A 54854-nucleotide genomic window follows, 5' to 3' on the forward strand; every position below is an offset into this window, starting at 1 on the left:
GACCGCTCCGACACACCCCCCTACCTTGAGTGGTTCGGCGAAGCCCAGCTCCGCTCCACCGAGGGCCGCTTCCTCCTGGCGACGGGCCAGGCGGCAAAGGCCACCGAGGCCCTGGAACGCTCGGTGAACCAGGCGGCCCCCCGCGACCGCGCGGTCCGCTACGGCACCCTCGCCCTCGCCCACCAGCGCAACGGCGACCTCGACGGCGCACTGGACGCCACCCACAAGGCAGCCCACCTCATCGAGGAAGGCATCCACTCCCAGCGCGGCGTGGAACGCCTCCAGGAAGTCCGCAAGGCATTCGCCCCCTACCGCAACGAAGCGAAGGTCAAAGAAGCGTCCGAACGGATCGCAGCCCTGGCCTCCTGATACAGGCGCGCAGACGGGCTACCCGTGGGTAAAGCTTCTGGACGCTCGATACCCGGCTGCAGAACGGTTCGTTAGACGAGTACGCCAGCAGGCTGCTCGGCCGCCGAGATCGACCGTCTGATGGCCTCACCCGCACCAAGGAGCCACACCCGCACATGATCGAGACCACCACCCGCGTCCACCACCTCAACCTCTACCGCCGCTACTTCGACCTCGTCGCCGCGGGCCGCAAGAACATCGAGGTCCGGGTGCGCTACCCGCACCTGGCCGACATGGCCGCCGGCGACACCATCCGCTTCCGGATCAAGGGCACCGACGAGGTCTGCGACGTACGGGTGAAGCGGGTGACCGCGTACGACGACTTCGAAGCCCTCCTCGACGCTGAAGGCCCCGCCAACATCAACCCCACCGCCACCCGCGGGGAACAGCTCGTCAACATCCGCACCATCTACCCGCCCGAGAAAGAAGCTCTCGGCGCCCTCGCCATTCAGATTGAGCGCGTCCTGTAAGGACCCGGGCATGTGTGCACCCGAAACTCGGCGCGGCCGAGTGCGGCCCCTCCCGCCACCGCCGTAACGACGACCACCGGCCGGCGCGGGCTCAGGCGGCCGGGTGGTGGTGGGCCAGCGCCAGGTGCGGGTCCGCATGGCCCGGGGCGGGTGCCGGGTCGGCGTGCACCAGTGCCGCAGTCGGTTTCGGGACCGCGTGCAGCAGCGCGTGCTCGGCCTCCACCGCGATCCGGTGCGCCCGGCGCACGCTGAGATCTCCGTCGACGACGACGGCGATCTCGGCGCGCAGCCGGTGGCCGATCCAGCGCATCCTCAACTCGCCCACCCCGCGTACGCCTTCGACGCCCAGCAGGGCCTTCTCCGCGGTGTCGACCAGGCCGGGGTCGACGGCGTCCATGACCCGGTGGAACACCTCCCGGCAGGCGTGGCGCAGCACCAGCAGGATCGCCACGGTGATCGCCAGGCCCACGATCGGGTCGGCCGGCCGCCAGTCCAGTGCGGCGCCACCGGCGCCGAGCAGCACCGCCAGCGAGGTGAAGCCGTCGGTGCGGGCGTGCAGGCCGTCGGCGACCAGGGCGGCCGAGCCGATCTCCCGGCCGACGCGGATCCGGTAGCGGGCCACCCACTCGTTGCCGACGAAGCCGGTGACCGCGGCGGCGGCCACGGCCGGGATGTGCTCCATGTCCCGGGGGTCGGCCAACCGGTCGATCGCGGTCCACGCGGCCAGTGCGGCGGAGGCGGCGATGGTGGCCACGATGACGACGCCGGCCAGGTCCTCGGCCCGGCCGTAGCCGTAGGTGAAGCGGCGGGTCGCCGCCCGGCGCCCGAGCAGGAAGGCGATCCCCAACGGCACCGCGGTCAGCGCATCGGCGAAGTTGTGCACGGTGTCGCCGAGCAGAGCCACCGACCCGGACATCGCCACCACGACCAGCTGGGCCAGGGCGGTGGCGCCCAGCACGGCCAGGGAGACCCACAGCGCGCGCAGCCCGCGGGCCGAGGACTCCAGCGCACGGTCGATCCTGTCGGCCGACTCGTGCGAGTGCGGGGTGAACAGGTGCGCCGCCCGGTGGCGCATCCGGGGCCACCGGCCGCCCGGTCCGTGGTCATGACGGCGCCCGCCCTGCCCGTGCCTGTGGGCGGATCCGTGGTCGTGTGCGTGCCCGGTCCCCTCCATGCGGCCTACCGTGGCACAGGGAACCCATTGCGGCTACTGCCGATATACAGGCTGTGACCAGGTGCGACACGCTCGCAGGTGCGTTCCGGGAGCCCCTGCGGGCAAGAGGCGCTGTCACAGGCGGCCGGCAGGGTCGTGACCATGACCGACACCTCCTCGGCGATCGCCGGCTACTGGGACGCGGCCGCGCCCTCCTTCGACGACGAACCCGACTTGTGGGGCCGTGCCGTGGACGACGAGCGGTACGCGCTGATCGCCCGCCTGTGACGTCCCGTCCCTGCCCCGGCCTGCGGCCGGGGCACCCGTGCAGGGACCGCGGGCACGGCCTCAGGGGCGGTAGATCATCTCCAGCAGGCCCGCCGTGATCAGGAACCACGCGCCGATGCCGAAGAGCCAGACCATCTCCAGGACGAAGCCCGCGGTGACCAGGACCAGGGCGGCGACGGCCAGGGCGGCGATGGTCCTGCGGACGCCGCTGTCGAAGAGGGGGCCCCTCATCCGGCCGCGCCCGGGCACCGGTGCGGCCGACCGGCGGCGCACGCCCGGTGGGCGGGGACGCCTACCGGCCTCCCGGCTGCCGCCGTGGACAGCTCCGGCGGCAGCCGGAGAACAGGTGTCATGAGCAACACTGTAGGCAAGTCGCGCCCCTGGCACGAGCCCCGGCACCGGGGTGGCTATCGTCTTCTGGTGCATACGAGCGAGAGCCGTCCCTGTGGCGGAACGGGGACGCCGTGGTAGCCCGCCCGGGCCTGCGTCGGCTGCGGTTCCGGCATCCGGCCCAGGTCGTCGTGGCCGGCTTCGCCGCGGCCGTCGCGGTCGGGACGGTGCTGCTGATGCTGCCGATCGCCAAGGAGGGGCCCGGCGGCGCGAGCGTGCTGGAGGCGATGTTCACCGCCACCTCCGCCGTCTGCGTGACCGGGCTGGTGGTGGTGGACACCCCGGTCTACTGGACCGGCTTCGGCGAAGGGGTGATCCTGGCGCTGATCCAGGTCGGCGGCTTCGGGATCATGACCTTCGCGTCCCTGCTGGTGGTGCTGGTCTCCCGCCGCCTCGGGCTGCGCGCCCGCCTCACGGCCGCGGCGGAGACCAAGACCCTGGGACTGGGCGAGGTGCGCTCCGTCGTGGCCGGGGTGGTCAAGTTCAGCCTGGCGCTGGAGGCGGTCACCGCCCTGGTACTGACCCTGCGGTTCGGGCTGGGCTACGACGAGCCCTGGCCGCGGGCGGTGTGGCTGGGCGTCTTCCACGCGGTCTCCGCGTTCAACAACGCCGGTTTCGCCCTCTACACCGACAGTCTGATGGACTTCGTCACCGATCCGTGGATCTGCCTGCCCATCGCCTTCGCCGTCATCGCCGGCGGCCTGGGCTTCCCCGTGCTGTTCGAACTGCGCCGCCGCCTGCGCCGACCGCGCGCCTGGTCCCTGCACACCAAGATCGTGCTGTGGGGCACCGGGATCTTCCTGGCGGGCGGCACCGTGTTCATCACGGCCCTGGAATGGTCCAACCCCGCCACTCTCGGACCGCTGAACGTACCGGGGAAGCTGCTGGCCGGTTTCTTCCAGGGCGGTGCGATGCCGCGCACCGCCGGCTTCAACAGCCTCGACGTCGGGCAGATGAATCCCGCCAGCTGGCTGGTCACGGACGTGCTGATGTTCGTCGGGGGGTCCAGCGCGGGAACGGCCGGCGGTATCAAGATCACGACCTTCGCCGTACTGTTCTTCGTCATATACGCCGAAGTGCGCGGCGAGGGCGCGGTCAACATCTTCAACCGCCGTCTGCCCGGTGACGTCCAGCGGCAGGCGCTCACGGTGGTGCTGCTGTCGGTGGCCGCCGTGGCCGCCTCCACGATCGTGTTCATGGTCTTCACCGACATCAACCTCGACCGGTCCCTGTTCGAGGTCACCTCCGCCTTCGCCACCGTGGGGCTTTCCACCGGTATCACCGCGGACCTGCCCGCGACCGAGCAGATCCTGCTGGTCATGCTGATGTTCATAGGCCGTCTGGGCCCGATCACGGTGGCCTCCGCGCTCGCCCTGCGCCCCCGTGTCCGCATGTACGACCTGCCCGAGGAGCGACCCGTCATTGGCTAAGCACCCCGCGTCGAGCAAGAAGGCGGCACCGGACCAGGGCCGCGGTGGCAGACCCCGTCATCGCGAGGCGCGTCGCCGCGAGGCCCGCCGCGACTCCGTGGTCGTCATCGGCCTGGGCCGCTTCGGCAGCGCCCTGGCCCTGGAACTGGCCGACGAGGACACCGAGGTCCTGGGCATCGACCACCGGGCCGAAGCGGTGCAGGGCCTGTCCGGCTCCCTCACCCACGTGGTACGCGCCGACTCCACCAAGGAGGAGGTCCTGCGGCAGCTCGGCGTGCACGAGTTCGAGCGGGCCGTGGTCGGCATCGGCACCGATCTGGAGGCCAGCATCCTGACCGCCTCCCTGCTGGTCTCCTTCGGCATCCCCAACGTGTGGGCCAAGGCCATCAGCGAGCCCCACGGCCGCATCCTCACCCAGCTCGGTGTCCAGCACGCGTCTACCCCGAGCACGACATGGGCCAGCGCGTCGCCCATCTGGTGCGCGGCCGGATGCTGGACTACATCGAGTTCGAGGACGACTTCGCCATGGTCAAGACCAGCCCTCCGGAGGACATCATCGGCCTGACGCTGGGCAACAGCGGGGTGCGCACCCGCCACGGCGTCACCGTCGTCGCCGTCAAGCGCCCCGGTGAGGGCTTCACCTACGCCACCGCCGACACCGTCGTGGAGGAGGGCGACACCATCATCGTCGCCGGCCACACCCGCCAGACCGAGCGCTTCAGCGAACTGCAGTAACCAGCCCGGCCCTCCGCCCGTCCGTGAGGCCCCGCTCAGGGCGTCTCGCCGTTCCCCGGCGCGTCCACCCAGTCCGGGAGGGGCTCGCACAGCTCACGCCAGGCGGCGGGGACGGCCTCCAGGCCCGTACGGGCGGCCACGACGCCGCCGGTGATCGCGCAGGTGGTGTCCACGTCCCCCAGTCCCTCGGCCGTGCTCCACAGCGCCGACACCAGATCGTCGAGGTGGTGGGCGGCGCTCCACAGTGCGAACGGCACGGTGTCCGCGGCTCGGACGCGCGCCCCGTTGCCCAGGATGTCCGAGGCACGGTGGGCCGGGGTTCCGGCCGGCAGGGCGGCGGCCGCCAGCAGCCCGTCGCGCACCGGTCCCCCGGGAGTGGCCCCGGCCGTCTCACCGAGCAGGTCGCCGGGAGCGTGCGGCTCGCGGCCGCGTCCGCCGGCGGCCAGGGAGGCGGCCACCGCGACCGCCACGGCCCCGGCGACGCCCTCGGGGTGGGCATGGGTGACGGCCGCCGAGGCGGCGGCCTCGGCGGCGGCGCGCTCCGGGTCCCCCGCGAACCAGGCGCCCAGTGGGGCGGCCCGCATGGCGGCGCCGTTGCCGAGGCTGCCTCCGCCGCCGAAGAGCGCCTGCGCCCCGCTCTCCCAGCCGCCCGGGTCGAGTGCGAGCCGCGGCAGCAGTTCGTGCATGCCGTAGCCGTAGCCCCGTCCCGGATCGGCCGCGTACGCCGCGGCGAACTCGCGCGCCAGCGCCTCCGGGTCGACCGCCCGTGCCCGCAGCAGCACCCGCACCACGCACAGCGCCATGGCGGTGTCGTCGGTCCAGTGCCACGGTGCCTCGTCCGGGATCCGGCGGGCACGGATCATCGCGGCCGCCTCGGGCGGCTCGCGGAAGAACCACCGCTGCCCGAAGCCGTCGCCCAGCGCCAGACCGCGCAGGCTGTCCGACGCCGCGGCGGGCATGCCGCCCTGACCGCTGTCCGGTCCCCCTGTGTCCGTCATGCGGGCCATGCTGGCCGCCGAGGCCCCCCGGCGCCACCCCGCCCATGGTCGGGGGGCTCGCGGGAGCCATACTCGCCTCCGGACACCGCGGGCCGCCGGCCCGGCCGGTCGTCGTCGTTCAGACGAGCTGGCCGGTCCTGCGGGCGAGCTGGGCGCGCCCGAACAGCAGGGCGTAGCCGGGCGGCAGCCGGTCGATGATCCGGTCGAGCAGGTCCTCGTCGGCGAGTTCGGCGACCACGCTCAGTACCGAGCTGACGTCCCAGCGCGCCGTCGCCGGGGTCGCGCCCTCGATGCGGGCCGCGACGCTGTCGACGAACTGCGCGCCGCTGAGCGGTTTGACCACCTTGAGCTGGTCGGTCAGCACACGCACTCCCTCCTGCGGAAGGCGGACGGCCAGTTCCGTGCGCTCAGCACCGGTGAGATGGCCGCCGAGCGCCGAGAGCACGATCCGGGAGACGCGCTCCGCCTCCTTGGCCGTCGGGTACTGCCCCCGCTCGCGTACCTGCGCCACGAACTCGCTCCACCGCATGATCCATCTCCCCTTCCGTACTGACTGGTACCGGTGAGGTGGTCGGCACGGGCCGTCGCCCGCTGCCCCGCCAGGAGCGCGGGGCAGTCGGCGGTGCGGCACTGAGTGCAATGCCCTCCGTCCATCTGTATAGCCCAGGTCAAGAAAACCTGACAACAGTCGGCTCAGAGGTACGCAGCCACCTCGTATCAGCCCTGGTCCGGGGGAGGCGCGACATCGAGCTTCCGTCGACCGGGACGTAACACCCATGTGCCCGGGAAAAGCGCTTTCATACGGCACGGGTCGCGGCGTTCGCGAAGGCATACGGATCACCTGCGACGACGGTGCACGGAGGCGCACCCGTCCGACGTCCTCTCCTTTCCGCCCACCGCGGCGTTGACCTCGACTTCCCTCCGCCTCCCGGGCCACCGGCCCGCACCTCGGGGTGCTTTGAGGAAGGAATGGCCCGATGCATCGTATGACCGATATCACATCCGGCCTCGAAGAGGCGGCGGGGTTCCCGTCCCCCGCGCCCCCGTGCCGGGCGCGCCCTTCCGTACGGGGCCTTACCTCCACGCGCCCCCGGAGGTCCCGGCTCCGCGCCTTCCGGTGGGCATATGCCGTCACGAACGCAATCCCCTGCCGGCGCACGGCGGACGCGGCGACGGCGGAGCGGCGGACGCGGCCCCGGTGGCCCCGCACGGGCGTCCCGCCGTGCCCGGCCGACCGGTGACACGGGGTGCCACACCGGCGTGACAATGGCGGGGTGAGCAGCGCACCGCCTCCCCCGTCCGGACCCCAGGGGTCCCCCGCGTCACAGGCGCTCCCGAAGTCCCTGGAGCCCCTGGAGTCCCTCGCACCACGCCTGCCCTCCCCCCTGAGCGAGGCCGCCGACGAGCACTTCTCGCGCCACGGCGTCCGGCTGCTGCTCAAGCGCGACGACCTGATCCACCCGGACCTCGTCGGCAACAAGTGGCGCAAGCTCGTGCCCAATCTGCGCGCCGCCGCGCGGGCCGGCGAGCACACGCTGCTGACCTTCGGCGGGGCCTACTCCAACCACCTGCGCGCCACCGCCGCCGCCGGGCGCCTGCTGGGCCTGTCGACGATCGGAGTCGTACGGGGCGAGGAACTCGCCGGCCGGCCGCTCAACGACTCCCTCGCCCGCTGCGCCGCCGACGGCATGCGGCTGCACTTCGTGACACGGGCGGACTACCGCCGCAGGAACGACCCGGAGTGGACGGCCGCGCTGCGCGAACGCTTCGGCCCGTTCCACCTCATACCGGAGGGCGGCAGCAACGCCGAGGCCGTGCGGGGCGCCGCGGAGCTGGGCCGGGAGCTGCGCGGCGCGGCGGACGTGGTGGCCGTCGCCTGCGGCACGGGCGGCACCCTCGCCGGGCTCGCCGCCGGACTCGCCGACGGGCAGCGCGCGATCGGCTTCGCCGCCCTGCGCGGCGGCTTCCTCGCCGGGGAGGTGGAGCGGCTCCAGCAGGCCGCCTTCGGCGGACGCCGCGGCGCGTGGACGGTGGAGGACCGCTTCCACTGCGGCGGCTTCGCCCGCACCACCGACGCGCTGGAGTCCTTCGCCCGGGGCTTCGCCGCCCGGCACGGGCTGCCGGGCCTGGACCGCGTGTACGTCGCCAAGACGCTGTACGGCCTGGCGGCGCTGGCCGGCGAGGGCGCCTTCCCCCGGGGAACGGCGGTGGCCGCCGTGGTCACCGGTTAGCCCTCCGCGACCGGTCCGGCCGAACTCACGCGCGTCCGCGCCGGGCGGAGTTACGAACGCCTCCGGTGGTGGGTAGTGAACTGGAACGAGCCCGCCGGCGGTTTCCACGAGCCGCCCGGTGCCGGGCCGGCCGCCGGCCCGGCACCGGGATCTCCGGGGCGGCCGGGAACAAACCGCGGCCCCGCGGCGCTGTGAACCCGGCGTGAGCGGAGATGAATTGGGCACCGCAGCCCTCTAGCCACGGACAGTACCCATGTGTTTACTATGGGTGACGACCGCAGGAAGGGTGCCTCCCCGGCCCGGGCGACAGCATGCCCCGGATCGCGATAGCGTCGCAGTCGAACGATCTGCCGCGCCCGTCCGTTGACCTGTTGCCCCGTCGCGACGGGGTCGCCGGGCGGGCGTACACGGCAGCCACCAGCTTGTGTCACCTTGGAGGTGAGGGTGTCCCAGATCGCAGGCGAGCCCGGGACGCAGGACTTCGTCGAGGTCCGGCTGCCCGCTGCGGGCGCCTACCTTTCGGTTCTGCGTACCGCCACCGCCGGTCTCGCGGCCCGCTTGGACTTCACCCTCGACGAGATCGAGGATCTGCGCATCGCCGTCGACGAGGCGTGCGCCATCCTGCTCCAGCAAGCGGTCCCCGGCAGTGTACTGAGCTGCGTCTTCAACCTCGTCGGGGACTCTTTGTGGGTGACGGTCTCGGCACCCACCACGGACGGCCGCGCCCCCGAGCGCGACACCTTCGCCTGGACGGTGCTCTCCGCACTGGCGGGCGAGGTCGACTCGGCCGTGGCCGAGGACCGCACGGTCAGCATCAGCCTGCACAAGAAGCGCGGCGCCGGCCCAGGGGCGCCGTGACCGGCACACACGGGCCGGTACGGGACAAGGGGGTCGGTGTGAACGACCTGGAGAGCGAAACGCGGACGGGCCGCCACGAGAAGGCGGCGGGCCCGGTCATTCCCGAGCAGTACGCCCGGCCCCACCCGGTCGAACCTGATCAGCGGGCGGAGCGGGCGGTTGCCATGGAGGACCAGCAGCACGACATGCGCGAGGACGAAGGGGGCGGCGAGAAGGCCGCCTATGTGCACCGCCAGCCGGATCCCCAGGACCGCAGCGGCGCACGGGACCTGTTCGTCAGACTGCGCGGCCTTCCGGCGGGCTCCCCGGAGCGCGCCGAGCTGCGCGACGCCCTCGTGCGGATGCACCTGCCGCTGGTGGAGCATCTGGCGCGGCGCTTCCGCAACCGCGGAGAGCCGCTGGACGATCTGACGCAGGTCGCCACGATCGGCCTGATCAAGTCGGTGGACCGCTTCGACCCGGAGCGCGGCGTGGAGTTCTCCACCTACGCCACCCCCACGGTCGTCGGCGAGATCAAGCGGCACTTCCGCGACAAGGGCTGGGCGGTGCGGGTGCCCCGCCGGCTCCAGGAGCTGCGGCTGTCGCTGACCACGGCCACCGCCGAGCTGTCCCAGCAGCACGGCCGCGCCCCGACCGTCCACGAACTGGCCGAGCGGCTGTCGATCTCCGAGGAGGAGGTTCTGGAGGGCCTGGAGTCGGCGAACGCCTACAGCACGCTCTCCCTGGACGTCCCGGACACCGACGACGAGTCCCCGGCCGTCGCGGACACCCTGGGCGCGGAGGACGACGCCCTGGAGGGCGTGGAGTACCGGGAGTCGCTCAAGCCGCTGCTGGAGGAGCTGCCGCCGCGCGAGAAGAAGATCCTGCTGCTGCGCTTCTTCGGCAACATGACCCAGTCGCAGATCGCCCAGGAGGTCGGCATCTCGCAGATGCACGTCTCGCGACTGCTGGCCCGCACCCTGGCCCAGCTGCGCGACCGGCTGCTGATCGAGGAGTAGCGGGGGGCGGGGAGCCCCCGGGCGGGCTTGGGGCAGGGCGCCTGCCGGCCGGGTCAGGCGTCCCGGGGCTCATGCGGGCCGACGCCCAGCGCCCCGGCGGCCGCCGGGCTCATCAGGGAGCCGAGCACGGCCAGCGCGGTGAGCGCGATGGCCGCCCCGGCCGCGAGCCACACACCGCCGTTCTGCGCCATCTGCCAGCCCACCGGAAGCGCCATCAGCTGGACGATCATCGCCGGTCCCCGGCTCCACCGGCGCCGCAGCCACAGCCCCCGTGCGGCGGCCAGCGGCAGCACCGCCAGTGCCAGCACGGTCGCGGCTCCGGTGAGGGCCTGCACCGTGTCGTCGGCCCGGCTGCCGGTCAGCAGCATGACCAGCATGGTCACCCCCAGGCCGGTGACCACCACTCCCTGTGCCGCCACCACGGCGGCCGCGGCGGTGATCCGCCCGGGCCGGGGGGACTCGGGGGCGCGGGGGGCGTCTGCGGAGGATGCGTCCGTGGTCACACCGCCAGGGTAGCGGGGTCCGCCGGACCGCCGTCCGTCCACGGGCGGCCCCGGGGCCGCCCGTCTCGGCCGCGAACGGCTGGGTACGCTGCACACCATGCGCGCGCTCCTCGTGGTCAACCCGGCAGCCACCACCACCAGTGCCCGCACCCGCGACGTACTCATCCACGCCCTGGCGAGCGACCTCAAGCTGGAGGTCGCCACCACCGAGTACCGGGGGCACGCGCGCGACCTGGGGCGGCAGGCGGTCCAGCGCGGGGAGATCGAGCTGGTCATCGTGCTCGGCGGCGACGGCACGGTCAACGAGGTCGTCAACGGGCTGCTGCACGCCGGCCCCGCCCCCGACGCACTCCCCCGCCTCGCCGTCGTGCCGGGTGGTTCGACCAACGTCTTCGCCCGCGCCCTGGGGCTGCCCAACGACGCGGTGGAGGCCACGGGCGCGCTGCTGGACGCGCTGAACTCCGGCGGCGAGCGCACGGTGGGCCTGGGCCTGGCGGCCGGTACGCCGGGGACGGAGGACGCGGAGGTGCCCCCCCGGTGGTTCACCTTCTGCGCGGGCCTCGGTTTCGACGCGGGTGTGGTGGGGCGGGTCGAACAGAAGCGCGAGGGCGGCAGGCGCTCGACGCACGCCCTCTACGTGCGCCAGGTGGTACGGCAGTTCCTGGGCGACCCCTACCGCCGTCATGGAACGATCACCCTGCGGCGGCCCGGCGAGAAGCCGGTCGAGGAGCTGGCGCTGTCCATAGTCTGCAACACCGCGCCCTGGACCTATCTGGGCAACCGCCCGGTGTACGCGGCCCCCCGCGCCTCCTTCGACACCGCCCTCGACGTGCTCGGACTGACCCGGCTCACGCCCTCCGCGGTGACCCGCTACGGCACCCAGCTGCTGACCTCCTCGCCCGATCGCGGCCCGCACGGCAAGCACGCGGTCTCGCTCCACGACCTGACCGACTTCACCTTGGAATCGCAGGTGCCATTGCCGTTTCAGATGGACGGTGACCACCTGGGACTGCGTACGAGCGTGACGTTCACAGGCGTACGCCGTGCACTGCGTGTGATTGTGTAAGTGGATGTGGTGAAAGTCCTTTCACTCGAACGTTTAGGCCAGGTTCCACCCCCTGGAAGTACGGCTGTGACCTAGTCGACACCAAGGAATCAAAAAAAACTTTCCGGAAGGGGTTGTATCCGCCGCCGAGGTTTGCGAGTCTCTTCATGGCGATCGGGACGGTCGACGCCGACCCCCTTGAGAGCCCCGAATCCACCTCCTCATCCCTCGGGACACTCCCGGCGAAGCCGGGCGATGACCCTTCCCTTGTGGAGGGATTCGTGAAAGCGTTCACATTCACAAGCAATTACCGCAACGCGTAGGAGATGGAGCAGCCATGGACTGGCGTCACAACGCCGTTTGCCGCGAGGAAGACCCCGAGCTCTTCTTCCCCATCGGCAACACCGGTCCTGCGCTGCTGCAGATCGAGGAAGCCAAGGCCGTCTGCCGCCGCTGCCCCGTGATGGAGCAGTGCCTGCAGTGGGCCCTGGAGTCCGGCCAGGACTCCGGTGTCTGGGGTGGCCTCAGTGAGGACGAGCGCCGCGCGATGAAGCGCCGCGCCGCCCGCAACCGGGCGCGCAAGGCCACTGCCTGACGCCCACCCCGCCACCTGCTGCCCCCGAGCCGCAGCGCGCAGTGCCCACGTGCGCACCGCAACGACGACGCCGAGCCCCGGACCGTGCCCACGGTCCGGGGCTCGGTGCTGTGCGGGGTCCGGCACCGCCGCCCGGCACCGGACCCCGCCGGACCGGCGTCAGCCGTCAGCGCCTCTCCGGCTCCACGGGGATGTCCAGGACCACCCGGGTACCGCCCCCGGGGGCCGGGAGCATGTCGAAGCCCCCCTCCAACTCCCCCTCCACCAGCGTCCTCACGATCTGCAGCCCCAGGTTCCCCGCGGTGCGCACGTCGAAGCCCTCCGGCAGACCGCGCCCGTCGTCCTGCACGGTGACCAGCAGCCGCCCCTCCCCGCGGTCGGCGCCCGTGCCGCGGACCGCGGCGACCTCGACCGTGCCCCGTTCCCCCGGCCGGAAACCGTGCTCCAGGGCGTTCTGCAGCACCTCCGTGAGCACCATGGACAGCGGGGTGGCCACCTCGGCCGCCAGCACGCCGAAGCGGCCCGTACGCCGCCCGGTGACCATGCCCGGGGAGATCTCGGCCACCATCGCCAGCACCCGGTCGGCTATCTCGTCGAACTCCACGCGCTCGTCCAGTGTCTGGGAGAGCGTCTCGTGGACGATCGCGATCGAGCCGACCCGGCGGACGGCCTCCTCCAGCGCCTCCCGTGCGGTGCCGCCGGTGCCCGCGCCGATCCGCCGGGCCTGGAGCCGCAGCAGGGCGGCGACGGTCTGGAGGTTGTTCTTCACCCGGTGGTGGATCTCCCGGATGGTGGCGTCCTTGGTGATCAGCTCCCGCTCCCTGCGGCGCAGTTCGGTGACGTCGCGCAGCAGTATGAGCGAACCGATGCGCACCCCCTTCGGTTTGAGCGGGATGGCCCGCAGCTGGACGACGCAGCCGTTGCCCTCGATCTCGGTCTCGCGCGGCGCCCAGCCGCTGGCGAGCTTGACCAGCGACTCGTCCACCGGGCCCCGGGAGGGCGCCAGTTCGGCGGTGGCCTGGCCCAGGTGCAGCCCGACCAGATCGGCGGCCAGGCCCAGCCGGTGGTAGGCGGAGAGCGCGTTGGGGCTGGCGTACTGGACGACGCCGTCGGCGCCGAGCCGGATCAGTCCGTCGCCGACCCGCGGGGAGGCGTCCATGTCGACCTGCTGGTCGGGAAAGGGAAACGATCCCGCGGCGATCATCTGCGCCAGATCCGAGGCGCTCTGCAGATAGGTCAGCTCCAGCCGGCTGGGCGTGCGCACCGTCAGCAGGTTGGTGTTGCGGGCGATGACGCCCAGGACACGGCCCTCACGGCGTACGGGGATGGACTCCACCCGCACCGGCACCTCCTCGCGCCACTCGGGGTCGCCCTCGCGGACGATCCGACCCTCGTCCAGGGCCGCGTCCAGCAGCGGCCGGCGCCCTCTGGGCACGAGATGGCCGACCATGTCGTCCTGGTGGGAGGTGGGCCCGGTGTTGGGGCGCATCTGCGCCACGGAGACGTAGCGCGTGCCGTCCCGGGTCGGGACCCACAGCACCAGGTCGGCGAAGGAGAGGTCGGACAGCAGCTGCCACTCTGAGACCAGCAGGTGCAGCCACTCCAGGTCGGAGTCGCCGAGGGCGGTGTGCTGGCGTACGAGGTCGTTCATGGAGGGCACGGTGTGAGCCTAACCGGCGAACGATCCGGTCGTACGTCTGTGCATACGCGCCGTCGTGCGCAAGAATTGACGGCAGCCGCCCCGGCGAACCAGTGGTGCGTTCAAGGCGTGGACACGGGCCTGTGGTCCAGTCCACAATGGCGGCGGGCTTCCGCCCTCCCCGCACAGGAGGGTGGAACGAGACCGGGCGCTCTCTGCCCTGACCGCGCCGGGTCTCCGATCGCTCCGGGCTGCGGTGCCGGACGGGTTGAGGGTCCCGTCCCGGCGCCGCGGCCCGCGGGTGTCTTGAGAAGCCTCCCCGCGGATCCTTCGGGCTTTCCGGTGCCGCCTCCCTCGGGGCCTCCCGCCGCCTCCCCCGTCTCCCGCCGTCTTCCCCTGCCTCCCGCCACGTCCTGTCCGGCCCCGCGGCGTGCGTACGGAAGGCGAACACGACGGTGGCCGGGCCCGCGGGTCAGGGGAGGCGCGGGCCCGGCTGTCGTGGGGGGAGCGGGCTCAGCCGTCGGTCTCCCGGCCGGCGATGACCTCCGCGGCCGCCTGTCCGCAGACGCGGGCGGCCCCGTGGGTCGCGATGTGGAGTGCTCCGCGGGGCGGCGCCTGGGGCAGGCCCATCTCCACCACCACCGTGTCCGGCCGGGCGGTGAGCAGGGCGTCCAGGGCGTTCGCCATCCAGGGGTGTCGGTGGACATCGCGCACCACCGCGACGATCCTGCGGCCGGCCGCCTCCTCCAGCACCTGTGCGGCCGGCCCGCCCTGCCCGGCCCGTTCGGCCCGCGACCGGCTCCAGGAGCCGGTCGCGGTGCCCGGGAGCAGCTCCGCCAGTTCGGCGGCCAGCCCCCAGGGCGTCTCGTCGCCGACGGCGATGTTGGCCACGGGGGTGAAGGCGGCGACGTACGGCGGCCCGGTCAGGGGGGTGTGGTCCTGCCGGACGGTGACCTTCAGCGCGCGGCGGGCGGCCTCCAGCCCGATCCCGGGCTCGAAGGGTGCCGCTCCCCCGGCGCGGGTCGACGCCTCGGCGGTCCAGCGGGCCAGGGCGCGGACCCGGTCGGCCGCCTCGGCCAGCCGCTCCTCGGGCAGTTCGCCCTCGGTCACGGCCCGCACCAGTGCGTCGCGCAGGCGCAGCACGGTCTCCTCGTCGGCCAGTCCGCCGCCGACGCACAGGGCGTCCGCGCCCGCGGCGACGGCCAGTACGCTGCCGCGCTCGATGCCGTAGGTCGCCGCGATGGCCCGCATCTCCATGCCGTCGGTGACGATCAGGCCGTCGAAGCCGAGCCCGCCCTCGCCGCGGGGCGCGCGCAGCAGGCCGGTCAGGGCGGCCGGGCTGAGCGTCGCCGGAAGCGCCGGGTCCAGGGCGGGCAGCAGGATGTGCGCGCTCATCACGCACTTGCTGCCCGCGTCGACCGCCGCCCGGAACGGGACCAGTTCGCGCTCCGCGAGCGTGGCCGGGTCCGCGTCGATGCGCGGCAGGGCGTGGTGGGAGTCGACCGAGGTGTCGCCGTGCCCGGGGAAGTGCTTGGTGCAGGCGGCGACTCCGGCGGACTGCAGACCCTCGACCCAGGCGGCGGTGTGCCGGGCCACCAGATCCGGGGTGGAGCCGAAGGAACGGACGCCGATGACCGGGTTGTCGGGGTTGGAGTTGACGTCGGCCGAGGGCGCCCAGTTGAGGTTGACCCCGCACTCGGCGAGCCTGCGCCCCAGTTCGCGGGCGACGGCTCGGGTCAGCGCGGTGTCGTCGACCGTGCCCAGGGCGTGGTTGCCGGGGAAGGACGAGCCCGTGCGCGCCTCCAGCCGGGTGACGTCGCCGCCCTCCTCGTCGATGGCCACCAGCACGTCGGGGCGGACACCGCGCAGCTGGGCGGTGAGCGCGGCCAGCTGCGCGGGGGATGTGATGTTGCGGCCGAACAGGCCCACCGCCGCGAGCCCCTCGTCCAGGCGGCGCAGCAGCCAGTCGGGCGCGGTGGTGCCGGTGAAGCCCGGCTGGAGTACGGCCAGCGCGTCGCGGACCAGGGTGCTGCCGGTGGTGCCGGTGAGAGTCGTCATGGGCGACGTCATCCCTTCACTGCGCCGGAGGTGAGCCCCGCCGCCATCTTCTTCTGGACGATCATGAAGAAGACCACCACGGGGATGGAGATGAGGACGGAGGCGGCCATCAGCGCGCCGTAGTCCGTGCCGCGGTCGGTGGTGAAGTTCATCAGCCACACGTTGAGCGTGTACTTCTCGTTGTCCTGCAGGAGGATGTACGCGAACAGGTACTCGTTCCAGGCGGTGATGAGGGCGAAGATGGACGCCGCGGCCAGCCCCGGGGCGACCAGCGGGAAGATGACCCGCCAGAACGCGCCCATCCGGGTGCAGCCGTCCACCATCGCGGACTCCTCCAGCTCCTTGGGCACGTTGATCACGAAGCCGCGGATCATCCAGGTGGTGAAGGGCAGGACGGAGACCAGGTAGACGATGATCACGCCCCAGTACTCGTTGAGCGCGCCTATGTTGTTGAGCTGGATGTAGATGGGGATGAGCATCGCCGTGGGCGGCAGCATCTGCACCAGGATGAGGACCGTCATGAACGGCTTGCGGCCGTAGAAGTCGAAACGCCCGATGGCGAAGGCGGCGATGGTCCCGATCAGCATGGCGCCGGCGACCGAGGTGACGCAGATGATCAGGCTGCTCTGGATCGCGGTCCAGAAGTTCGGGGCCTCGGTGGCCCGGACGAAGTTGTCGGCGGTGAACGAGCTGGGCCACAGCGTCTGGTCGTAGCTGCGGATCTCGTGGTTCGGCCGGAAGGCGCTGACGAGAAGCCAGTAGACCGGGAAGGCCATTACCACGAAGATCCCCAGCCCCACCAGGTTGTAGGCCAGGCGGTGCTTCTTGCGGTCGGGGCGCAGCTCGTAGACGCCCGTACTGCTGGTGGCGGCCTCGGGTGCCTTGGCGGGCGCGGTGGAGGTTACGGAGGTGCTCACTCGACCTCTCCTGTCTTCATGAGCTGACGCAGGTAGTACACGGCCACACCGGAGAGCAGCAGCACGGTGATGAGGGCGATGGCGGTGCCCTGGCTGAACGAGGCGCTGTCGAACGCCTTGCTGAACGAGTACAGGCCCAGCAGCTCGTACTCGGGTTCCGGCTTGTTGCCGCGCATCAGGAAGATCTGGCCGAAGACATTGAAGTCCCAGATCACCGAGAGGGTGGCCACCATCTGGAAGACCGGCTTGATCACCGGGAAGGTGACGTTGCGGAAGACCCCGATCACCCCGGCGCCGTCGAGCTGCGCGGCCTCCTCCAGTTCCCTGGGCACCTGGGTGAGCGCGGCGTAGAGGGTGACCACCACGAACGGGATCGCTCCCCAGACCACCACCGCGCCGATGACGGTGAATCCCTGCCAGGGGTCGAGGAACCAGTTGTGGCCCTGGAAGTCCAGGCCGGGGATCTTGCTCAGCGTGCTGTTGACCACGCCGTAGTCGGAGTCGGAGAGCCACCGGAAGATCGAGGTCGCCACCAGCAGTGGCATCGACCAGGCCGCGATCAGGGCGCCGGTGAGCAGCAGCCGCACCCAGGTGGACAGTCGCTGCATCAGCAGGGCGGTCAGCAGTCCCAGCCCCATGGTCGCCACTACGCAGACGACCATGAAGAGCACGGTACGGAAGGCGACCCACCAGAACTCCGGGTCGCCCAGGATGTTGGTGAACTGCTCGAACCCCACCCACGGCGGAGTGGTGCCGCCCCACAGGTGCGCGCGGCGCATGTCCTGGAAGGACATGATCACGGTCTCGACCAGCGGATAGCCGAAGACCGCGCCGATCGCCACGATCGCCGGGGCGATCAGCAGGTACGGCAGCTTGGGGCGCGGTTTCCGGCTGGGGCGCACTCCGCCCCCTGACGGCCCGGGGGCGACCTTCCCCGGCTTCTGCGGTGGGGCCGCCGGCGGGTCGGCGGCTTTGGTGTCGGCGGCGGTCACGGTGCTGGCCTTCCGTTCGTTCTCTTCACCGAAGGGGTGCGGCAGGCGGGAGCCGTGGATCGCGGCCCCCGCCTGCCGCAGGGACGGCCGGGGGGTGCGGGCCCCCGGCCGCGGCTCAGACCTCGTTGTTGATCAGCTTGTCGATCTCCTCGTCGGCCTTCTTGGTGGCGTCGGCCACCGAGGTGCCCTTGAGGACGTCCAGCAGCATGTTCTCCAGCACGTTCTGGCTCTCGATCGCGGTCCAGCCGGGGGCGATCGGGGTGAACCAGGCGTCCGGTACCGCGTTGGCGATCGGAGCGGTCTCCGGCTTCTCCTTCAGCGGCTCGAGCTGCTTGGTGTTGTTCGGCAGGATGTTCTTGGAGGCCAGGACCTCCATCGACTTCTCGCTGGTGAACAGCGAGATCCACTCCTCGGCGAGGTCCTTCGCCTCCGACTTCTGGATCACCGCGAGGTCGGAGCCGCCGATGAAGGACGGCAGGGCCTTGCCGTTGGGGCCGGGCATGCCGGCGGTGGCGATCTTGCCCTCCAGCTCGGGGTTGCCGTTCTCGCCCCCGTAGACGGAGCCGGCCTCCCAGCCGTTGCCGTAGATCAGGGCGGCCTTCTTGTTCGCCATGACGTTGGCGTGGTCCTGCTCGTCCTTGGTCCGGTCGCCGTTGTTGTACTCCTTGACCAGGTCGATGAAGTGCTCGATGCCCTTGCGCGCCTCGGGGGTGCTCAGGGTGGCCTTCCACTCGCCCTTGCCCTCGTCGTACTCGGCGATCTGGCCGTCGTACGCGGCGACGTAGGACATGGCGGCGTACCAGTAGCGGCCGGGCAGGTAGAGGGAGGAGAAGGCCTTGTCGTCGCCGTACTCGTCGGCGACCTTCTCCAGCGCCTTCTTCAGCTCGTCCTCGGTCTGCGGCAGCTCCTTGGTGCCCGCGCCCTTGTCGAACATCTCCTGGTTGAAGATCGCCACGCGCGCCCCGGCGTAGTAGGGGACGCAGTAGAGCTTGCCCTCGAAGGAGCAGGTGTCCTTCAGGCCCTGGATCCAGGTGTCGGAGTTGTCGTACTTCTCCGGATCGATCTCGGCGAGGGCTCCGTTGAGGATGTAGGTCATGGTCTCGGTGTTGCCGAGCTCGACCACGTCGGGGAACTTGTCGCCGCCCAGCGCGGTGTCGAGCTTCTTGGCCTTGTCGCCCCACTGCTGGTACTGGACCTTGACCTTGACCTTGGGGTACTTCTTCTTGAACTGGGCGTTGACGTCCTCGACCAGCTCGGGCCAGGTGCTCTGGGCGTCGTTCATCAGCCAGACGGTGAGCGTCTCGTCACGCTGCTCGGGGGCCTTGGAGGAGTTGTCCCCACCGTCCCCGCCGCAGGCGACGAGGCCGGTCATCATCGCCGCGGCGCCGATCGCCGCTACGAGCTTGTGCTTCACGTGCTTCTCCTTCGGGATGCCAGAAGTCCCCCCGCCCGCCGTCCGAGATCTCCGCTCCCGCCGGATGGCCGCGTCTGCCGTACCGTGCGTGGCGGGCGCCGGGGTGCGTCGACATGCGACGAGTACGGCCCGTGGGGCTGGGCTGGCCTGTAGTGGTTTAGACCAGTGCCCGCAGCTTGGCCTAGACCTATATCGCTGTCAACGGTGTATAAAGCTCGCGGTCGCATCCGTTACCGGACCGACATCTGAGCCGGGACGCCCCCGGGGACGGCGGCCGTGCCACGATGTGATCCGCTACGTACGGAGGAAGCCGGTGACGGCACTGGAGAAGTCACGACACGAGTCGGGAAGGCGCGCGATGGAGGGCGACGGGGCCACGAACACCACTGCCGGAGCGGGCGCCCGCTCCGCCGGGGGCGGCGCCGCCGGACGCACCGCGCGCGTGCCCAAGTACTACCGGCTCAAGCGCCATCTGCTGGAGATGACCGAGACGATGCCCCCGGGCACTCCGGTCCCGCCGGAGCGGACCCTGGCCGGCGAGTTCGACACCTCCCGCACCACCGTGCGCCAGGCGCTCCAGGAACTGGTCGTCGAGGGACGGCTGGAGCGCATCCAGGGCAAGGGAACCTTCGTGGCCAAGCCCAAGGTCGCCCAGGCGCTCCAGCTCACCTCCTACACCGAGGACATGCGCGCCCAGGGACTGGAGCCCACCTCCCAGCTGCTGGACATCGGCTACGTCACCGCCGACGACCGGCTCGCCGGGCTGCTGGACATCCCCTCCGGGGGCCGCGTCCTGCGCATCGAGCGGCTGCGGCTGGCCAGCGGCGAGCCGATGGCCATCGAGACCACGCATCTGTCGCAGAAGCGCTTCCCGGCCCTGCGCCGCAGTCTGGTGAAGTACTCCTCCCTCTACACGGCCCTGGCCGAGGTGTACGACGTCCATCTCGCCGAGGCGGAGGAGACCATCGAGACCTCCCTGGCCACCCCGCGCGAGGCGGGCCTGCTGGGCACGGACGTCGGCCTGCCGATGCTGATGCTCTCCCGGTACTCGCGCGACACCGAGGGCGAGCCGGTGGAGTGGGTGCGCTCGGTCTACCGCGGCGACCGCTACAAGTTCGTCGCCCGCCTCCAGCGCCCCGGCCGGGGGCGGTGAGCGGAGGGCCGGCCACCGGCCCGGACCGCGGGAAAGCCCCGGCCTCCTCCCGGCCTCCTCCCGGCCCTCTCCCGGTCGTCACCGTCACACCGGCGCAAAGCCGTCGCACCGCCACGGCCGGGATGCCGCATGATGACCGCCATGGACATCACCATCAGGGCCGCGCGCCCGCACGAGTTCGAGGCCGTCGGGGAGCTGACGGCCGCAGCGTACCTCGGGGACGGACTGCTGGACCTCGGCGCGCGGGACCCGTACCTCGCCGTGCTGCGCGACGCCCGGCGCCGGGCCGGGCACGCCGAACTGCTGGTGGCCGCGGGCCCCGGGGACGGCGGGGCCGAGGAGGTTCTGGGCACCGTCACCTTCACGGTGCACGGCGGCGAGTACGCGGAGATCGCACGCCCCGGCGAGGGGGAGTTCCGGATGCTGGCGGTACGCCCCGGGGCGCGCGGCCGGGGCGTGGGCGAGACCCTGGTGCGCGAGTGCGTGGACCGGGCCCGCGCACTGGGCCTGGAGCGGCTGGCGCTCTCCAGCCACCCCATGATGCACACCGCCCACCGCCTCTACGGACGGCTGGGGTTCGTCCGCACCCCCGACCGCGACTGGCGCCCCGTCGAGGACGTCCCGCTGCTGACCTTCGCCCTGGACCTGACGTGAGCACACGGCGCCGGGCCGTGGTGCGGTACTCCACCTGAGGAGCCCTCCAACACAACATCTGGGGTTACTTCGCCGGAGCGGCACTAGATGTATGCTCATCTCGCTGTCGCCGCAGGGGAATCCGGTGTGAGTCCGGAGCTGTCCCGCAACGGTGTGCGGCGGGCTGCCCCCGTGTCGTCCGCACGGCCCGGGCCGTCCCCCCGCGAGTCCGAGGACCTGCCGACGGTGTTCATTCACACGTCCGGGCCTCGTGGGTTGGGCCGGCGGACGCGAGCGGTGCGCCCTCCTCCGGCCGGGTGCGCCCGTACGCGCCTGCTCCTCCTCCCTCCGGGGCCGTCGGCCCACGAGGGAGAGCACCGAGTGACCATCTCATCAGCCTCATCAGCGGAGCCCGCCACAGCCTGTGCGCCGGCCTCCGCACCGGCCCGCGCACCGCAGGACGACCTCCCGGGCGCGGCGCTGCTGCGCACCCTGACCGAGCTCGCCTCCGACCTGCCCGCCACCGACCCCGGGCGGGTCGCCGCCGCCGCGCTGCGCGGACGCCACCCCGGCGCGGACGAGGCCCGGCTGCGCTCCCTGGCGACCGAGGCCGCGGCCGGCCTCATCGCCGAGGAGCCCGAGTACTCACGGCTCGCGGCGCGGCTGCTCGCTCCGGCGATCCGCCGGGAGGCGGCCGGGCAGGGTGCGGTGTCCTTCTCCGCGTCGGTGGCGGTCGGCCACCGGCAGGGGCTGATCGCCGACCGCACGGCCGGCTTCGTCGCCGAGCACGCGCGGCGGCTCGACGCGCTGGCCGAAAGCGCCCTCGCGGACGGCGCCGACGACCGTTTCGGCTACTTCGGGCTGCGCACGGTCCACTCCCGCTATCTGCTGCGCCACCCGGTGACCCGCGCCGTGATCGAGACCCCGCAGTACTTCCTGCTGCGTGTGGCCTGCGGGCTGGCCGCCGACTCCTCCGAGCGGGCGCTGGAGGAGGTCGCCGAGCTGTACCGGCTCACCAGCACGCTGTCCTACCTCCCCTCCTCCCCCACCCTGTTCAACTCCGGCACCCGGCACCCCCAGATGTCCTCCTGCTATCTGCTGGACTCCCCCCGGGACGAGCTGGACTCGCTCTACGAGCGCTACCACCAGGTCGCGCGGCTGTCCAAGCACGCCGGGGGCATCGGGCTGTCCTTCTCGCGGATCCGCTCGCGCGGTTCGCTGATCCGCGGCACCAACGGCCACTCCGGCGGCATCGTGCCGTTCCTCAAGACCCTGGACGCCTCGGTCGCGGCCGTCAATCAGGGCGGCCGCCGCAAGGGCGCGGCCTGCGTGTACCTGGAGACCTGGCACGCCGACGTCGAGGAGTTCCTCGAACTGCGCGACAACACCGGCGAGGAGGCCCGCCGCACCCACAACCTCAACATCGCCCACTGGATCCCGGACGAGTTCATGCGCCGGGTCGAGGCGGACACCGACTGGTCGCTGTTCTCCCCGTCCGACGTCCCCGAGCTGGTGGACCTGTGGGGCGAGGAGTTCGACGCCGCCTACCGCCGGGCGGAGGCGGCCGGGCTGGCGGTGCGGACGGTTCCGGCCCGCACCCTCTACGCCCGGATGATGCGCACCCTCGCCCAGACCGGCAACGGCTGGATGACGTTCAAGGACACCGCCAACCGCACGGCCAACCAGACCGCCGAACCGGGCAGCGTCGTCCACTCCTCCAACCTCTGCACCGAGATCCTGGAGGTGACCGACGACGGCGAGACGGCCGTGTGCAACCTGGGCTCGGTCAACCTCGCCGCCCATCTGCGCGCCGGCGCCGACGGGGACCCGCGCCCCGGCGAGGAGCTGGACTGGGAGCGGCTGGACGCCACCGTCCGCACCGCCGTGCTCTTCCTCGACCGCGTGGTGGACGTCAACTACTACCCGACCGGGCAGGCCGCCGCCTCCAACTCCCGCTGGCGTCCGGTGGGTCTGGGGCTGATGGGCCTGCAGGACGTGTTCTTCCGGCTGCGCCTGCCCTTCGACTCCCCCCAGGCCCGGCGGCTGTCCACCCGGATCTCCGAGCGGATCATGCTCGCCGCCTACGAGGCGTCCGCCGGCCTCGCCGAGCGCCACGGCCCGCACCCGGCCTGGTCCGCGACCCGCGCCGCCCGCGGCGTGCTCCACGTCGACCACTACCCGCAGGCGGAGATCACCTGGCCGGAGCGCTGGGCCGCGCTGCGGGAGCGGATCTCCGCCGCGGGCCTGCGCAACTCCCTGCTGCTGGCCGTCGCGCCGACCGCGACGATCGCCTCGATCGCGGGCGTCCACGAGTGCGTGGAACCGCAGGTCTCCAACCTCTTCAAGCGCGAGACGCTCAGCGGCGAGTTCCTCCAGGTGAACCCCTGTCTGGTGGCGGACCTCAAGCGGCTGGGCCTGTGGGACGAGCGCACCCGCGAGGCGCTGCGCGAGTCCAGCGGCTCGGTGGCCGACCTGCCCTGGATCCCCCAGGAGATCCGCGCGCTGTACCGCACGGCCTGGGAGATCCCGCAGCGCGCCCTGATCGACATGGCCGCGGACCGCACCCCGTTCCTGGACCAGAGCCAGTCGCTCAACCTGTTCATGGCGTCGCCGACCATCGGCCGGCTCAGCTCGATGTACGCCCACGCCTGGAAGCGCGGTCTGAAGACCACGTACTACCTGCGCTCGCGTCCCGCGACCCGTATCGCACGAGCCGCGGGCGGCGCGTCCGCGGCCGTTCCCGCCCTCACCTCCCCCACTCCCGTACCCGTTTCCGTGGAGCAGGCGGCGCCGGCCGACGGCGCCTGCTCCCTGGAGAACCCCGAGTCCTGCGAGGCCTGCCAGTGACCACCGCCCGAACCCCTGCCTCCCGGAACCTGCTGGACCCGGGCTTCGAGCTCACCCTGCGGCCGATGCGCTACCCGGCCTTCTACGAGCGGTACCGGGACGCGATCAGGAACACCTGGACGGTGGAGGAGGTCGACCTCCACTCCGACGTGGCCGACCTGGCGAAGCTCTCCCCGGGAGAGCAGCACCTGATCGGGCGGCTGGTCGCCTTCTTCGCCACCGGCGACTCGATCGTGGCCAACAACCTGGTGCTGACGCTGTACAAGCACATCAACTCGCCCGAGGCACGGCTGTATCTGTCGCGGCAGCTGTTCGAGGAGGCCGTGCACGTCCAGTTCTACCTGACCCTGCTGGACACCTATCTGCCCGACCCGGACGAGCGCGCCGCCGCCTTCGACGCGGTGGAGAACATCGACTCCATCCGGGAGAAGGCGCGGTTCTGCTTCAAGTGGATGGCCGCCTTCGAAGGAGGTGAGGGGGTGAAGCCGATCGAACGGCTGGAGAGCCGGGCCGACCGCCGCCGCTTCCTGCTGAACCTGATCTGCTTCGCGGCGTGCATCGAGGGCCTGTTCTTCTACGGCGCCTTCGCCTACGTCTACTGGTTCCGCTCGCGCGGTCTGCTGCACGGGCTGGCCACCGGCACCAACTGGGTCTTCCGCGACGAGTCGATGCACATGTCGTTCGCCTTCGACGTGGTGGACACGGTGCGCCAGGAGGAACCGGAGCTGTTCGACGACGAGTTGCGGCGGCAGATCGAGGAGATGCTGGAGGAGGCCGTCGAGGCCGAGCTGCTGTTCGCCCGGGACCTGTGCGGCGAGGGCCTGCCGGGGATGAACACCGAGTCGATGCGCGAGTACCTGCGGTGCGTGGCTGACCAGCGGCTGGTCCGGCTGGGCTTCCCGGCCCGCTACGGCGCCCGCAACCCGTTCTCCTTCATGGAGTTGCAGAACGTCCAGGAGCTGACCAACTTCTTCGAGCGCCGCGCCTCGGCCTATCAGGTCGCGGTCGAGGGCTCGGTCTCCTTCGACGACGACTTCTGATCTGCCGCCTCCCGGCGGACGCCCGCCCCCGGAAAGCCCCGTGCGGGGCTTTCCGGGGGCACGCGCCGTTCCGGGAAGGTGCGTTCCGGAAGAGGAGGGGACGGGCGCGGTCAGATGCCGCAGCTGGACGCCGACCAGTAGCGGCTGGAGCGGTGGTCGACGTGGGTGTGGTCGTTGTGGCCGGGGTAGCCCGGGCCGAGGATGCCCCGGAAGCCGTGGTAGCGGGCCTGCTTCGCCATCCTGCACAGGGTGTGCGAGCCGGCGCCGAGGTCGACCCCGTCACCGTAGAGGTGGCGGCTGTTGGAGGAGCCGCCCACCGCGCTGTTGCAGGAGTAGGAGCGGAAGCCGCTGGTCACCCGGATCGGCGCGTCGCCCAGGGCGTGGCGCATCGCCTCCAGCTTCCACATGGAGATCAGGGCGTTGCGCTTGGCGGTCGCCGCGCTCACCGCTCCGCCGCTCCAGGTGGAGTTGCACCTGTTCAGCTCGGCGTAGGAGAAGTGGGCCGGGGTGCAGTCGGCGTCCTGGAGGGCGTAGATCTTGCTGAAGGTCTGCGGGCCGGCGACGCCGTCGGCCGACAGGCCGTACGCGGCCTGGAACCGCTTGACGGCGGCGGCGGTGGCCGGGCCGTAGGAGCCGTCGATGGCGAGTACGTTGCCGTAACCGGGATAGCCGGACATGCGGATCTGGAGTTGGGCGACGTCCGAGCCGGACGCGCCCTGGGAGAGGGTGCGGTTCCAGGTGTAGCAGGTGTCGGCCTGGGCGGTGCCCGCGGTGGTGACCGTGCCGACCAGTGCTGCTGCCGCGAGCATGACAACACTGAGGATGAGACGGACGGTGCCTCTGAGCATGGTGCCTCCGTGTTGGAACAGTGGGGACTCCGAGAGTGGCGGAGGAGGTCTACCCGCGTCAACCTGCTTCCGGAAATGCCAATGGGCGGGCCACTGGAGGCCCGCCCACCGTCACGCGCCGTTCACCGCCGGCCCGCGGGCCCGGGAACCGCACCGCTCAGTTCAGTCGTTGGGCACCGTCTCGTAGCGCGGGGTGTTCTCGGCCATCTGCCGCAGCACGTCCTTGCGTTCGCGCTTGGAGAGGCGGTCGATGTAGAGGCGGCCGTAGAGGTGGTCCGTCTCGTGCTGCAGGCAGCGCGCGAAGTACCCGGTGCCGCGCACCGTGATCGGCCTGCCCTCGGCGTCCTGCCCGCGTACGACGGCGTAGTCGGGGCGCGCGAGCGAGGCGTACGCACCCGGCACCGACAGACAGCCCTCGTTGGAATCGTCCAGCACCCGGCGCTCGGCGGGCAGTTCCTCCAGTACGGGGTTGCAGACGACGCCGACGTGCCGCACACCCTCGTCGTCCGGGCAGTCGTAGACGAAGACCTTCAGATCGACACCGATCTGGTTGGCGGCCAGGCCGACACCCTCCGCCGCACGCTGGCTGGCGAACATGTCGTCGACCAGCTTGGCCAGTTCGCCGTCGAACTCGGTGACGTCCCGGCACTCCCGGTGCAGCACCGGGTTGCCGACGACGGTGATCGGACGGGCGGTGCCGCGCTCGCGGTGGGTCCGCTCGCGCTCCTCGCAGTCCTCCGTGTCGACGACGAACCCCTCGTCGTCCACCCGCTGCCCGGTCTCGTGCTCCGCCATCTTCGCCGTACGCCTTCCTCGGTGCTCCACCACAACCCGTACAGAGTACGGGCAGACTCCCGGCTCCGTGCGCGGCCGACCGGTATCAGCAGACCTCTTCCAGGTCCCGCCACTCACGGGTGTCCGGGCTGTCGGCGACCCAGCCGTCCAGCAGTCCGCGCACCAGGGAGGCCGGGGCCGCCAGCCCGCACTCGCGCTCGGGCACCCACAGCTCTCCCGACGTCATGTGCCCCAGCGGCCCCGGATGCCCGGGCACGCTGTGGTCGTGCGGATCGTGCCGGGGGGCGCCCTCGCCCTCGTCGCTGGGCATCCGGCTCTCCGAGCAGGAGCGGCACAGCAGCCGCACCGACGAGGACCAGTCCTCGGCGGCGAAGCCCGCGTCCGCCGCCAGCCGCTCCAGCGCGTCCCGGTCCGTCTCGGTCGCCGCCTCCAGCAGCACCACCCAGGTGGGCACCGGCGAGGGCGCCCAGAGTTCTATCTCGTCGAAGACCGGATAGGCGTGGCCCGCGGCCGTGGTCCGCTCCCCGTGCGGCACCCCGTCGTGCAGCACCACCTCGCCCCAGCGGCGCCCGGAGGACGGCAGCGGGATGTTCTGCACCTCGATGCGGGCCGGGTCCAGCCGCCGCCCCCACACCACTTCGGCCTCGCCCTCCGGCGACAGGCGCACCGCGGCACTGCCCAGTCCCATGCCGGCCGGCGGGCCGGTACGGGCGTCGTCACCGCCGGCCGCCGTCTCCGGCACCCGCAGGCCGTACGCCTGCCAGGCGCGCCGGGCCAGGGCCCAGTCCTGCAGCGCGGTGGCCGCGATGCCCACGTTCCACCAGTCGGGCGCCCCGGCCGACCGGTCCAGGAGCGCGACGGCGCGCAGTCCGGCCGCGCGCGCCTGCTCCCAGTCGTGCCGGAACTTGTGCAGCAGCGCGAGGTTGAACCAGGACTCCGACAGCCACGGCTCCAGATCGGCGGCACGGGTCAGCAGCGTGCCGGCGTCCTCATAGCGTCCGTCACCGATGAGCGTGAACGCGCGGTCGGTGACCACCCGCCAGTCGGCGGAGGGCCGGTGCCTTGCCTTGCCGAAGATCCTCACGATGTTCCCGCCTGACTCCCGCCTGCTGCTCCCGACCGTCCTCGCGGCCGTCTTCCCGCGGTCCCCGCCGCGGTGTCCGTGCCGCGATCTTCTCTCAGCCGCGGTTCCCGGTTCGCATCCAACCATGCCCACCCCGGTGCGCGCTCATTACCCGTCGGTCGTGGGGGTACCGAGCGGTCCGGGGCACGCGGGCACGCCCGGCACGGCGTCGCGGAGGTGCCTTCGACCGCCCGCGTCACAGCCGGGCGGAAGCCGAGCGGGTTAACACGTTCAGGTGATGTGGTGGAGGTGCGGGGTGACGCGGCGCACAGGGCGCGCGGAGGCGTCCGCGCCGGGACTACGGCCGGAACCGCGGCCGGGGCGCCGGCCGTACGGCACAGAGCACGGCACAGAGCACGGTGCGGGGCGCGGACACGGGTTCGGCCCGGGCGGCCGTCAGAGCCGTTCCCCGCCGGCCTCGCCCGGGCTCCCGAGGGGAGCGGTACGGGGCCGGCCCGGCTGGTCCGGCCGGCCCGCCTCGGGCTCCATCACGGGCTGCTCCGGCACGGCCTGCCCGGCACGGATCATCTCGATGCGGCCCATCACCTTGGAGCGCAGGCCACCGGGCACCTCGTCGTGCCCGCAGCACCGCTTGACCAGCTTCTTCACGGCCTGTTCCAGGCCGTACTTCTCCAGACACGGCGAGCACTCCTCGAAGTGCTCCCTGAACTTCGTCAGATCGCCGTCGGGCATCTCGCGGTCCAGGTACTCGTACAGGTGGTCCAGGACCTCAGCGCAGTCCGTCTCGTGCGGCTCTCCGCAACTCATGAGCCCGAGCCTTTCCGGTCGTGCGACTCCTCGGGTGCGGCGGCGCCGTTCGCGCCCGCCGGGACCAGCCCGCGCTCGCGGGCGTAGTCCTCCAGCATGCCGCGCAACTGCCGGCGACCGCGGTGCAGACGGGACATCACCGTGCCGATGGGTGTCCCCATGATGTCCGCGATCTCCTTGTACGCAAACCCCTCGACGTCCGCGAGGTAGACCGCGATCCGGAACTCCTCGGGGATGGCCTGGAGGGCCTCCTTCACGTCCGAGTCGGGCAGCCGGTCCAGCGCCTGCGACTCGGCCGAGCGCAGCCCGGTCGACATGTGCGACTCGGCGCGCGCGAGCTGCCAGTCCTCGATCTCCTCGGCCGCGCTGCGCTGCGGTTCGCGCTGCTTCTTGCGGTACGAGTTGATGAAGGTGTTGGTGAGGATGCGGTACAGCCACGCCTTGAGGTTGGTGCCCTCGCGGAACTGGTGGAAGGACGCGTACGCCTTCGCGTACGTCTCCTGCACCAGGTCCTCCGCGTCCGCGGGGTTGCGCGTCATGCGCAGCGCGGCGGAGTACATCTGGTCCAGGAAGGCGAGGGCGTCCCGTTCGAAGCGCGCGTTCCGTTCGGCGTCCGTCTCCACGGGCTCCCTGGGCGCAGCGTCGTCGGTCGCGGCGACCGGACCCACCTCCTCCGATGCGGCTTCGAGTCCGTTGCCGGACCCATTCGAACCGGAGAATAGACGACGGTCCGTCCCCTCCGCCGCCGGGAAGGGAACGTCCCCGACGGGTCCGGCGAGCCTCAGTGTCGCCCAGTCCACCTGGGCGGCTGTGGCACGGGTACCCACAGGGCGGGACGGGCATGCGATCGAACCCATGTCGGGTGGACTCCCTCTCCTCGCGCGTGCGTGCGGTCCGTACGTGTCCTGCAGCAGGACAACACGGCCGCGCGGAGGATCATTCCCGCGCCAGCCACTCGCGCACCGCGCCGGTGATCACGCCGAGCGCCTCCTCCTGGCCGGGCACCGCCCTCTTCGGCACGGCGAAGCCGTGGTCGCCCCCGGGCACCTCGACGACCTCCGTGCCCTCGGGGAACTCCCCGGGCCGCCCGAAGGGATCGCGCCCGCCCTGGACGACCAGGGTCCGCACCCCGGCCTCCAGCAGCTCGCCGGCCCGGGACCGCTCCGGCTTCCCCGGGGGGTGCAGGGGGAAGGCGAGCGCGAGCACGGCGCGCGCACCGAGTTCGGCGGCGGTCCGGCATGCCACGCGCGCCCCGGCGCTGCGCCCCCCGGAGACGACAGGCAGCCCTTCCCCCTCCAGAACGGGCCACACCGCCCGCCATCCCTCGTCCAGCTTCCCGGGTGCGGGCGCCAGCTTTCTTCCCGCCACCCGCCAGGGCTGCTCGACCAGGGCGACCGAGACGCCGTGCGCGGGCAGCGCGTCCGCCAGGGCCCGCAGGTCCCGCGCCTCGACCCCGCCTCCGGCGCCGTGTCCGAGCGCGAGGACCAGGCGCGGCCGGGCGGCACGCCGCCAGGTGATCCGGGCCGGGCCGGCCGGCGTAGCGACCTCCTCGGTGGTTCCGGTGGTTCCGGTCCCGGTTCCGGGGCTGTCGGGGCTGTCGGTGCTGTCGGTGCTGTCGGTGCTCACCGGCTCAGAACAGCGTCCCGGCCTCGGGCGCGTCAAGCTCCTCCAGCAGCTCGGGCCCGTTGTTGCGCACGTTGCTGACCTCGCCGCGCACCGGATAGGCCCGCATGGCCCCGGCCGGCGGCGGGACCAGCAGTCCGCGCACGTCCTCGGCGTCGGTGCGGGCCGGGTCCAGCCAGGCGTCCCAGCGGTCGGGGGTGAGCACCAGCGGCATCCTGGGGTGGATGTCGGCCAGGGAGCGCGGCCCGTCCTCGCCGACTCCCGCGAACGGCTCGCTCTGCGCCTCGGTGGTGATCACCGTGCAGGTGGACCACCAGGCCTGGGGGTGGTCCTCGGGCAGCGTCCTGTCCCGCCAGAACTCGTAGAGCCCGGCCATCGCCATCACCGAGCCGTCGGCGGGGGTCACGAAGTACGGCTGCTTGCGCGGCCGCTTGCGCCTGCCCTTCTCCTCCTCCTGCCGCTCGGCCGTCCCGGTGACCCACTCGTAGTACCCGTCGGCGGGCAGCAGACAGCGCCGGGCGGCGAAGGGGCGGCGGTAGGAGGGCTTCTCGTGCACCGTCTCGGCCCGTGCGTTGATCATCTTCACGCCCACGTCCGGGGACTTCGCCCAGGAGGGCACCAGCCCCCAGCGCAGCGTCCTGAGCTGGCGTACGGGGCTCGGATCGCCGCTGTCCTTCAGCGGCCGGTCCAGCACCGCGTACACCTGCTTGGTCGGGGCCACGTTCCAGTCGGGCGCCAGCTCCTCGGCCGGATCCCGCTTCTCCACTCCGAAGAGCCCGGCCAGTTCACCGGCCGATCGGCTCGCCGCATACCGTCCGCACATGTACGCCACCCTGCCACGCCCGTGCGGCCGGCGGCACCGTGAACGGCCGTACGGGCTCCGCACAGGGGCCGTGACACACTGCGGAGCACCGCTTCGCGGCCGGACGAGCGCGGCGCGCGGGGCGGCGGAACGGTGCGGAACGGACCGCGGGGGGAAACCGCGGGGGGAAACCGCAGGGGAAGGGGCCGGCCGGACATGGACACGGACAGCATCGCCGAGGTCTGGGACCGCGTCGTCGGGACGCAGCCCGACCCGTCGTTCGCGGTCGTGGCAGCCACCGGGCTGGTGGCCCTGGCCGTCGTCGCCGCGCGGGGACCGTGGCGGGTGGCGCGGAACGCGGTGACCATCGCCCACGAGGGCGGGCACGGGATCGTGGCGCTGCTGACCGGGCGGCGTCTGGAGGGCATACGCCTGCACTCGGACACCTCCGGGCTGACCGTCTCCCGGGGGCGGCCGAACGGGATCGGAATGGTGCTGACGGCCGCCGCCGGGTACACCGCGCCGTCGCTGCTCGGCCTGGCGGGGGCGTGGCTGCTGGCCGCCGGGCACGTCACCGCGCTGCTGTGGGGGGCCACGGCGCTGCTGCTGGCGATGCTGGTGATGGTGCGCAACGCCTACGGAGTGCTCACCGTCGTCCTCACCGGCGGAGTGTTCTTCCTGGTGTCGTGGTTCACCGGGACCGAGGTGCAGGCGGCGTTCGCGTACGGAGTGGTGTGGTTCCTGCTGCTGGGCGGCGTGCGGCCCGTCTTCGAACTCCAGGGCAAGCGGCGCCGGGGCGAGGCGCCGGACTCCGACGCCGACCAGCTCGCGCGGCTGACGAACGCGCCCGCGCCGCTGTGGCTGCTGCTCTTCCACGCCGTGGCGCTGTGCTCGCTGACCGGCGGCGGACGGTGGCTGCTGGGGCTCTGACGCCCCCGCCGGGCGAAAAGCCCCTGGACCCGGCCCGCGGCCTCCCGCCCGGCCCGGCTCACCCGGACGCCGCCCGGTCCCGCCCGGCGGTGCGCCACGCGGCGGCCTTCGTCCGCGCCCTCTCCGTGTCCGGTCAGGATTCCCGCCCCGCCGGAACCACTAAAGTTGGCCCCATGACCGACCACACCGCCCTCTGGCCTGCGCCGCTCGCGTCCGGCGCCGTCGACGCGACCGTCACCGTGCCCGGATCGAAGTCGGTCACCAACCGCGGTCTGGTGCTCGCCGCCCTCGCCTCCGAGCCCGGCTGGCTGCGCCGTCCGCTGCGTTCGCGTGACACCCTGCTGATGGCCGAGGGGCTGCGTGCCATGGGGGCGGGCGTCGAGGAGACGGTGTCCTCCAACTCCGCGCCCGTCGCGTCCGGCGCCGCCGGCCCCGGGGGCGGCGGCGAGGCCTGGCGCGTCATCCCCGCGGGGCTGCACGGTCCCGCCACCGTGGACGTCGGCAACGCCGGCACCGTGATGCGCTTCCTGCCACCGGTGGCCGCCCTGGCCGACGGCCCGGTCCACTTCGACGGCGACAAGCGCTCCCACGAGCGCCCCCTCCACGGCGTGATCGACGCGCTGCGCGCGCTGGGCGCCCGTGTCGACGACGGAGGGCGCGGCGCGCTGCCGATGACCGTGCACGGCGGCGGTTCCCTGACCGGTGGCACGGTGGAGATCGACGCCTCCTCGTCCTCCCAGTTCGTCAGCGCCCTGCTGCTGTCCGGCGCCCGCTTCAACCAGGGCGTGGAGGTCCGCCACACCGGCGGCCCGCTGCCGTCCATGCCGCACATCCGGATGACGGTGGAGATGCTGCGCGCCGCGGGCGCCCAGGTGGACACCCCCGAGTCCGGGGGCGAGCCGAACGTCTGGCGGGTCACGGCCGGCGCGCTGCTCGGCCGCGATCTGGTCGTCGAACCCGACCTGTCCAACGCCCAGCCGTTCCTCGCCGCCGCGCTGGTCACCGGAGGCCGGGTGACCGTCCCGGACTGGCCGGCGCACACCACCCAGCCCGGTGACGCGCTGCGCGAGATCTTCACCGAGATGGGCGGGCGCTGCGAGCTGGACGAGCGCGGTCTGACCCTCACCGGCACCGGCCGGATCCACGGCATCGACGTGGACCTGAGCGAGGTGGGCGAGCTGACCCCCGGCATCGCGGCGGTCGCGGCGCTGGCCGACTCCGAGTCGCGGCTGCGCGGCGTGGCGCACCTGCGGCTGCACGAGACCGACCGGCTGGCCGCGCTCACCAAGGAGATCAACGGGCTCGGCGGCGACGTCACCGAGACCGGGGACGGGCTGGTCATCCGCCCGCGTCCGCTGCGCGGCGGGATCTTCCACACCTACGAGGACCACCGGCTGGCCACGGCGGGCGCGGTGCTCGGCCTGGTCGTCGGGGGTGTGGAGGTGGAGAACGTCGCGACGACCGCCAAGACCCTGCCCGACTTCCCCGAGCTGTGGAGCGCCATGCTCGAAGGGGACCTCGAAGGGGACGGGGACAGAGGGTAAGAGGCGAAACCGGCCATGCGCCGCTACGGCAAGCACACAGACGAGGACGACATCCGGGTCCGTCCGGGCCGCCGGGGCAGCCGCCCGCGCACCAGCATCCGGCCCAAGCACGAGGACGCCGCCTCCGGCTTCGTCCTGACCGTCGACCGGGGCAGGATCACCTGTCTGGTGGACGGCCGCACGATCACCGCCATGAAGGCCCGCGAGCTGGGCCGCAAGGGCGTCGTGGTCGGCGACCGGGTGGCGGTCGTCGGCGATCTGTCGGGGGCCAGGGACACCCTGGCGCGGATCGTGCGGGTCGAGGAGCGTTCCTCGGTGCTGCGGCGCACGGCCGACGACAACGACCCCTACGAGCGGGTCGTCGTCGCCAACGCCGACCAGCTCGCCGTCGTCACCGCCCTGGCCGACCCCGAGCCCCGCCCCCGGCTGATCGACCGCTGTCTGGTGGCCGCCTACGACGCGGGCCTGGAGCCGCTGCTGGTCCTGACCAAGTCGGACCTGGCGCCACCCGACACGCTGCTGGAGACGTACGCCCCGCTGGGTGTGCGGTATGTGGTGACCGACCGCGAGGAGCTGGCCGACGGCGCCGCCGCCGACCGGGTGCGCGAGTTCCTGTGGGGCCGGACCACCGCCTTCGTGGGCCATTCCGGTGTCGGCAAGACCACTTTGGTCAACGCGCTCGTCCCGCCCGACCGCAGGCGGGCGACGGGTCACGTCAACGCGGTCACCGGGCGCGGCCGCCACACCACGACCTCGGCTCTGGCGCTGCCGCTGCCCGGCGAGGTCTCCTTCCCTCCGGTACCGGAGGGCGGCTGGGTGATCGACACCCCGGGTGTGCGGTCCTTCGGTCTGAACCACGTCGACCCGTCCCGGGTGATCCACGCCTTCCCGGACCTGGAGCCGGGCACGGACGGCTGTCCGCGCGCCTGCGGGCACGACGAGCCGGACTGCGCACTGGACTCCTGGGTCGCCGACGGCCACGCGGACCCGGCCCGGCTGTTCTCCCTGCGCCGTCTGCTGGCCACCCGGGAGCGCCGGGAGGGCGACTGACCGCGGTACGCCGCCCACCCCCGGTCCGCCCGGTCCCGTCCCGGTCCGCCCGCGGGGATCAGCGGAGCAGGGCCCGCAACACCTGGGTGACATGGGTGGCCGCGGCCTCCTCGGTCGCCTCGGGCGGACCGTCGCAGGGCGCGACGACGTAGGACAGCGCCAGCCGCAGGCCCACCTCGCAGGCGTGGCACAGCGCGGCGGGTCCGGTCGCGCCGTCGGCGGTGACCCCCGCGGACACCAGCGCGGCGGCGGTACGGTCGCGCAGTCCCGCCGCCGCCCGGTCCGCCTCCGGCCCGGGCGGCGGCAGCCGGGAATCCCAGCAGCCGGTGAGTGCGGCGCGCACCAGCGGGTCGCGGCATGCGGCGCGCACCACCGAGACGGCGGCCGCGGCGCAGCCTGCGACGGGGTCGGGGGCCGGGCCGGAGGCGGGACGGGAGGCGGACCGCGCCGCCAGCTGCGCGGCACGGGCGGCGCGGTCGAGGAGGATCTCCAGTTCACGGGCCACCAGGGCCGTGCCGAGCCCGTCCTTGGAGCCGAACTCGCTGTAGAGGGTCTGGCGGGAGAAGCCGGCCGCCGCGGCGACCTCGGCCATGCGGACCCGGGGCCACGGTCTGTCGTGGAGTGCGGCGCGGGCGGCGCGCAGCAGGGCCTGGCGCGCCGTGGGCGGCCGGGCCGGTCGCCCGGGGAAGCCTCCGGCGGGGTCTTCGGCAGGGTCTTCGGCAGAGGGCGTCACCGAGGTCATCAGCGCCTCCCCGGACACGGCGGTCGCGCACAGCATCGGCGCGGTGGCGGAGGGTGTCAAGACGCCTCGCACCGCCTCACCGCCGCGGGTGTACGGCCGCACACCCGGTTGGCCACTCCCCTGTGGCTGGCCGCCCGCGCCGCTGGATACTGTTCGTCCATGCCCGACTACCACGATGACCTGCGTCTCGCCCACGTGCTGGCCGACACCGCCGACGCCACGACGATGGAGCGGTTCAAGGCCCTCGACCTCAAGGTCGAGACCAAACCCGACATGACGCCGGTGAGCGAGGCGGACAAGGCGGCCGAGGAGCTGATCCGCACCTCCCTGCGGCGGGCGCGGCCGCGCGACGCGGTGCTGGGCGAGGAGTTCGGCAGCGAGGGGCGCGGGCCGCGCCGCTGGGTCGTCGACCCCATCGACGGCACCAAGAACTACGTGCGCGGCGTCCCGGTGTGGGCCACGCTGATCGCGCTGATGGAGCGGACCGAGGAGGGCGACCGGCCGGTGGTCGGCGTGGTGTCGGCCCCGGCCCTGAACCGGCGCTGGTGGGCGGCGCTGGGCGCCGGCGCGTACACCGGCCGCAGTCTGACGTCCGCGACCCGGCTGTCGGTCTCGCGGGTGGCCCGGGTGCAGGACGCCTCGTTCGCCTTCTCCTCGCTCGGCGGCTGGGAGGAGCGCGGCAGACTCGGCGGCTTCCTCGACCTGACCCGGGACTGCTGGCGCACCCGCGGCTACGGCGACTTCTGGCCGTACATGATGGTCGCCGAGGGGTCGGTGGACATGTGCGCGGAGCCGGAGCTGTCGCTGTGGGACATGGCGGCGAACGCGATCGTCGTGCAGGAGGCGGGCGGCACCTTCACCGGTCTGGACGGGCGCGAGGGTCCGCACAGCGGGAACGCGGCGGCTTCCAACGGGCTGCTCCACGAGGATCTGCTCGCCTACATCGGCGACTGAGCACGCCGTTGAATCCCGGTCAATCCGCCTCCGCACGACCCTTGTTGCGACTCCCGCGGCATGTGAACATGAGAATCCGCCCGCTTGTGAGTTTGTGAATCCCTTCTCCAGTGCGGGGTTCACCAAGGGGGTTCACCAAGGAGGTGGCACCAACCGTCATGACCACCCTCGTCCGTGACGCCATGAGCACAGTGGTTCTCACCATCGGCCCCGCCCACACCCTCCGCCAGGCCGCCCGGCTGATGTCCGCCCGGCGGGTCGGCGCGGCCGTCGTCCTCGACCCCGACGCCGGAGGCGTCGGCATCCTCACCGAACGCGACATCCTCAACTCCGTGGGAGCCGGGCAGGACCCCGACCGGGAACCCGCGCACCTGCACACCACCACCGACGTGGTCTTCGCCGCCCCCGGCTGGACCCTGGAGGACGCCGCACGGGCCATGACCCTCGGCGGGTTCCGCCATCTGATCGTGCTCGACGACCGGGAGCCGGTGGGGGTGGTGTCGGTGCGCGACATCGTCCGCTGCTGGTCCTCGGCGCACCGGGACGCACCGGCCGCGCCCGCCGGCACGGTGGCCGCCTGAGGGCCGCCGGGGACACGCCTCGCAGCGCACCCCACGGCACGCCCCACAGCACACCGGAGGGACCGGAGCCCACTGGCGTCCGGTCCCTCCGGGTTCGTACGGCGAGGAGCCGATGGGTCAGCCGCGCAGGGCCTTGACCGCGGCCTCCAGCCTCCTGCCGTAGTCCTCGTCGGCCTGGCGGAAGTTCTCGATGGCCCGCTTGACGATGTCGTCGCGCGAGACCTTCGAGATGAAGCCGGCCAGGTTGTCGATCAGGCGCCCCTTCTCCTCCTCCGTCATCAGGCGGTAGAGGTTGCCCGCCTGGACGAAGTCGTTGTCCTCGGCGTGCGAGGGCGCGGGGGTGTCACCGGTGGTCCCGGCGACCGGGACCGGCTGCCACAGCGCGCGGCCGGTCTCGTTCGGGCCGCCGAAGCTGTTGGGCTCGTAGTTCTTCGCCCCGCCGTGGCGGCCGTCGTACATGAAGCCGTCGCGGCCGTGGCTGCGGGCCTCGGCGGCGTGCGGGCGGTTCACCGGCAGGTGGTCGGCGTTGATGCCCACCCGGTAGCGGTGCGCGTCGCCGTAGGCGAACAGCCGGCCCTGGAGCATCTTGTCCGGGGAGGGGCCGATACCCGGCACGAAGTGGTGCGGGGAGAAGATCGACTGCTCGACCTCGGCGAAGATGTTCTGCGGGTTGCGGTTCAGCTCCAGCTTGCCGATCTCGATGACCGGGTAGTCCGCGTGCGGCCAGACCTTGGTCAGGTCGAACGGGTTGAAGCGGTAGTTCGCCGCCTCGGCCGCCGGCATGATCTGGACGCCGACGGTCCAGCTCGGGAAGTCGCCGCGCTCGATGGACTCGCGCAGGTCGCGCTGGTGGCTGTCGGGGTCCTTGCCCGCCAGGAGGTCGGCCTCGTCCTGGGTGAGGCACTTGATGCCCTGGTCGGTCTTGAAGTGGTACTTGACCCAGAAGACCTCGCCCGCCTCGTTGTTCCACTGGAAGGTGTGCGAGCCGAAGCCGTCCATGTGGCGGTACGAGGCCGGGATGCCGCGGTCGCCGAAGAGCCAGGTCACCTGGTGGGTGGACTCCGGGCTCAGGCCCCAGAAGTCCCAGACGTTGTCGGCCTCCTGGGAGCCGGTGTACGGGTCGCGCTTCTGGGTGTGGATGAAGTCGGGGAACTTGATGGCGTCCTTGATGAAGAACACCGGGGTGTTGTTGCCGACGAGGTCGTAGTTGCCCTCCTCGGTGTAGAACTTCACCGCGAAGCCGCGCGGGTCGCGCACCGCGTCGGCCGCGCCCAGGTTGCCGGCGACGGTCGAGAAGCGCAGGAAGACCTCGGTCTCCTTGCCGATCCCGGAGAGGAACTTCGCCCGGGTGTACTTCGTCACGTCGGCGGTGACGGTGAAGGTGCCGTAGGCGCCCGCGCCGCGGGCGTGGACGACCCGCTCGGGGATGCGCTCACGGTTGAAGTGGGCGAGCTTCTCCAGCAGGAGCTGGTCCTGGACCAGGACCGGGCCGCCCGAACCGGCGGTCTCGCTGTTCTGGTTGTCCGCGACGGGAGCACCGGCCTCCGTGGTCAGCGGCCCGGTGTTCTCGATCTGGGCAGTCACATGCGCCTCCTGAATCTGTCCTGTCCCCTTGGCTTGAGCCGAACGCGATCCTACATTGGACATTGTCTAAGTCAAGAAGATGGCGAAGAACTGACACGATCCGGCCATGGACACGCACTGCTAAGGTGGAAACATGAGTGACCTGCTACAACGTCTCCGGGATCGCGGCTGGCGGCTGACCGCCCAGCGGCGGGTGGTCGCTGAGGTCCTCGATGGTGAGCATGTCCACTACACCGCCGACGAGGTGCACGCGCGCGCGACCGAGAAGCTGCCGGAGATCTCCCGCGCCACCGTCTACAACACCCTCGGCGAACTGGTCTCGATCGGCGAGGTGATCGAGGTCAGCACGGACGGCCGCGCCAAGCGGTACGACCCGAACGCTCACCACTCCCACCAGCACCTGGTGTGCTCGCGGTGCGGTGTGATCCGCGACGTACGCCCCTCCGGCGATCCGCTCGCCCTGCTCCCCGAGAGGGAGCGCTACGGGTTCACCCTCGACGAGGCGACGGTCACCTACCGGGGGCTGTGTCCCTCCTGCGCCTCCGCCTGACGCGTCCGGAACCCTCCGGGCACCGCGCCTCCCCCGCACGGGCACATGAAAACGGCCGGAGCCCGGATCCTTCATTCGGATCCGGGCTCCGGCCCATCAGTAGCGGGGACAGGATTTGAACCTGCGACCTCTGGGTTATGAGCCCAGCGAGCTACCGAGCTGCTCCACCCCGCGCCGTTGTGTTCACAACCTTAACCCACCGTGGCGATCAGTGCAAACCGCGGGGGCGCCCCGCGACCGCCCACGCCTGCGCCTGCAACTGCGCCTCAGGCCGTCAGCTCCTCGTGGAGGGCCTCGCTCAGCCGCGCGGCGCGGTCGGCGACCTCCGGCGGCCCCAGCTCGACCGCACGGGCGCACCAGTGGCGCCCGGCGGCCAGTTCACCGCGCCGGGCGTTCAGCAGTGCCAGACGCAGAGCGGCCCGGCCGTGGCCCGCCTCGGCCGCACGCGTCCACCACAGGGCGGCCTCCGGCTCGCTGCCCTCCCGGGCCAGCAGCAGCCCGAGGTTGAAGGCGCCGTTGCTGCTGCCCGCCTCCGCCGCGACCCGGTACCAGTGCGCGGCCCGGACCACGTCGCCGCGCGCCGCCGCGCACATGCCCAGCCGTACCTGTGCCCGCCGGTGCCCCTGCTCGGCGGCCCGCTCGTACCACTCCTCGTACTCGGCCGGCGGACCGTGCGCGTCCAGGGCGTCGGCCGTCGGGGCCTGGCGCTCCAGCAGCGCCGCCAGCCGGAAGGCGCCCTCCACACTGCCGCCGCCGGCCGCGCGGCGCAGATGCCGCTCGGCGGTGTGGGTGTCGCCCTCGCGCAGCAGCGCGATGCCCACCTGGAGGGCCGCCTCGGTGTGACCGGCCGCGGCCGCCTGCTCGTACCACTGCCGGGCGGCCTCCTCCTCGCCGCGGCCCGCGTGCAGGATGCCGAGGTTGAACGCGGCGTCCACGCTGCCCGCTTCGGCCGCCTTGGAGAACCACGGCTCCGCCCCCGCCGCGTCGCCGCGCTGGAGCAGCAGCACGGCCAGCGCGTTGGCGGCCTCGCGGTGCCCGGCGTAGGCGGCGCGGCGGTACCACTGCTCGGCCTGGGCGGTGCGGTCCTCGGCGGCGCACAGCAGCGCGAGGTTGAAGGCGCCGTTGATGTCGCCCGCCTCCAGCGCGGCGCGGTACCAGCGCTCCGCGGTCTGCCGCTCGCCCCGCTCGGCGTGGAGTGCGCCCAGGGCGTTGGCCGCGCTGCCGTCGCCGTCCTGGGCCGCGCGGCGCCACCACTCGGCGGCGCTGTCGGTGTCGCCCGCGTCGCGCAGCAGGAAGCCCAGGGCGCGCGCGGCGCGCGCCTCCCCGTCCTTGGCCGCCGTCAGATACCAGCGGGCCGCCTCCCGCAGTTCGCCGCGCTCCTCCAGGAGCGTGCCCAGCCGCAGGGCGGCACGCCGGTGCCCGCGCGCCGCGGCCTGGCGATACCACTGCTCGGCCTCGGCGCTCCCCTCCTGACGGCGCGCCAGAATCCGCGCGATGCGGTAGGACGCCTCGCGGTGGCCGCACTCGGCGGCGGCCCGGAACCACCGCTCGGCGCCGCCCTCGCCCCGGTGCTCCAGCAGGTCGGCGAGGGCGTACGCGCCGAGAGGGTGGCCGGACTCCGCGGACTGCCGCAGCCAGTACTCGGCGGCCGTCTCGTCGCCGCGCTCGCGGTGGTGGCGGCCCAGGGAGTGGGCGGCGGCCGCCGAACCCGCGACGGCCGCGACCCGCCACCAGCCGGCGGCCTCCTCGGCCTGGCCGAGCTGGTGGAGCAGGACTCCCAGGTTGTTCGCGGCGGCGCGGTCGCCGGCGGCGGTGGCGGCGCGCAGATACGGCTCGGCCCCCTCCAGGTCACCCCGGCGCAGCAGCCGGGCGCCGAGCGCGCTGATGGCGTCCGTGTCGCGGTGGTCCCGGAGGTCCGTGCGGCTCACACCACCCCCCGTGCCCTCATCTCTCGCCTTGTCCCCCATGAGGCCCATCGTCGCACCACCCGCAACCCGCGTACATCTGGTATACCGCCGCCAAGGAAGTCACTTCAGCGTTTTGTCGACTTCCCGATACAGCTACCATCCAAACGCAAAGCGCTACCACGCGCCTCTCTTCTCACATGCCCAGGACATGAAGAAGGACCCGGAGTCAGTGACTCCGGGTCCTTCTTCGTCAGTAGCGGGGACAGGATTTGAACCTGCGACCTCTGGGTTATGAGCCCAGCGAGCTACCGAGCTGCTCCACCCCGCGCCGTTGTGTTCACAACCTTACCACGGCGCGGAGGGAGCTCGCTCACCACCGATTCACTCTTCCTTGCGTCCCTCGTCGCTGTCGGAGTTCCCGCCCTCGGGGTTCTTGCCGTCGGATCCGCCGTCGCCGCCCGCCGACTCCTGCGCCTCGGCGGCCCGCTCGAGCGCGTCCTCCAGATCCTGCTGGGCCTGGCCGTAGGCGTCCCAGTCCTGGTTGCCCAGCGCCTCCTGGCCCGCCTCGAACGCCTCCTGGGCGTCCTGGAGGGCCTCCTGGACCGTCGGGTCCTCAGAGCCCTCCGCGGGCGGCGGAGTGGTCTCCTCCTCGCCCGGGGACGGCTCCTCCTGCTCCGGCGGCTCCTCGGTGCCCTCGACCCCGAAGACGGAGTTCAGCGCCTCGCCGAGGGTGTCCTCGAAGGCGGTCTCCTCGCCGTAGGTCACCAGCACCTTGCGCAACAGCGGGTAGTTGGTGCCCGCGCCGCGGACGTAGACCGGCTCGACGTAGAGCAGGCCGCCCTCCAGCGGCACCGTGAGCAGGTTGCCGTACTCGACCTCCGAGTCACCGCGCCTGAGGATGTTGATCTCGTTGGCGATGTCGGTGTCGGAGTTGAACCGGCTCTGCACCTGCTGCGGGCCGGACACCGTGGTGTTGGAGGGCAGCTTCAGGATCCTGATGGTCCCGTAGTCGTCGCTGCGGGCGTCGGCGTTGACCGCCATGAAGGCGCCGAGCGTCTCACGGCCGCTGGGGTTGAAGGTCGTGGTCAGGGAGAAGGTCTGCTCCTCCTGATCCGGCATCTTCATGCTCAGGTAGTACGGCGGGACCGCGTTGCCCTTCTGCGTCGGGTCGTCCGGTACCTGCCAGCGCTCACTGCCGCTGTAGAACTGGCTCGCGCTGGTGACGTGGTAGCGCGTCAGCAGCTCGCGCTGGACCTTGAACAGGTCCTGCGGGTAGCGGAAGTGGTCCATCAGCTCTTCGTCGATCTCGCTCTTCGGCTCGACCGTGCCGGGGAAGGCCTTCGTCCAGGTCTTCAGCACCGGGTCCCGCTCGTCCCACTCGTAGAGCTTCACCTCGCCCGAGTAGGCGTCCACGGTCGCCTTGACCGAGTTGCGGATGTAGTTGACCCGGTTCTGCTGGGCGATGACCGCCCGCTGGCCGTCGGTCAGCGCGTCGGCCGTGGTCTCGCCCAGGGTGGTGCGGGAGGAGTAGGGGTACTGGTTGGTCGTGGTGTAGGCGTCCACGATCCACTGGATGCGGTCCCCCACCACCGCCGGGTACGGGTCGCCGTCGATGGTCAGCCAGGGGGCCACCGCCTCGACGCGCTCCTTGGGCGTGCGGTTGTACAGGACCCGCGAGCCCTCGCCGATCGCGCCCGAGTAGAGGATCTGCGGCTCGTTGAAGGCCACCGCGTACGCCGCGCGGTTGGCGATGCCGCCCAGGCTGACCCCGCTGTCGCCCTTGTAGCTGTAGGTCTTCTCCTCGCTGCCGGCGATGTAGTCCAGTTCCTTCTGCGGGCCGCCGACGATGGAGTACTGCGTGGTCTTCTCGCCGTAGTAGACCCGCGGCTCGTAGCCGTCCTCGGCGAGCTCGCCCTCCGGCGGGAGGTTCTTCTCGATGAAGGCCGGCGCCCCGGTCGAGGCCACCTCGGTGCCCTTGCCGGCCACCATGCCGAAGCCGTGGGTGTACTTGAAGTGGTCGTTGATCCAGTTGCGTTCGGTGATGCCGTTGATGTTGATCTCGCGCAGGCCGACGACGGTGTCCTGCTCCGCGCCGTCCTCGGTGGAGTACCTGTCCACGTCCAGGGTGGCCGGGAACTGGTAGTAGCTGCGGACCTGCTGGAGCTGCTGGAAGCTGGGCGAGACGACGTTCGGGTCGAGCAGCCGGATGCTGGCGGTGGTGTCGGCCGCCTCGCGCAACTCCTCGTTGCTCGCCTCGCTCTCCCCCGAGTAGTTCGAGACCTTGGAGTCGTCGATGTCGTAGGCGTCACGGGTGGCGTCGATGTTCTTCTTGATGTACGGCGCCTCCTTGGCCTGCTCGTTCGGCTGGACCTGGAACTTCTGCACGATCGCCGGGTAGAGGCCGCCGATCAGGATCGCCGAGAGGACCATCAGGCCGAAGCCGATCACCGGCAGCTGCCAGGTGCGCCGCCACAGGGTGGCGAAGAAGAGCACCGCGCAGATGGCGGCGATGAAGAACAGGATCGTCTTCGCCGGGAGGTAGGCGTTGGCGTCGACGTACCGCAGTCCCGTCCAGTTGTCCGTCGCCTTGAAGTCTCCGGACTTCACCGCCAGGCCGTAGCGGTCGAGCCAGTACGCCACCGCCTTGAGCGCCACGAAGACGCCGAGCAGCACCGACAGGTGGCCGGTGGCCTGGGACGTCGCGCGGGCGCCCGGGGTGGTCAGGCGCAGCCCTCCGTAGAGGTAGTGCACCAGCGCGGCGGCCAGCAGGGAGAGCACCGCGGCCGCGAAGCCGAAGCTCAGCAGGAAGCGGTACCAGGGCAGGTCGAACGCGTAGAACGCCACGTCCTTGCCGAACTGCGGGTCGGCGGTGCCGAACGGAACGGCGTTCACCCACATCAGCCAGGTGCGCCACTGGCCGGCCGCCGACGCGCCGGCGATCAGTCCCACCAGCGCGGTGACCCCGAGGAGCACCCACTTCTTGTACGGGGCGATGCCCATCCGGTAGCGGTCCAGGCTCTGCTGCTCCAGCGACATCGCGCTCAGCGGGGGCCGCAGGCGGTGGGCCAGCCAGATGTTGAAGCCCACGGCCGCGGCCATCAGCAGACCGAAGACGGCGAACATGCCGATCTTGGTCCACAGGGTGGTGGTGAAGACGGTGGTGTATCGGACCGAGCGATACCACAGCCAGTCGGTCCAGAACCCCGCGAACATGACGAAGAGCATGGCCAGCACGGCCAGCGCTCCCACCGTCATGAGCAGGGTCTTGGCGCGCCTGGAGGGCCTGCCGACACTGATCCGTGGTCCTGAGGGCCCGCCCGGGCCCCGGTCCGGCATCTGGAAAGCCAAGGTGCGCACCTCGAGAATCGCAGCGGATGGGACTGGCCCCGAATGCTAGGGCCCCACCCATGCAACTTACTGAACCTTTACCCGGTTCCCGGTCCCGGGGGGTTCAGCGGCACGATATGAGGATGAACAACCTTCCAATCGACGGCACACCTCTGGCCGCCAGCCCGCTGACCCGTGCCGTACTAGAGATCGACGAGTACGTCGCGGGCCTGGGCTGGGACCAGCCCGCCCGACTGTTCGCCCTGGTCGACACCGACCGGCTGCGCACCGAGGAACCCGCCCTGGCCGAGCAGCTCGGACTGGAGGGTGAGGAACGGCAGGGCGGCGAGCCTCACGCCCCGGCCCCCCTCACTCCGGTCGAGCAGGACGAACTGCCCGCCGGGATCCCTCTGGACGAGTTCCTCGGCACCATCGCCTGGCCCGACGCGGTCTCCGGATGCGCGATGACGGTGGAGCGGCTGATGCTGCCGCCCTCGGCGGAGGCGTCCGTTCCCGAGAACCTCCAGGAGGAGGGCGCCGAGGAGCGGCTGGCCAGCTGGGTGGCCGAGCACCCCGAGCGCCAGGAGGTCCGGATGACCGTGGCGGTGCTGCGCGACGGCGCCCGGGAGTCCGCGCTGCGGCTGCGCGAGAAGGACTCGCCGACCGAGGTGCTGACCGGCCCCGATCTGGTGCCCGGGCTCACCGAGGCGCTGGCCGCGACCTTCGGCGACTGACGGCCGGCCCGCGGCGGAGGCCGCGGACGGGTGCCCGCCGGGAGGGCGCCCGCGGGAGGGGAGGGGGTCAGCCCGCCGTGCACCGCGGCAGGCCGGCCGTCTCCCCTTCTCTGATGTCCTCCAGGGCGCCCAGGGCGTCGTCGATCGTGCCGACCTTCACCAGGGTCAGGCCCTCGGGGACGTCGCGGGCGGCGCCCGCGCAGTTGTCCTCGGGGGTGAGGAAGTACTCGGCGCCCTTGTCCCGGGCGGCGATGGTCTTCATCCCTACGCCGCCGATCGGGCCGACCCGCCCCTCGCCGTCGATGGTGCCCGTACCGGCCACGAACTCGCCGCCGGTGAGATCGCCGGGGGTGAGCTTGTCCATGATGCCGAGGGCGAACATCAGCCCGGCGCTGGGACCTCCGACGTCGGCCAGCTCGATGTCTATCGCGAACGGGAAGGTGTGGTCGAGTCCCGCCCGGATTCCGACGACGGCCCGCCCGTCGTCGTCGGCCTCACCGGTGGTGACGGTGACCTTCCGGGAGCCGGTGGGCTCCTCGCCCGCCTTCTCGGCCGCCCGGGCGGCCTTGGCCGGAACGACGGTGAAGACCACGTCCTCGCCGGGCTCGTGCTCGGTCACCAGCTCGGCGACGTCTCCCGGCTGCTTCACCGCCTCGCCGTCCACGGCCGTGATCACGTCCCCGGCGTGCAGCCGGTCCTCGGCCGGCCCGCCCCTGACCACGGAGGCGACGACCACCCGCTCACCGACCGGGACGTCCAGCTCCCGCAGGGCGGCCACCTTGGCGCTCTCCAGCGACTGGGTGAACTCCTCGGCGTTCTCCTCCCGCACCTCCTCGGCCGACTTGTCGTCGGGGTAGAGGGTCTCGTGCGGGACGACGGCGCTGTCCTCGGCCAGCCAGCCGTGGACGGCCTCCACGAGGTTCATCCGGTAGTCGGCGCCGGTGACGCGGACGGTGGTCATGTTCAGATGCCCGGACGGCTCGTAGGTCTTCCTGCCCTCGATGCTCAGCACCGGTTCACCGTCGTGCTCACCGAGCGTGTTGACGGTGGGGCCCGGTGACATCTCGGCGTACGGCACCCTGATGAGGACCGCGGCGCAGAGCACGGCTATGAGCAGCAGGGTCGAGGTGAGCATCGTCGCGGTGCGGCGTGGCATGGCACGACAGTACGGGAACCGCGCGTCAGTCGGCGGCGGGGGCCCGTCCGTCCGGGGCCGCGCGGGACACGGCGGCGGAGTCCTCCCGGCCCGTCCCGTGGCCGTGCGGGCGTTCCATGGCCGCGCGGAAGGCCTCGTATCCGGCGACCCCGTCGGCGTCCCCGAAACCGCTGGGTTTGCGCGAGGCCCACACGGACCACACGGCCGCCCCGACCGCGGCGACGAACGGAATCAGCAACCAGGCGAGTGCCGCCACAGTGACCTCCCGATCCTCGAGTGCGCCGGAGATACGGCCTATGAGCAGACTAGATCCCGGATGAGTCAACCGTTCCGGCAGGGGTGCCCTTCCGCAACTCCGCGCCCCGGGAAACCGCCCGCTCCTCGGCGCCGGCTCTGCGGGGACTGTTCCCGGCCGCCGACGCGGCACACCCCGGGTGGCCCCGGCACAGCCGCCCGGGAGACGCACCGGCGAACTCCGGCCGGCTCCCTCCGGCCAGTCCCTGCCGGCCGGTTCCTAGGCCCCCACCCACTCCTCGGTGCCGTCCGCGAAGGTCTGGTGCTTCCAGATCGGCACTCGGTGCTTCAGATCGTCGATCAGTCGGCGGCACGCCTCGAACGCCTCGGCGCGGTGCGCGCAGGAGACGGCGACGACCACGGCCAGATCGCCGACCGACAGGTCCCCCACCCGGTGGACCGCGGCGAGCGCCCGTACGGGGAAGGCGTCCGCGACCTCCTCCGCGACCCGGCGGAGCTCGGCCCCGGCCGTGGGGTGGCAGGAGTAGCCGAGCCCGGTCACCCCCGTGCCCCCGTCGTGGTCACGCACGGTGCCCGCGAACAGCGCGGTACCGCCCGCCGAGGCGTCGCCGACGGCCGTGAGGACCTCGTCCACGGAGAGCGGGGTGTCGCGGATCGCCAGGAGACGGATCGGGTCGGGCGCCGCCCGCTCCCCGGGGTGGTCGTACGTCTGTGCCATGGGGTCATGGTGCCGTACGGGCGCGGACGCGCGGCGGCGGCCCGCCGACACGCCGGTGCCACCCTCCGGCGTCACACCCGGCGGCGGGCCTTGCGGGCGCGCCGGACCAGGGCCGCGGTGCCCACCAGGGCGACGGTCGCGCCCGCGGCGCCGAGCGTCGTCGCGTCCTTGCGGCCCAGGCGGCGGCCCGCGACCGCGTGGCGCCCGGCCGCCTCCTCCAGCAGCGCGTCCAGCACCTCCTCGTTGGTCCACTTCGGCCGCCAGCCCGCCTCGTGCAGCCGGGAGCCGCTGACCACCCAGGGGTGCATGGTGTACGCCAGGTCACCGGCCGGGGAGGGCGTCAGCCCCAGGCGGTGGAGCCGGGAGGCGGCGCCGAGCGCGACGGCGGAGGGCAGCTCCATGCGGCGGATGCCGGACAGCTCCTCGACCTCCTCCTGCTCCAGCCAGCCGTCGCAGCCGACCGCCAGCTCGCCCTCCACCTTCTCCAGCGCCGCGTACTCCAGGGCGCCGGCCAGGTCCTCGACGTGGCAGAACTGCCAGCAGGGCCGGGAGCCGGCCACGACCAGCAGCCGCGGGGACTCGAAGTAACGGGTCAGGGCGGTGTCGGTGCCGCCGACCAGGACGGTGGGACGTACGACCGTGACGTTCAGCCCCGGGTGCGCGCGGGGGGCGCGCCGGGCGAGGCGTTCGATCTCCAGCAGGTCGCCCACCCCGGTGGCCTCGGCGGTCGCCCGCAGCTCCGCGTCCTCGGCCAGCGGCACGTCGTTGTCGGGCAGGGCCCCGTAGACCATCGCCGAGGTGCACAGCACCACCCGGCGCACACCCGCGGCGGCGGCCGCGGTCAGCACGGTCTGGGTGCCGCGCACGTTGTAGGCGGTCCGCGCGGCGGGGTCGGTCTCCAGGTCCAGGTCGAGGGCGAGGTGGACCACGGTGTCCACCGGCTCGCCGTCACCGCGCAGCCGGTCGGCGATGGCCGGATCCCGCACGTCCAGGACGTGCCACCGCGCGCCGTCCACCGCGCCGCGGCGCTCGTCGAGCGCGATGACCCGCCCCACCTCGGAGGAGGCGACGAGCCGCTCGGTGAGCAGCGCGCCGACCCCCGATGCGGCGCCGGTGACCGCGACGACGGACCCTGCGGCTCCGTTACGCGGACCGCGAACGTTTGGCTCCTGGGAACTCACCCGGTGTCTCCCGCGGTTGTCTGTGGGTACGACGTGCGCAGGCTCCATCCTGCACGAGAGGTGTCTAGGCTGGACGTAGAGCCCGCCACATCGCACACCATCCCACCGACGTCCCACCGTCCCATCCACCAGAGCCGAGGAACCCCGTGAGTGACATCCCATTCGGATTCGGCATGCCGCCCGAGGAGCCCGAGGAGGGCGACGACGGGCGGAAGAAGGGCGACAAGGGCGGCCAGGGCGGCCCGCAGAACCCGTTCGGGTTCGGCGGCACGGGCGGTGCCGACAACCCGCTCGCGGCGATGTTCGGATCGCTGGGCGGCGGCCCCGGCGGGTTCGACCCGAACGACCTGGGCGCCGCGTTCCAGCGGCTCGGCCAGATGCTCAGCTACGAGGGCGGGCCGGTCAACTGGGACATGGCCAAGGACATCGCCCGGCAGACCGTCGCCGCCGGCACTCCCGACGGCACCAAGGACCCGAGCGTCGGCCCGCGGGAGCGGGAGGCCGTGGAGGAGGCCGTGCGCCTGGCCGACCTGTGGCTGGACGGCGTGACCTCGCTGCCCTCGGGTTCCGGTTCGGCCCTCGCCTGGAGCCGCGCCGAGTGGGTGGAGTCCACCCTCCCGGTGTGGAAGGACCTGGTGGACCCGGTCGCCGAGCGGGTCGGGGCGGCCATGGGCGACGTGCTCCCCGACGAGATGCAGGCCATGGCCGGCCCACTGCTGGGGATGATGCGTTCCATGGGCGGCGCGATGTTCGGCACCCAGATCGGTCACGCGCTGGGCGTGCTGGCCGGCGAGGTGGTCGGCTCCACCGACATCGGGCTGCCGCTGGGGCCGAAGGGCCGGGCGGCACTGCTGCCGGCCAACATCTCGGCCTTCGGCGAGGGCCTGGGCGTGCCTCTGGAGGAGGTGCGGCTCTACCTGGCGCTGCGCGAGGCGGCGCACCAGCGGCTGTTCGCCCACGTCCCGTGGCTGCGCTCGCACCTGTTCGGCGCGGTCGAGGGGTACGCGCGCGGGATCAGGGTGGACACCGCCAAGCTGGAGGACGTCGTCGGGCAGCTCGATCCCTCACGTCCGGAGGAGCTGCAGGAGGCGCTGCAGCAGGGCATGTTCCAGCCCGAGGACACCCCCGAGCAGAAGGCCGCCCTGGCCCGGCTGGAGACGGCGCTGGCGCTGGTCGAGGGCTGGGTGGACGCGGTGGTCCACGCCGCGGCCGAGCCCCATCTGCCGTCCGCCTCCGCCCTGCGCGAGACGCTGCGCCGCCGCCGTGCCGGCGGCGGCCCGGCCGAGCAGACGTTCGCCACGCTGATCGGCCTGGAGCTGCGGCCCCGGCGGCTGCGCGACGCCTCCCGGCTGTGGGCCTCGCTCGCCGACGCCCGCGGGGTGGACGGCCGCGACGGGCTGTGGGCGCACCCGGACATGCTGCCGACCGCCGGGGACCTCGACGACCCGGACGGCTTCGTCCACCGCGAGCAGCTGGACTTCTCCGAGCTGGAGGGGCTGCTGGGCAAGGAGTCCGGTGCGGAGGGCGGCGCGGAGGCCGGGCACGGCCCGGAGCCGGACTCGGACTCGGACGGCGAGAAGGACGAGCGCGGGGACGGCGGGGACGAGCACGGCGGCGCCCGGTGAGCCTGCACGAGGACGCGGCGCGGACGCTCAAGGAGTGGTCCGCGCCGGACGACGCGCAGGAGGCGCTGCGCCTGGCGTACTGCGACCATCTGGCCGCCCGCCCGGACGGCGTGTGGCGGTCCTGCGCGGACGGGCACATCACGGCGAGCGCGCTGGTGGTGGACCCGCGCCGCGGCCGTGTCCTGCTGACGCACCACCGCAAGCTGCGGATGTGGCTCCAGACGGGCGGGCACTGCGAGCCCGGCGACACCGCCCTCGCCGGAGCCGCTCTGCGGGAGGCCGTCGAGGAGTCGGGCATCGCGGGGCTCGCCCTGCTGCCGGACGGGCCTGTACGGCTCGACCGGCACCACACGCCGTGCGCCTGGCACCTGGACGTGCAGTACGCCGCCCTGGCGCCCGAGGACGCGGCCGAGGAGGCCGGCGAGGAGTCGCTGGAGCTGCGCTGGTTCGGCTGGGACGAGGTCGCGGGCGTGGCCGACGACTCCGTCGTACGGCTGGCGGAGCGCACCCGCGCACTGCTCTGACGCCTGGGCGCGCGGGCGGTCCCCCGAAGCGGGCCCGCGCGCCCCTGCTTCCTCCGGCCGGTCAGTTGGTCCAGATGTTGCCCTGGTTCTGACCGCGTGCGCCGTGCTGTCCCATGCCGTACTGCGCGCCCGGGCCGGCCGCCGCGTTCTGCGGCGGCAGCAGCTCGCTGGGCTGGACGAGGGCGAATCCCTCGCCCATGAAGTTCAGCTCCCAGCCCTCCCCCGTGCTGCCACGCCGGCGGAACACGCTCTGGGAGCTGGTCTGGGCCTGCATCTGCACCCGCAGCGAGCTGGACCAGGCGACCACCGCGTCGGAGTCGGCACTGACGTACCGCTCCGGGGTGACCTGGAGCGCCAGCGGCTGACCGGAGGTCATCAGCGCGACCTTGCCGTGCCCGGTGATGTTGAGGTTGTACGCGCCGGATCCGGAGATCCCGAACTGGCTGTCCACGGCGATCACCTCCCAGTGCAGGGAGGAGTCCAGCGCCAGCACGTAGGCGCTGTCGACCGTCAGGCCCTCGGACTCCACGTCCATGATGTGGATGTACTGGGCGAGGTTGGCCAGGTAGACCGTGCCCTGCCCGGAGCAGCGCATCAGCTCCAGGCCCTCACCGGTCCGCGCCTTCCTGCGGCGCTGCTGGCCGCTCCGGTACTCCCCGTCGAACTCCATCAGGCCCTGGTAGGCGACCATCGCGCCCTTGCGGGCGAGTACGTCGTCCTGGCCGCCGAGCAGGACCCGCAGCAATTGCGGGTTCTGCAGGACGTAGCGGTCCTGGCTCTGCACCTCGGTGTGGCCGAAGAGCGGACTCTGCATGGTTCTTCCTTCCCCCTCAGCCCCGCACGCGCAGGCGGTCGGTGCTGTCCTCGCTGGGCTGTACGACGACGAATCCCCGGCCGGAGAAGGCGATCTGGTACGCCTCTCCGCTGCCCCGGCCGATCAGCGCGCCCGCCTTCATGCTCCGCTTGCCCTTCATCTTCAGCCCCGAGGACCAGGCCACCAGGGCGTCGGGGTCGACGTACGTCTCGTCCTCGCCGCGTCCGCAGTCCACGACTATCGGGGTGCCGCGGGAGGTGAGGGCGACCCAGCCGGTGCCGGATATCCCGACGTTGAACATGCCCTGCCCGGAGAACTTCGCCAGACCCTTGACGCGCTCGACGCCCCACTGGAGGTGGGCGTCGAAGGCCAGGAGGTTGGTGCCGTTGACGGACATCGCCTCGTTGTCGAGGTTCAGGCAGACGACGTCGGCGCCGTAGTCGGCCAGGTAGAGCAGTCCGTCGCCGCTGCACTTCATCAGCGGGGCGCCCTCTCCGGTGAGCCACTGGGAGGCGGCCTGCCGGACGGCCGGCGGGTTGGCCTCGTACTGGACGAAGCCCTCGTAGGCGACCATCGAGCCGGAGCGGGCGAAGACGTCCTGGCCGCCGGCCATGGCGATCTTCACCATGTGCGAGCCGTGGTTCTCCATGCGGGCGGCGGGCGGGGTCGGGGCGTAGCCCGAGACCCCCGGGGTCACTGTCTGGTCCATGACGGGCTCCCTCAGACCTCGTAGGGCTGGACGACGATGAAGTTGCCGGGCGCGCCGCGGAACTGGAGGTTCACGGTCTCCCCGCTGTGGCCCGGGTAGGCGTTGCGGCGCAGTCGCACCTGGCTGGAGATGATCACCTGAGCGCCGGCGGACCAGGCGACGACGGCCTGGCTGTCGGCGAAGGTGGTCGGGGTGACGGGCAGGACGACCGGGGTGCCCTGCGTCTTGACCACGACGGTGCCGGTGCCCTGGAACTGCATGGTGAACAGCGCGCCGCCGGGGATGCCGTGGCCGTCGATCCGGCGCACCTCGTACTGGAGGGTCTCGTCGAAGGCGAGCACGTTGTCGGCGGAGACGCAGACGGCGTCGCCCTGGAGTTCGATGGGGTGGACGTGCGCGGCGTTCTCGGCGAAGAACACCTGGCCTCGGCCGGTGCAGCGCATGAGCTGCATCTCCTGGCCGGTGGCGTTGCCGACGATCCGGCCGGCGAATCCGGCGCTCTTGTAGGAGAAGTCGACCTTGCCCTGGTAGAGCACCATGCTGCCCTGGCGCGCCAGGACGCCCTGGCCGTCGTGGGAGAGGTCGGCGCGGACCAGTGCCGGGTTCTGCAGGGTCCAGCGCTGCCCGGTGGGCGCCTCGCGGTACTTCTCCAGCGCGGCGCCGATGCCGGCCGCCGGTCCCTGGGGTATCTGGGGTATCTGCGGGGCACCGGGGTGTCCGGTGTGGCCGGGGTGGCCGGGGACCTGCCCGAAGGGCTGCTGCGGAGCCGGCGGCTGCCCGAAGGGGTTGGGCACGGCCTGGCCCGGGGCGGCGGGTGCCGGGGCGGACGGAGGCGGAACGGGCGGGGCTGCCTGTCCGGGGAAGCCCGGCTGGGTGGGCCCGCCCCCGTAGGGGGGTCCGGCGGGCTGCGCCGGCTGTCCGAAGGGCGGCTGGGCGGGCGCGGGGGCCGGTACGGGCGGGGGCGCCGCCTGCGGAGCCGGCGCGGGTGCGGGCGCCGGTGCGGGCGCCTGCTGCGGAGCCGCGGGGGCCGCCGGGGGCGCGAAGCCGGGCGCCGGTCCGGCGGGCGGTGCGAAACCGGGCGCCGCCTGCGGAGCCGGCGCGGGTGCGGGTGCGGGGGCGGGCTCCTCCTCCAGGACCTCACCGCCGAAGTGCTTCAGCAGCGCCTCCAGTCCTCCGTCGAACCCCTGCCCGACCGCGGCGAAGCGCCAGACGTCCTTGAGGTAGAAGTCGCCGAGCATCACGGCCCGCTCGGTGGTGAACTCCGAGCCGTCGAACGAATAGCGCGCGACCTCCTCACCGCCCGCGACGATCCGCAGATAGCCGGGATCGGTCCGGGACATCTGCCCGTCGCCGTCGATCGTGGCGGTGAAGGAGAGCTTCCGGATATTCGCGGGAATGCGGTCCAGCGTCACCCTGAAGGATTCGGTGTCGCCCGCCTGGGCTCCCAGCAGCCGGACCGACCCCTCCGGCGACTCGGGCTGGTTGAAGAAGACGAAGTAGCGGTCGTCCGACAGCCGCTCGTCGGCGTCGAGACCGAAGCAGCTGATGTCGAAGGACAGCCCCGGCGCGGAGATCCGTACGCCCACGTACAGGTCCGTCCCGGCCGTCAGGTCACTGATCTTGGCCTTGTGGCCTCGTTGGAATTCCCTGGCCATGCGTAACGACCGTCCCCCATCCGAAGCGGTGAATTGCGTTGCGCCAGGCTAACCGGTGCTCCCCGCGGCTCACTCGCCCCCGTCGCGGGGAAGATTCGGCAGCCGGCCCGCGGCGATCACGCCCTCGAGGAATCCCCGGGCCCTCTCCGTACGCGGATAGGTCTCCAACAGCCGCCAGAACTCCGGGCCGTGGCCGGGGACCAGCAGATGGGCCAGCTCGTGCAGGAGGACGTAGTCCAGGACGTACTCCGGCATTCCCTGCAGGCGGTGGGAGAGGCGGATGCTGCCCTCGGCGGGGGTGCACGAGCCCCAGCGGGTGTTCTGGTTGGTGACCCAGCGCACGGTGGCCGGGCGGGCGCGCCCGAGCAGGTACTGCTCGGACAGCCGCACCGCGCGGGCGGCCAGCTCTCCGTCGTCGAGCGTCCTCCTGCTCTCCTGGGCGGCCAGCTTGTCGAGCATGATGCCCACCCAGCGCCGCTCCTCCTCCTTCGACATCCGGGCCGGAATGAGGACGACGGTGCGGCCGCCCTCCCGGTAGGCGGAGACCGTACGGCGGCGGCGTGTGCTGCGGCGGACCTCGACCGCTTCCGGCCGCGGCGCCGTGCCGCCCGCGGCCGCGCCGTCCGGGCCGGGGCGCGGCTTCTCGGCGCTGTTCAGCGGGTCTGCGGGCATGCCACGACGTTACCCGCCGACGTCGGCGGAAGTCCCGCCTCCGGGTCGCTCGCGGGGCCGCACGCCTGCGTGCGAGCCGGTGGCGCGCCTCCCGAGCGCCCCCGCACACCCGGTATGACGAACGCCGCACCCTGTGGACGGCTCTCCGCGGCGGACGCGGTGAAGGACGCAGGCTGGGTCCGTCCGGTCCTCTTCCGGCGCCGGGTGCACCGGGTCCGCCGGGAGGGGTTCAGCAGTGACTCAGCAGTGGCTCAGCAGTGATTCAGGGGGTTGCCGTGCATCCGATGATCAAACCCGCGCTCCGGCGTGCCTGGCGGGACCGGAACACCGTGCGGTACGGGGTGGCGCCCGCGCACGCGGTGCTGCTGGGCCCGGTGGACACCGCGACCGGCGGTTTCCTGGATCTCTTCGACGGCACCCGCAGCCTTTCCCAGCTCAGACAGGCAGCCGAGGCGATGGGGCTCGGGGCGGACGCGGCCGACCGGCTGGTGGCGCGGCTGACGGCCGCGGGGCTGCTGGACGACGCCACGGCTCACCGGCGGGCGGCGGCCCGGGTGGACGACCGGCTCCGCCCGGACCTGGGGTCGCTCTCGGTGCTCCGGCCCGAGCCGGGCGGCGGGGTGCGCCGGCTGGCCGCCCGGGCGGCGGCCCGGGTACAGGTGCGCGGCGCGGGACGGGTCGGGGCGACGGTGGCGGCACTGCTGTCGGCGGCCGGAGTGGGGCAGGTGGACGTGGTGGACGGAGGCTGCGTGGCACCGTGGGACACCGCGCCCGGGGGCATCGCACCCGAGCAGACCGGCGAGCGGCGGGCCTCGGCCGCTCACCGGGCGGTACGGCGGGCGGCCGCCGGGGCCCGGCCGCCCCGCCCCGGCCGGGGGGAGGGCGCCG

General features: G+C 72.5%; 54 protein-coding genes, 2 tRNA genes and 1 riboswitch (2 of these 57 only partly in view). Of the genes, 25 read left to right on the forward strand and 31 right to left on the reverse strand.

The annotated features are described in order from the left end of the window. On the forward strand, window positions 1–369 hold the final stretch of the coding sequence (locus tag BM237_RS28930; protein ID WP_139238055.1) for a helix-turn-helix domain-containing protein. 975 nt of this gene lie to the left of the window's left edge; the window shows 369 of its 1344 coding nt (coding positions 976–1344); its start codon lies beyond the left edge, outside the window; the stop codon is at window positions 367–369. Between the two features lie 155 nt (window positions 370–524). Next, window positions 525–878 carry an ASCH domain-containing protein gene (locus tag BM237_RS03740; RefSeq protein WP_093847763.1) on the forward strand — a complete coding sequence of 118 codons (354 nt, stop codon included), beginning with the start codon at window positions 525–527 and terminating at the stop codon, window positions 876–878. Window positions 879–969: 91 nt separating this feature from the next. On the opposite strand, the gene BM237_RS03745 is transcribed toward BM237_RS03740, so the two are convergent. Continuing rightward, window positions 970–2052, reverse strand: coding sequence for a cation diffusion facilitator family transporter (locus tag BM237_RS03745; RefSeq protein ID WP_093847765.1), 1083 nt, complete (start codon window positions 2050–2052; stop codon window positions 970–972). Window positions 2053–2193: 141 nt separating this feature from the next. Here BM237_RS03745 and BM237_RS30220 point away from each other — a divergent pair, with 141 nt between their 5' ends. Beyond that, window positions 2194–2319 (forward strand): hypothetical protein, encoded by a 126-nt coding sequence (locus tag BM237_RS30220; protein WP_281253888.1) that lies wholly within the window; start codon window positions 2194–2196, stop codon window positions 2317–2319. 60 nt (window positions 2320–2379) lie between these two features. On the opposite strand, the gene BM237_RS29140 is transcribed toward BM237_RS30220, so the two are convergent. After that, complete coding sequence (locus tag BM237_RS29140) at window positions 2380–2550, reverse strand: hypothetical protein (protein ID WP_175540873.1); 171 nt, start codon at window positions 2548–2550, stop codon at window positions 2380–2382. A gap of 233 nt (window positions 2551–2783) precedes the next feature. On the opposite strand from BM237_RS29140, the gene BM237_RS03755 reads away from it, so the two are divergent. The 3 genes from BM237_RS03755 to BM237_RS29675 are packed head-to-tail and all read left to right on the forward strand — an operon-like array spanning window position 2784 to window position 4874. Next, window positions 2784–4139, forward strand: a complete 1356-nt coding sequence (locus BM237_RS03755) for a TrkH family potassium uptake protein (protein WP_217655790.1) — start codon at window positions 2784–2786, stop codon at window positions 4137–4139. After that, the gene (locus tag BM237_RS29670) at window positions 4132–4704 is read left to right on the forward strand and encodes a potassium channel family protein (RefSeq protein ID WP_245793385.1); all 573 of its coding nucleotides are present in this window, start codon (window positions 4132–4134) and stop codon (window positions 4702–4704) included. Before BM237_RS03755 ends, BM237_RS29670 begins: the two co-directional genes overlap by 8 nt. Continuing rightward, window positions 4629–4874: a cation:proton antiporter regulatory subunit gene (locus tag BM237_RS29675; protein ID WP_245793386.1), complete on the forward strand. Its 246-nt coding sequence runs from the start codon at window positions 4629–4631 to the stop codon at window positions 4872–4874. The genes BM237_RS29670 and BM237_RS29675 overlap by 76 nt, the downstream gene beginning before the upstream one ends. A gap of 35 nt (window positions 4875–4909) precedes the next feature. Here BM237_RS29675 and BM237_RS03765 read toward each other — a convergent pair whose 3' ends face one another. After that, entirely contained in the window at window positions 4910–5872 is a 963-nt protein-coding gene (locus BM237_RS03765; protein ID WP_093848102.1) for an ADP-ribosylglycohydrolase family protein, read from the reverse strand. Window positions 5873–5990: 118 nt separating this feature from the next. Continuing rightward, the gene (locus BM237_RS03770) at window positions 5991–6401 is read right to left on the reverse strand and encodes a DUF2267 domain-containing protein (RefSeq protein ID WP_175540874.1); all 411 of its coding nucleotides are present in this window, start codon (window positions 6399–6401) and stop codon (window positions 5991–5993) included. Between the two features lie 745 nt (window positions 6402–7146). Here BM237_RS03770 and BM237_RS03775 point away from each other — a divergent pair. From BM237_RS03775 to BM237_RS03785, 3 genes are all read left to right on the forward strand, one after another. Continuing rightward, window positions 7147–8103 (forward strand): 1-aminocyclopropane-1-carboxylate deaminase/D-cysteine desulfhydrase, encoded by a 957-nt coding sequence (locus tag BM237_RS03775; RefSeq protein ID WP_093847769.1) that lies wholly within the window; start codon window positions 7147–7149, stop codon window positions 8101–8103. A 444-nt stretch (window positions 8104–8547) separates the two neighbouring features. After that, window positions 8548–8961, forward strand: coding sequence for an ATP-binding protein (locus BM237_RS03780; protein ID WP_093847771.1), 414 nt, complete (start codon window positions 8548–8550; stop codon window positions 8959–8961). Next, window positions 8850–9959 (forward strand): RNA polymerase sigma factor SigF, encoded by a 1110-nt coding sequence (locus BM237_RS03785; RefSeq protein WP_425443646.1) that lies wholly within the window; start codon window positions 8850–8852, stop codon window positions 9957–9959. The genes BM237_RS03780 and BM237_RS03785 overlap by 112 nt, the downstream gene beginning before the upstream one ends. A 53-nt stretch (window positions 9960–10012) precedes the next feature. On the opposite strand, the gene BM237_RS03790 is transcribed toward BM237_RS03785, so the two are convergent. Next, window positions 10013–10462: a hypothetical protein gene (locus BM237_RS03790; protein WP_093847773.1), complete on the reverse strand. Its 450-nt coding sequence runs from the start codon at window positions 10460–10462 to the stop codon at window positions 10013–10015. Window positions 10463–10559: 97 nt separating this feature from the next. Here BM237_RS03790 and BM237_RS03795 point away from each other — a divergent pair, with 97 nt between their 5' ends. After that, complete coding sequence (locus BM237_RS03795) at window positions 10560–11528, forward strand: diacylglycerol/lipid kinase family protein (protein ID WP_093847775.1); 969 nt, start codon at window positions 10560–10562, stop codon at window positions 11526–11528. Between the two features lie 316 nt (window positions 11529–11844). Further along, complete coding sequence (locus BM237_RS03800; protein WP_028427873.1) at window positions 11845–12102, forward strand: WhiB family transcriptional regulator; 258 nt, start codon at window positions 11845–11847, stop codon at window positions 12100–12102. A 166-nt stretch (window positions 12103–12268) separates the two neighbouring features. Here BM237_RS03800 and BM237_RS03805 read toward each other — a convergent pair whose 3' ends face one another. The 5 genes from BM237_RS03805 to BM237_RS03825 form a co-directional block, all read right to left on the reverse strand. Continuing rightward, entirely contained in the window at window positions 12269–13753 is a 1485-nt protein-coding gene (locus BM237_RS03805) for a PAS domain-containing sensor histidine kinase (protein WP_093847777.1), read from the reverse strand. 501 nt (window positions 13754–14254) lie between these two features. Further along, the gene (locus BM237_RS03810) at window positions 14255–15799 is read right to left on the reverse strand and encodes a glycoside hydrolase family 3 protein (RefSeq protein ID WP_093847779.1); all 1545 of its coding nucleotides are present in this window, start codon (window positions 15797–15799) and stop codon (window positions 14255–14257) included. A gap of 8 nt (window positions 15800–15807) precedes the next feature. Then, complete coding sequence (locus BM237_RS03815) at window positions 15808–16641, reverse strand: carbohydrate ABC transporter permease (protein WP_245793407.1); 834 nt, start codon at window positions 16639–16641, stop codon at window positions 15808–15810. A gap of 71 nt (window positions 16642–16712) precedes the next feature. Beyond that, window positions 16713–17708, reverse strand: coding sequence for a carbohydrate ABC transporter permease (locus tag BM237_RS03820; RefSeq protein WP_093847783.1), 996 nt, complete (start codon window positions 17706–17708; stop codon window positions 16713–16715). Between the two features lie 115 nt (window positions 17709–17823). Further along, window positions 17824–19122 carry a sugar ABC transporter substrate-binding protein gene (locus BM237_RS03825; RefSeq protein WP_093847785.1) on the reverse strand — a complete coding sequence of 433 codons (1299 nt, stop codon included), beginning with the start codon at window positions 19120–19122 and terminating at the stop codon, window positions 17824–17826. A 358-nt stretch (window positions 19123–19480) separates the two neighbouring features. Here BM237_RS03825 and BM237_RS03830 point away from each other — a divergent pair, with 358 nt between their 5' ends. The 4 genes from BM237_RS03830 to BM237_RS03845 all read left to right on the forward strand — a co-directional run bounded on the left by BM237_RS03830 (window position 19481) and on the right by BM237_RS03845 (window position 24795). Continuing rightward, entirely contained in the window at window positions 19481–20275 is a 795-nt protein-coding gene (locus tag BM237_RS03830) for a GntR family transcriptional regulator (protein ID WP_175540885.1), read from the forward strand. Window positions 20276–20416: 141 nt separating this feature from the next. Further along, complete coding sequence (locus BM237_RS03835) at window positions 20417–20929, forward strand: GNAT family N-acetyltransferase (protein ID WP_093848108.1); 513 nt, start codon at window positions 20417–20419, stop codon at window positions 20927–20929. A 56-nt stretch (window positions 20930–20985) separates the two neighbouring features. Further along, window positions 20986–21167: riboswitch (cobalamin riboswitch) on the forward strand. A gap of 122 nt (window positions 21168–21289) precedes the next feature. After that, the gene (locus BM237_RS03840) at window positions 21290–23755 is read left to right on the forward strand and encodes a ribonucleoside-diphosphate reductase subunit alpha (RefSeq protein ID WP_425443639.1); all 2466 of its coding nucleotides are present in this window, start codon (window positions 21290–21292) and stop codon (window positions 23753–23755) included. Window positions 23756–23820: 65 nt separating this feature from the next. Next, window positions 23821–24795 (forward strand): ribonucleotide-diphosphate reductase subunit beta, encoded by a 975-nt coding sequence (locus BM237_RS03845; protein ID WP_093848112.1) that lies wholly within the window; start codon window positions 23821–23823, stop codon window positions 24793–24795. 110 nt (window positions 24796–24905) lie between these two features. On the opposite strand, the gene BM237_RS03850 is transcribed toward BM237_RS03845, so the two are convergent. The 7 genes from BM237_RS03850 to BM237_RS03880 form a co-directional block, all read right to left on the reverse strand. Then, window positions 24906–25643, reverse strand: a complete 738-nt coding sequence (locus BM237_RS03850; RefSeq protein WP_093847786.1) for a D-Ala-D-Ala carboxypeptidase family metallohydrolase — start codon at window positions 25641–25643, stop codon at window positions 24906–24908. A 162-nt stretch (window positions 25644–25805) separates the two neighbouring features. Next, window positions 25806–26438 (reverse strand): peptide deformylase, encoded by a 633-nt coding sequence (gene def / locus BM237_RS03855; RefSeq protein ID WP_093847788.1) that lies wholly within the window; start codon window positions 26436–26438, stop codon window positions 25806–25808. 85 nt (window positions 26439–26523) lie between these two features. Continuing rightward, on the reverse strand, window positions 26524–27522 hold the full coding sequence (locus BM237_RS03860) for a tetratricopeptide repeat protein (RefSeq protein WP_093847790.1): 999 nt from the start codon (window positions 27520–27522) through the stop codon (window positions 26524–26526). 435 nt (window positions 27523–27957) lie between these two features. Continuing rightward, window positions 27958–28329, reverse strand: a complete 372-nt coding sequence (gene rsrA / locus BM237_RS03865; RefSeq protein WP_093847792.1) for a mycothiol system anti-sigma-R factor — start codon at window positions 28327–28329, stop codon at window positions 27958–27960. Beyond that, a complete protein-coding gene (locus BM237_RS03870) occupies window positions 28326–28997 on the reverse strand; it encodes a sigma-70 family RNA polymerase sigma factor (RefSeq protein WP_165869470.1) in 672 nt (223 codons plus the stop codon). Before BM237_RS03870 ends, rsrA begins: the two co-directional genes overlap by 4 nt. A gap of 268 nt (window positions 28998–29265) precedes the next feature. Beyond that, the gene (locus BM237_RS03875) at window positions 29266–29955 is read right to left on the reverse strand and encodes an alpha/beta hydrolase family protein (RefSeq protein ID WP_425443640.1); all 690 of its coding nucleotides are present in this window, start codon (window positions 29953–29955) and stop codon (window positions 29266–29268) included. Between the two features lie 4 nt (window positions 29956–29959). Further along, window positions 29960–30775: an SOS response-associated peptidase gene (locus BM237_RS03880; protein WP_093847796.1), complete on the reverse strand. Its 816-nt coding sequence runs from the start codon at window positions 30773–30775 to the stop codon at window positions 29960–29962. A 195-nt stretch (window positions 30776–30970) separates the two neighbouring features. Here BM237_RS03880 and BM237_RS03885 point away from each other — a divergent pair, with 195 nt between their 5' ends. The 3 genes from BM237_RS03885 to rsgA all read left to right on the forward strand — a co-directional run bounded on the left by BM237_RS03885 (window position 30971) and on the right by rsgA (window position 34278). Continuing rightward, window positions 30971–31684: a M50 family metallopeptidase gene (locus BM237_RS03885; protein ID WP_093847799.1), complete on the forward strand. Its 714-nt coding sequence runs from the start codon at window positions 30971–30973 to the stop codon at window positions 31682–31684. A 173-nt stretch (window positions 31685–31857) separates the two neighbouring features. Next, window positions 31858–33228 (forward strand): 3-phosphoshikimate 1-carboxyvinyltransferase, encoded by a 1371-nt coding sequence (aroA, locus tag BM237_RS03890; RefSeq protein WP_093847801.1) that lies wholly within the window; start codon window positions 31858–31860, stop codon window positions 33226–33228. 15 nt (window positions 33229–33243) lie between these two features. Then, window positions 33244–34278 (forward strand): ribosome small subunit-dependent GTPase A, encoded by a 1035-nt coding sequence (rsgA, locus tag BM237_RS03895; protein WP_093847804.1) that lies wholly within the window; start codon window positions 33244–33246, stop codon window positions 34276–34278. A 58-nt stretch (window positions 34279–34336) separates the two neighbouring features. Here the strand turns inward: rsgA and BM237_RS03900 are convergent, their stop codons facing one another. Continuing rightward, window positions 34337–35080 carry a TetR/AcrR family transcriptional regulator gene (locus BM237_RS03900; protein WP_245793387.1) on the reverse strand — a complete coding sequence of 248 codons (744 nt, stop codon included), beginning with the start codon at window positions 35078–35080 and terminating at the stop codon, window positions 34337–34339. Window positions 35081–35179: 99 nt separating this feature from the next. On the opposite strand from BM237_RS03900, the gene hisN reads away from it, so the two are divergent. Beyond that, window positions 35180–35974: a histidinol-phosphatase gene (gene hisN, locus BM237_RS03905; RefSeq protein ID WP_093847806.1), complete on the forward strand. Its 795-nt coding sequence runs from the start codon at window positions 35180–35182 to the stop codon at window positions 35972–35974. Window positions 35975–36132: 158 nt separating this feature from the next. Continuing rightward, window positions 36133–36555 (forward strand): CBS domain-containing protein, encoded by a 423-nt coding sequence (locus BM237_RS03910; RefSeq protein ID WP_093847808.1) that lies wholly within the window; start codon window positions 36133–36135, stop codon window positions 36553–36555. A 117-nt stretch (window positions 36556–36672) separates the two neighbouring features. On the opposite strand, the gene BM237_RS03915 is transcribed toward BM237_RS03910, so the two are convergent. Next, window positions 36673–38202 (reverse strand): catalase, encoded by a 1530-nt coding sequence (locus tag BM237_RS03915; RefSeq protein ID WP_412718933.1) that lies wholly within the window; start codon window positions 38200–38202, stop codon window positions 36673–36675. Window positions 38203–38272: 70 nt separating this feature from the next. Here BM237_RS03915 and BM237_RS03920 point away from each other — a divergent pair, with 70 nt between their 5' ends. After that, a complete protein-coding gene (locus tag BM237_RS03920) occupies window positions 38273–38689 on the forward strand; it encodes a Fur family transcriptional regulator (RefSeq protein WP_093847812.1) in 417 nt (138 codons plus the stop codon). A gap of 100 nt (window positions 38690–38789) precedes the next feature. Here BM237_RS03920 and BM237_RS03925 read toward each other — a convergent pair. From BM237_RS03925 to BM237_RS03940, 4 genes are all read right to left on the reverse strand, one after another. Then, window positions 38790–38863, reverse strand: a tRNA-Met gene (locus tag BM237_RS03925). A 92-nt stretch (window positions 38864–38955) separates the two neighbouring features. Continuing rightward, window positions 38956–40665 (reverse strand): tetratricopeptide repeat protein, encoded by a 1710-nt coding sequence (locus tag BM237_RS03930; protein ID WP_093847814.1) that lies wholly within the window; start codon window positions 40663–40665, stop codon window positions 38956–38958. Between the two features lie 185 nt (window positions 40666–40850). After that, a tRNA-Met gene (locus BM237_RS03935) sits at window positions 40851–40924 on the reverse strand. A gap of 53 nt (window positions 40925–40977) precedes the next feature. Next, complete coding sequence (locus tag BM237_RS03940; protein WP_093847816.1) at window positions 40978–43953, reverse strand: UPF0182 family membrane protein; 2976 nt, start codon at window positions 43951–43953, stop codon at window positions 40978–40980. A 113-nt stretch (window positions 43954–44066) separates the two neighbouring features. On the opposite strand from BM237_RS03940, the gene BM237_RS03945 reads away from it, so the two are divergent. Beyond that, window positions 44067–44657 carry a PPA1309 family protein gene (locus tag BM237_RS03945; RefSeq protein WP_175540875.1) on the forward strand — a complete coding sequence of 197 codons (591 nt, stop codon included), beginning with the start codon at window positions 44067–44069 and terminating at the stop codon, window positions 44655–44657. 67 nt (window positions 44658–44724) lie between these two features. On the opposite strand, the gene BM237_RS03950 is transcribed toward BM237_RS03945, so the two are convergent. The 4 genes from BM237_RS03950 to BM237_RS03965 form a co-directional block, all read right to left on the reverse strand. Continuing rightward, window positions 44725–45813, reverse strand: coding sequence for a YlbL family protein (locus BM237_RS03950; RefSeq protein ID WP_093847818.1), 1089 nt, complete (start codon window positions 45811–45813; stop codon window positions 44725–44727). A 25-nt stretch (window positions 45814–45838) separates the two neighbouring features. Continuing rightward, complete coding sequence (locus BM237_RS03955) at window positions 45839–46069, reverse strand: hypothetical protein (RefSeq protein WP_093847820.1); 231 nt, start codon at window positions 46067–46069, stop codon at window positions 45839–45841. 258 nt (window positions 46070–46327) lie between these two features. Further along, window positions 46328–46786 (reverse strand): molybdenum cofactor biosynthesis protein MoaE, encoded by a 459-nt coding sequence (locus tag BM237_RS03960; RefSeq protein ID WP_093848120.1) that lies wholly within the window; start codon window positions 46784–46786, stop codon window positions 46328–46330. A gap of 71 nt (window positions 46787–46857) precedes the next feature. After that, entirely contained in the window at window positions 46858–47967 is a 1110-nt protein-coding gene (locus tag BM237_RS03965) for an SDR family oxidoreductase (RefSeq protein ID WP_093847822.1), read from the reverse strand. Between the two features lie 146 nt (window positions 47968–48113). Between BM237_RS03965 and BM237_RS03970 the strand changes: the two genes are divergently transcribed. Continuing rightward, a complete protein-coding gene (locus BM237_RS03970; protein WP_093847824.1) occupies window positions 48114–49592 on the forward strand; it encodes a zinc-dependent metalloprotease in 1479 nt (492 codons plus the stop codon). Continuing rightward, window positions 49589–50116 (forward strand): NUDIX hydrolase, encoded by a 528-nt coding sequence (locus BM237_RS03975; protein WP_093847825.1) that lies wholly within the window; start codon window positions 49589–49591, stop codon window positions 50114–50116. The genes BM237_RS03970 and BM237_RS03975 overlap by 4 nt, the downstream gene beginning before the upstream one ends. Before the next feature lie 61 nt (window positions 50117–50177). On the opposite strand, the gene BM237_RS03980 is transcribed toward BM237_RS03975, so the two are convergent. The 4 genes from BM237_RS03980 to BM237_RS03995 form a co-directional block, all read right to left on the reverse strand. Next, complete coding sequence (locus tag BM237_RS03980; protein ID WP_093847827.1) at window positions 50178–50930, reverse strand: AIM24 family protein; 753 nt, start codon at window positions 50928–50930, stop codon at window positions 50178–50180. Window positions 50931–50946: 16 nt separating this feature from the next. Continuing rightward, on the reverse strand, window positions 50947–51639 hold the full coding sequence (locus BM237_RS03985; protein WP_093847829.1) for an AIM24 family protein: 693 nt from the start codon (window positions 51637–51639) through the stop codon (window positions 50947–50949). Window positions 51640–51650: 11 nt separating this feature from the next. Beyond that, window positions 51651–53294, reverse strand: a complete 1644-nt coding sequence (locus BM237_RS03990; RefSeq protein ID WP_093847831.1) for a TerD family protein — start codon at window positions 53292–53294, stop codon at window positions 51651–51653. A 69-nt stretch (window positions 53295–53363) separates the two neighbouring features. Further along, the gene (locus BM237_RS03995; RefSeq protein ID WP_093847833.1) at window positions 53364–53966 is read right to left on the reverse strand and encodes a M48 metallopeptidase family protein; all 603 of its coding nucleotides are present in this window, start codon (window positions 53964–53966) and stop codon (window positions 53364–53366) included. 284 nt (window positions 53967–54250) lie between these two features. On the opposite strand from BM237_RS03995, the gene BM237_RS04000 reads away from it, so the two are divergent. After that, a protein-coding gene (locus tag BM237_RS04000) for a ThiF family adenylyltransferase (protein WP_093847835.1) crosses the window boundary here: on the forward strand, window positions 54251–54854 show its 5' portion. Its footprint extends 503 nt past the window's final position; the window shows 604 of its 1107 coding nt (coding positions 1–604); the start codon lies at window positions 54251–54253; the stop codon falls past the right edge of the window.

This window comes from Streptomyces mangrovi, from assembly GCF_900114215.1.
GTDB lineage: Bacteria > Actinomycetota > Actinomycetes > Streptomycetales > Streptomycetaceae > Streptomyces > Streptomyces barkulensis.

Excerpts from the sequence above, each read along its gene's own strand:
- BM237_RS03740 (WP_093847763.1), top strand. The coding sequence starts at position 525 with ATGATCGAGACCACCACCCGCGTCCACCACCTCAACCTCTACCGCCGC.
- BM237_RS03745 (WP_093847765.1), bottom strand. The coding sequence starts at position 2,052 with ATGGAGGGGACCGGGCACGCACACGACCACGGATCCGCCCACAGGCAC.
- BM237_RS30220 (WP_281253888.1), top strand. The coding sequence starts at position 2,194 with ATGACCGACACCTCCTCGGCGATCGCCGGCTACTGGGACGCGGCCGCG.
- BM237_RS29140 (WP_175540873.1), bottom strand. The coding sequence starts at position 2,550 with ATGAGGGGCCCCCTCTTCGACAGCGGCGTCCGCAGGACCATCGCCGCC.
- BM237_RS29675 (WP_245793386.1), top strand. The coding sequence starts at position 4,629 with ATGCTGGACTACATCGAGTTCGAGGACGACTTCGCCATGGTCAAGACC.
- BM237_RS03765 (WP_093848102.1), bottom strand. The coding sequence starts at position 5,872 with ATGACGGACACAGGGGGACCGGACAGCGGTCAGGGCGGCATGCCCGCC.
- BM237_RS03770 (WP_175540874.1), bottom strand. The coding sequence starts at position 6,401 with ATGCGGTGGAGCGAGTTCGTGGCGCAGGTACGCGAGCGGGGGCAGTAC.
- BM237_RS03795 (WP_093847775.1), top strand. The coding sequence starts at position 10,560 with ATGCGCGCGCTCCTCGTGGTCAACCCGGCAGCCACCACCACCAGTGCC.
- BM237_RS03800 (WP_028427873.1), top strand. The coding sequence starts at position 11,845 with ATGGACTGGCGTCACAACGCCGTTTGCCGCGAGGAAGACCCCGAGCTC.
- BM237_RS03805 (WP_093847777.1), bottom strand. The coding sequence starts at position 13,753 with ATGAACGACCTCGTACGCCAGCACACCGCCCTCGGCGACTCCGACCTG.
- BM237_RS03810 (WP_093847779.1), bottom strand. The coding sequence starts at position 15,799 with ATGACGACTCTCACCGGCACCACCGGCAGCACCCTGGTCCGCGACGCG.
- BM237_RS03830 (WP_175540885.1), top strand. The coding sequence starts at position 19,481 with ATGGAGGGCGACGGGGCCACGAACACCACTGCCGGAGCGGGCGCCCGC.
- BM237_RS03835 (WP_093848108.1), top strand. The coding sequence starts at position 20,417 with ATGGACATCACCATCAGGGCCGCGCGCCCGCACGAGTTCGAGGCCGTC.
- BM237_RS03845 (WP_093848112.1), top strand. The coding sequence starts at position 23,821 with ATGCGCTACCCGGCCTTCTACGAGCGGTACCGGGACGCGATCAGGAAC.
- BM237_RS03850 (WP_093847786.1), bottom strand. The coding sequence starts at position 25,643 with ATGCTCAGAGGCACCGTCCGTCTCATCCTCAGTGTTGTCATGCTCGCG.
- def (WP_093847788.1), bottom strand. The coding sequence starts at position 26,438 with ATGGCGGAGCACGAGACCGGGCAGCGGGTGGACGACGAGGGGTTCGTC.
- rsrA (WP_093847792.1), bottom strand. The coding sequence starts at position 28,329 with ATGAGTTGCGGAGAGCCGCACGAGACGGACTGCGCTGAGGTCCTGGAC.
- BM237_RS03880 (WP_093847796.1), bottom strand. The coding sequence starts at position 30,775 with ATGTGCGGACGGTATGCGGCGAGCCGATCGGCCGGTGAACTGGCCGGG.
- BM237_RS03885 (WP_093847799.1), top strand. The coding sequence starts at position 30,971 with ATGGACACGGACAGCATCGCCGAGGTCTGGGACCGCGTCGTCGGGACG.
- aroA (WP_093847801.1), top strand. The coding sequence starts at position 31,858 with ATGACCGACCACACCGCCCTCTGGCCTGCGCCGCTCGCGTCCGGCGCC.
- rsgA (WP_093847804.1), top strand. The coding sequence starts at position 33,244 with ATGCGCCGCTACGGCAAGCACACAGACGAGGACGACATCCGGGTCCGT.
- hisN (WP_093847806.1), top strand. The coding sequence starts at position 35,180 with ATGCCCGACTACCACGATGACCTGCGTCTCGCCCACGTGCTGGCCGAC.
- BM237_RS03910 (WP_093847808.1), top strand. The coding sequence starts at position 36,133 with ATGACCACCCTCGTCCGTGACGCCATGAGCACAGTGGTTCTCACCATC.
- BM237_RS03915 (WP_412718933.1), bottom strand. The coding sequence starts at position 38,202 with ATGTCCAATGTAGGATCGCGTTCGGCTCAAGCCAAGGGGACAGGACAG.
- BM237_RS03920 (WP_093847812.1), top strand. The coding sequence starts at position 38,273 with ATGAGTGACCTGCTACAACGTCTCCGGGATCGCGGCTGGCGGCTGACC.
- BM237_RS03930 (WP_093847814.1), bottom strand. The coding sequence starts at position 40,665 with ATGGGCCTCATGGGGGACAAGGCGAGAGATGAGGGCACGGGGGGTGGT.
- BM237_RS03945 (WP_175540875.1), top strand. The coding sequence starts at position 44,067 with ATGAACAACCTTCCAATCGACGGCACACCTCTGGCCGCCAGCCCGCTG.
- BM237_RS03950 (WP_093847818.1), bottom strand. The coding sequence starts at position 45,813 with ATGCCACGCCGCACCGCGACGATGCTCACCTCGACCCTGCTGCTCATA.
- BM237_RS03960 (WP_093848120.1), bottom strand. The coding sequence starts at position 46,786 with ATGGCACAGACGTACGACCACCCCGGGGAGCGGGCGGCGCCCGACCCG.
- BM237_RS03980 (WP_093847827.1), bottom strand. The coding sequence starts at position 50,930 with ATGCAGAGTCCGCTCTTCGGCCACACCGAGGTGCAGAGCCAGGACCGC.
- BM237_RS03985 (WP_093847829.1), bottom strand. The coding sequence starts at position 51,639 with ATGGACCAGACAGTGACCCCGGGGGTCTCGGGCTACGCCCCGACCCCG.
- BM237_RS03990 (WP_093847831.1), bottom strand. The coding sequence starts at position 53,294 with ATGGCCAGGGAATTCCAACGAGGCCACAAGGCCAAGATCAGTGACCTG.
- BM237_RS03995 (WP_093847833.1), bottom strand. The coding sequence starts at position 53,966 with ATGCCCGCAGACCCGCTGAACAGCGCCGAGAAGCCGCGCCCCGGCCCG.